General features: G+C 68.5%; 36 protein-coding genes. 19 read left to right on the forward strand and 17 right to left on the reverse strand.

Annotated elements, in window-relative coordinates; genetic code table 11:
• Window positions 1-103: 103 nt before the first annotated feature.
• From C5E10_RS04020 to C5E10_RS04045, 6 genes are all read right to left on the reverse strand, one after another.
• Window positions 104-1,066 (reverse strand): endonuclease domain-containing protein, encoded by a 963-nt coding sequence (locus C5E10_RS04020; protein WP_146080144.1) that lies wholly within the window; start codon window positions 1,064-1,066, stop codon window positions 104-106.
• Between the two features lie 306 nt (window positions 1,067-1,372).
• Window positions 1,373-2,071, reverse strand: coding sequence for a hypothetical protein (locus C5E10_RS04025; RefSeq protein ID WP_146080145.1), 699 nt, complete (start codon window positions 2,069-2,071; stop codon window positions 1,373-1,375).
• 55 nt (window positions 2,072-2,126) lie between these two features.
• Window positions 2,127-3,284: a glycosyltransferase family 1 protein gene (locus tag C5E10_RS04030; RefSeq protein WP_104330554.1), complete on the reverse strand. Its 1,158-nt coding sequence runs from the start codon at window positions 3,282-3,284 to the stop codon at window positions 2,127-2,129.
• Window positions 3,284-4,183 carry a dTDP-4-dehydrorhamnose reductase gene (gene rfbD / locus C5E10_RS04035; RefSeq protein WP_258070995.1) on the reverse strand — a complete coding sequence of 300 codons (900 nt, stop codon included), beginning with the start codon at window positions 4,181-4,183 and terminating at the stop codon, window positions 3,284-3,286. The genes C5E10_RS04030 and rfbD overlap by 1 nt, the downstream gene beginning before the upstream one ends.
• On the reverse strand, window positions 4,180-5,163 hold the full coding sequence (rfbB, locus tag C5E10_RS04040) for a dTDP-glucose 4,6-dehydratase (RefSeq protein WP_068484209.1): 984 nt from the start codon (window positions 5,161-5,163) through the stop codon (window positions 4,180-4,182). Before rfbB ends, rfbD begins: the two co-directional genes overlap by 4 nt.
• Window positions 5,164-5,286: 123 nt before the next feature.
• Window positions 5,287-6,228, reverse strand: coding sequence for a glycosyltransferase (locus tag C5E10_RS04045; RefSeq protein WP_104330555.1), 942 nt, complete (start codon window positions 6,226-6,228; stop codon window positions 5,287-5,289).
• Between the two features lie 113 nt (window positions 6,229-6,341).
• Between C5E10_RS04045 and C5E10_RS04050 the strand changes: the two genes are divergently transcribed.
• Window positions 6,342-6,956, forward strand: a complete 615-nt coding sequence (locus C5E10_RS04050) for a dTDP-4-dehydrorhamnose 3,5-epimerase family protein (protein WP_068479667.1) — start codon at window positions 6,342-6,344, stop codon at window positions 6,954-6,956.
• 2 nt (window positions 6,957-6,958) lie between these two features.
• Window positions 6,959-7,819, forward strand: a complete 861-nt coding sequence (gene rfbA / locus C5E10_RS04055; RefSeq protein WP_104330556.1) for a glucose-1-phosphate thymidylyltransferase RfbA — start codon at window positions 6,959-6,961, stop codon at window positions 7,817-7,819.
• Window positions 7,820-7,911: 92 nt separating this feature from the next.
• Here rfbA and C5E10_RS04060 read toward each other — a convergent pair whose 3' ends face one another.
• A complete protein-coding gene (locus C5E10_RS04060) occupies window positions 7,912-8,955 on the reverse strand; it encodes a glycosyltransferase family 2 protein (protein WP_104330557.1) in 1,044 nt (347 codons plus the stop codon).
• 94 nt (window positions 8,956-9,049) lie between these two features.
• Between C5E10_RS04060 and C5E10_RS04065 the strand changes: the two genes are divergently transcribed.
• The 6 genes from C5E10_RS04065 (at window position 9,050) to C5E10_RS04090 (ending at window position 18,776) form a co-directional block, all read left to right on the forward strand.
• Window positions 9,050-10,759, forward strand: a complete 1,710-nt coding sequence (locus C5E10_RS04065; RefSeq protein WP_258070996.1) for a rhamnan synthesis F family protein — start codon at window positions 9,050-9,052, stop codon at window positions 10,757-10,759.
• Between the two features lie 73 nt (window positions 10,760-10,832).
• On the forward strand, window positions 10,833-11,465 hold the full coding sequence (locus tag C5E10_RS04070) for a hypothetical protein (protein ID WP_104330558.1): 633 nt from the start codon (window positions 10,833-10,835) through the stop codon (window positions 11,463-11,465).
• Window positions 11,466-11,572: 107 nt separating this feature from the next.
• Window positions 11,573-12,790, forward strand: coding sequence for an acyltransferase (locus C5E10_RS04075; protein WP_104330559.1), 1,218 nt, complete (start codon window positions 11,573-11,575; stop codon window positions 12,788-12,790).
• Complete coding sequence (locus C5E10_RS04080) at window positions 12,787-14,031, forward strand: hypothetical protein (RefSeq protein WP_104330560.1); 1,245 nt, start codon at window positions 12,787-12,789, stop codon at window positions 14,029-14,031. The genes C5E10_RS04075 and C5E10_RS04080 overlap by 4 nt, the downstream gene beginning before the upstream one ends.
• A gap of 62 nt (window positions 14,032-14,093) precedes the next feature.
• Complete coding sequence (locus C5E10_RS04085; RefSeq protein WP_104330561.1) at window positions 14,094-15,155, forward strand: NAD(P)-dependent oxidoreductase; 1,062 nt, start codon at window positions 14,094-14,096, stop codon at window positions 15,153-15,155.
• Between the two features lie 270 nt (window positions 15,156-15,425).
• Window positions 15,426-18,776 carry a hypothetical protein gene (locus C5E10_RS04090; RefSeq protein WP_104330562.1) on the forward strand — a complete coding sequence of 1,117 codons (3,351 nt, stop codon included), beginning with the start codon at window positions 15,426-15,428 and terminating at the stop codon, window positions 18,774-18,776.
• 152 nt (window positions 18,777-18,928) lie between these two features.
• Here the strand turns inward: C5E10_RS04090 and C5E10_RS04095 are convergent, their stop codons facing one another.
• From C5E10_RS04095 to C5E10_RS04105, 3 genes are all read right to left on the reverse strand, one after another.
• Entirely contained in the window at window positions 18,929-20,131 is a 1,203-nt protein-coding gene (locus C5E10_RS04095) for an ABC transporter ATP-binding protein (RefSeq protein WP_201297672.1), read from the reverse strand.
• Entirely contained in the window at window positions 20,131-20,940 is an 810-nt protein-coding gene (locus tag C5E10_RS04100) for an ABC transporter permease (RefSeq protein WP_181062634.1), read from the reverse strand. Before C5E10_RS04100 ends, C5E10_RS04095 begins: the two co-directional genes overlap by 1 nt.
• A 183-nt stretch (window positions 20,941-21,123) precedes the next feature.
• Window positions 21,124-22,974 carry a rhamnan synthesis F family protein gene (locus C5E10_RS04105; RefSeq protein ID WP_104330564.1) on the reverse strand — a complete coding sequence of 617 codons (1,851 nt, stop codon included), beginning with the start codon at window positions 22,972-22,974 and terminating at the stop codon, window positions 21,124-21,126.
• A gap of 111 nt (window positions 22,975-23,085) precedes the next feature.
• Here C5E10_RS04105 and C5E10_RS04110 point away from each other — a divergent pair, with 111 nt between their 5' ends.
• The gene (locus C5E10_RS04110; protein WP_104330565.1) at window positions 23,086-24,378 is read left to right on the forward strand and encodes a glycosyltransferase family 2 protein; all 1,293 of its coding nucleotides are present in this window, start codon (window positions 23,086-23,088) and stop codon (window positions 24,376-24,378) included.
• Window positions 24,379-24,472: 94 nt separating this feature from the next.
• On the opposite strand, the gene C5E10_RS04115 is transcribed toward C5E10_RS04110, so the two are convergent.
• On the reverse strand, window positions 24,473-25,330 hold the full coding sequence (locus C5E10_RS04115; protein ID WP_104330566.1) for an NAD(P)-dependent oxidoreductase: 858 nt from the start codon (window positions 25,328-25,330) through the stop codon (window positions 24,473-24,475).
• A 149-nt stretch (window positions 25,331-25,479) separates the two neighbouring features.
• Between C5E10_RS04115 and C5E10_RS04120 the strand changes: the two genes are divergently transcribed.
• Window positions 25,480-26,862 (forward strand): hypothetical protein, encoded by a 1,383-nt coding sequence (locus tag C5E10_RS04120; RefSeq protein ID WP_146080146.1) that lies wholly within the window; start codon window positions 25,480-25,482, stop codon window positions 26,860-26,862.
• 45 nt (window positions 26,863-26,907) lie between these two features.
• Here C5E10_RS04120 and C5E10_RS04125 read toward each other — a convergent pair whose 3' ends face one another.
• Complete coding sequence (locus C5E10_RS04125) at window positions 26,908-28,614, reverse strand: rhamnan synthesis F family protein (RefSeq protein ID WP_104330568.1); 1,707 nt, start codon at window positions 28,612-28,614, stop codon at window positions 26,908-26,910.
• Complete coding sequence (locus C5E10_RS04130) at window positions 28,611-28,913, reverse strand: iron-sulfur cluster co-chaperone HscB C-terminal domain-containing protein (RefSeq protein ID WP_146080147.1); 303 nt, start codon at window positions 28,911-28,913, stop codon at window positions 28,611-28,613. The genes C5E10_RS04125 and C5E10_RS04130 overlap by 4 nt, the downstream gene beginning before the upstream one ends.
• An 80-nt stretch (window positions 28,914-28,993) precedes the next feature.
• On the opposite strand from C5E10_RS04130, the gene C5E10_RS04135 reads away from it, so the two are divergent.
• Window positions 28,994-30,361 carry a hypothetical protein gene (locus C5E10_RS04135; protein WP_104330570.1) on the forward strand — a complete coding sequence of 456 codons (1,368 nt, stop codon included), beginning with the start codon at window positions 28,994-28,996 and terminating at the stop codon, window positions 30,359-30,361.
• A gap of 5 nt (window positions 30,362-30,366) precedes the next feature.
• Here C5E10_RS04135 and C5E10_RS04140 read toward each other — a convergent pair whose 3' ends face one another.
• Together C5E10_RS04140 and C5E10_RS04145 are read right to left on the reverse strand one after the other, a co-directional pair.
• Complete coding sequence (locus C5E10_RS04140; protein ID WP_146080148.1) at window positions 30,367-31,839, reverse strand: O-antigen ligase; 1,473 nt, start codon at window positions 31,837-31,839, stop codon at window positions 30,367-30,369.
• A 78-nt stretch (window positions 31,840-31,917) separates the two neighbouring features.
• A complete protein-coding gene (locus C5E10_RS04145; protein ID WP_104330572.1) occupies window positions 31,918-33,105 on the reverse strand; it encodes an acyl-CoA dehydrogenase family protein in 1,188 nt (395 codons plus the stop codon).
• Between the two features lie 236 nt (window positions 33,106-33,341).
• On the opposite strand from C5E10_RS04145, the gene manA reads away from it, so the two are divergent.
• The 4 genes from manA (at window position 33,342) to C5E10_RS04165 (ending at window position 39,841) form a co-directional block, all read left to right on the forward strand.
• Window positions 33,342-34,673 (forward strand): mannose-6-phosphate isomerase, class I, encoded by a 1,332-nt coding sequence (manA, locus tag C5E10_RS04150; RefSeq protein ID WP_104330573.1) that lies wholly within the window; start codon window positions 33,342-33,344, stop codon window positions 34,671-34,673.
• 227 nt (window positions 34,674-34,900) lie between these two features.
• Complete coding sequence (locus C5E10_RS04155) at window positions 34,901-35,218, forward strand: WhiB family transcriptional regulator (protein ID WP_104242955.1); 318 nt, start codon at window positions 34,901-34,903, stop codon at window positions 35,216-35,218.
• Between the two features lie 173 nt (window positions 35,219-35,391).
• Window positions 35,392-38,370, forward strand: a complete 2,979-nt coding sequence (locus C5E10_RS04160) for a glycosyltransferase (RefSeq protein ID WP_181062635.1) — start codon at window positions 35,392-35,394, stop codon at window positions 38,368-38,370.
• A complete protein-coding gene (locus C5E10_RS04165) occupies window positions 38,357-39,841 on the forward strand; it encodes a DUF5719 family protein (RefSeq protein ID WP_146080149.1) in 1,485 nt (494 codons plus the stop codon). The genes C5E10_RS04160 and C5E10_RS04165 overlap by 14 nt, the downstream gene beginning before the upstream one ends.
• A 22-nt stretch (window positions 39,842-39,863) precedes the next feature.
• On the opposite strand, the gene C5E10_RS04170 is transcribed toward C5E10_RS04165, so the two are convergent.
• Window positions 39,864-40,325 (reverse strand): hypothetical protein, encoded by a 462-nt coding sequence (locus tag C5E10_RS04170; RefSeq protein WP_181057986.1) that lies wholly within the window; start codon window positions 40,323-40,325, stop codon window positions 39,864-39,866.
• A gap of 35 nt (window positions 40,326-40,360) precedes the next feature.
• Between C5E10_RS04170 and C5E10_RS04175 the strand changes: the two genes are divergently transcribed.
• Genes C5E10_RS04175 through ahcY form a run of 3 tightly spaced genes read left to right on the forward strand, consistent with a single transcriptional unit; the run spans window position 40,361 to window position 43,524 of the window.
• The gene (locus C5E10_RS04175; RefSeq protein WP_082774968.1) at window positions 40,361-40,567 is read left to right on the forward strand and encodes a DUF3499 family protein; all 207 of its coding nucleotides are present in this window, start codon (window positions 40,361-40,363) and stop codon (window positions 40,565-40,567) included.
• Complete coding sequence (locus C5E10_RS04180; protein ID WP_104330576.1) at window positions 40,564-42,006, forward strand: phosphomannomutase/phosphoglucomutase; 1,443 nt, start codon at window positions 40,564-40,566, stop codon at window positions 42,004-42,006. Before C5E10_RS04175 ends, C5E10_RS04180 begins: the two co-directional genes overlap by 4 nt.
• 45 nt (window positions 42,007-42,051) lie before the next feature.
• Window positions 42,052-43,524 (forward strand): adenosylhomocysteinase, encoded by a 1,473-nt coding sequence (gene ahcY, locus C5E10_RS04185; protein ID WP_104330577.1) that lies wholly within the window; start codon window positions 42,052-42,054, stop codon window positions 43,522-43,524.
• A gap of 142 nt (window positions 43,525-43,666) precedes the next feature.
• Here ahcY and C5E10_RS04190 read toward each other — a convergent pair whose 3' ends face one another.
• Window positions 43,667-44,533: an RDD family protein gene (locus C5E10_RS04190; RefSeq protein ID WP_104330578.1), complete on the reverse strand. Its 867-nt coding sequence runs from the start codon at window positions 44,531-44,533 to the stop codon at window positions 43,667-43,669.
• Window positions 44,534-44,549: 16 nt separating this feature from the next.
• Here C5E10_RS04190 and C5E10_RS04195 point away from each other — a divergent pair, with 16 nt between their 5' ends.
• Window positions 44,550-45,545: a stage II sporulation protein M gene (locus C5E10_RS04195; RefSeq protein ID WP_104330579.1), complete on the forward strand. Its 996-nt coding sequence runs from the start codon at window positions 44,550-44,552 to the stop codon at window positions 45,543-45,545.
• Window positions 45,546-45,737 lie beyond the last annotated feature (192 nt).

Genomic DNA, 45,737 nt, shown 5'->3' on the forward strand with positions numbered 1-45,737 from the left:
CCGCCCCGCCCCGCCCCTTCCAAGGCTCTCGGGATGGAAACGTCCCTCTTTTGTGGGAAGTTCTCCAGCACAAAGTGACTTCTCCAGCCCGAGAGGGCGCGTTTCAGCGCGCACGCCGCATCGCTGCACGCACCTGCGCGAAGAACTCCGCAGGGTTCGGGGTCAGCTGCTTCCTCGTCACGCGGATCACAAGCCAGCCGGCGTGCTGGATGCGGTTGATGCGCGCGAGATCCTTCATAGCCTGCTCCTTCGTCCAGTGATGCTCGCCGTCGTACTCGATAGCGACCTTGAATTCCGGATAGGCGAGGTCCACGCGTCCAAGGAAGCGTCCCCTCTGGAAGACCTCGTAGGCAACTTCAGGCTCGGGAAGCCCGGCGTCGACGAGAGCCAGACGCGTCAAGGTCTCCATCGGCGACTCCACTCCCGCGCGGATCCGCCCGAGAGCCAGGCGAAGTCGCGATGCTCCGACTGTCCGGCCCCAGACCTGGTTGATGTCGACCAGCTTGTCAAGAGCGGCGAGCGGGGGTGCGCCGCTGTGCTCGTCACCAGTGATGCTCGGCTCGGACGGTCGCCGCAGAGAGGGGTAGTTCCGCGAGGTAGAGATGGCGGCATCGCCGACGACAACCAGCTCCTGCACGGAGAGGACGCGTGACAGAAGCGCCCACGTCAGCGCAGGAGCCGACAGGGGTGCGCCCTGGTGGACGACTCGCTCCCACTTCTCCGGGGAGATGCGTCTCGAGGCGAGCCGGTTGCCCTTGGGTGCATTTCGACCTGTCGGCACCACGACATGCACCGTCATCGCGTTCCGGAGACGACCCGGGAGCGGGAAGCCCCAGAACAGGCCTGCTGTGACGTCTCCGAATGCCTGCCACTCGCGCATCCGCGGCAGGTAGGCCCTGGCGAGTTCCTCGGGCGTGGCCGGCTCCGCGGTGGCTCGGATTCCGTGGTGCGGTCGCGCGAAGCTCGAACCGAAGACCTCTCGGCGGCTGAGCCCGGAACGGAGCCCCGCGCCGGTAGTGAACGCCTGCCCTTGCCCGGGCGGTACGGGCGCTGATGCTGCTGTCATGAGGCCCACGGTAGAGATTCCGCGATCCCGGACGGGAAGTTATGCACAGCGCGGGTGGGCGACGACTCCCAAAACAGCCGATGGCTGGCTCGAATTCCGGATACTCGGGCTGGCAAACTCACTTGGTTCGGCGAATGTTCCCGCAACGAAGTGATGTTTCCAGCCCGAGAGGTTGAGGCGGGCAGGGGGAGGGGATCGGCTGGCCCGAGAGGCTGGGGTGGACAGGGGGGATAGGCCATCCCGAGGCGGTGGGGAGGCGGAGGCCCCAGGTGGAGGCGTGGACGTGGAGGCTCGGGGCGCGGCTGATCAGAGGCCGCGAGGCGCGAAGATCCCAAGCCAGAGGAAGAGCAGGCCCGCGAGGACGAGGAGGATCGCGAGTGTTCGCCGGTAGTCCCAGTCGGCTGCTCTGGAGTAGAACCCGACGACGCGGGCGGCGAGCGAGGGGATCTTCGTCCACACCCAGGCGAGGGTGAGGAAGGGCGCTGCCAGGGCGAGCAGGAACACCGCGTAGGCGACGACGCGCAGCGGGTCATCTGCGGTGAGTCCGTGGAGGAGGCGCCCCGTGAGGTACATGATCGGGAGAGTCGTGAAACCCACGCAGGCCCCCAGGCCGAGCAGGAAGTAGCCGGCGGCGGATGCGCGTGGCTTCGACCCTGTCTTCGGCTTCCTCGGGAAGTCGCGGGCGCGCGCTCGCCAGATGAGGACGGCGGTCGCGGAGACCAGGAAGATGGTGCCGACGATGAGGTCGAGCGTCCTGTTCAGGAGTGCCGTGTCGAGGCTGCCGCGGAGCGTCGTGACGAGCGTGGTCGGGTCGAAGCTGCGGAAGACGAGCAGCAGGACCGTGGCGCCGAGGGCCAGTCCCAGGAGCATCCACCCCAGCCGCTTGCCGACGTCGATGTTGCGAGCGAGCAGGTCTCCGGTCGCTGCGTACAGTGCGGGGTTGAGTCCCATGGCGAGGCCGAACCCGCACAGGGTGAGGAGCGAGGCGCCCCACTGCAGAACCACGTCCAACGTCAATCCATGTCCCGCGCCGAACGCGTCGTTCTGCCGTGCCGAGAGGCTAGAGGTCAGCGTGGAAGTTCCAGACCTGGTCGGCGGCAATCTCCCACGAGAACATCCCGCCGCGGTCCTTGCCGGCGAGGCGGAGCCGACGTTCGAGGTCGCTGTCGCCGAGCACTCCCGCGATGGCGCCGGCGAGGCGCTCGGGGTAGCCGCTGTCGGCGAGTCCGTGGCCGCGCTCGACGACGAGGGTGGCGTCGAGGCCGACCTCGACGAGGGCTGGGTCGTCGGAGGTGATGACGGGGGTGCCGAACTTGAAGGCCTCGATGATGGGCAGGCCGAAACCGGCGCTGAGGCTGGGCACGACCAGGGCGCTGGCCCGCTGGAGGGCGACGGCCAGCTGCTCGTCGGTGACGACGCCGACGGACACGACGCGGTCGCGTGCGACGCCGGAGTCGCTGATGAGCCCCTCGAGCGTGACCTCTCCGCGCTCTGTCGGACCGACGACGACGAGCGTGACGCCGGCGAGGTCCTTGTCGTCGAGGGCCTTGACGAGCTGGGCGAGGCCGTGGCGCTTGTGCAGTGATGCGAGCGTCAGCACGTACTCGTCGGGCAGGCCGAGCGTGTCGGCGATCGCGTCCCCTGCTCCCTCGGACTCGGGGAGGCGGATGCTGGAGGCGGCGGCCGGGCTCATGACGCGCACGCGGTCACCGAAGTCGAAGCGCTCGATGATCTGGTCGGCGACGGCGTTCGTCGGCACGACGATGCCGCTCGCGTAGCGGAACGCGCGACGCAGGAGCGCCTTGTGGTGCTTCACGGTGTGCGAGCCGATGAGCTCCGGATGGGTGAACGCGGTCATGTCGTGCCAGGTGACGACCGTCTGGTCGATGCCCTGGCTGAGCGAGATGTCGCGCATGGGCGCGAGGGGCGTGAAGCTGTGGATGAACCCGCCACCGACCGCGTTCGTCAGGAGCCCGCGTGACCAGGACGACTCGAGGCGCTCCGGGCGCAGGGGAGCCTGGACGACGCTCGTCAGGCCGGGGACGCGCTCCTCGAGGAGCGCAACCTCGTCGCGGGTGCGCCGGGGGATGATCGCCTCGACGTCGCAGCCGCGGGGCGCGCGCGTGATGAGCTGTCGGCCGAGCTCCTGGCTGTAGCGGCGGGTGCCGCCCGGAAGCTCGTCGGCGGCATGGTCGAGGAGAACACGAAGGGTAACCATCAGGCTCTGAGGACTCCTTGCGCGGCGGCGTCTTCGAGGGCATCGAGCCAGGGCCGCATGGGTGGAACTGCCGCGTTCGCCCAGGCGTCATGGCCGAGGACGGAGTAGGCGGGGCGAGGGGCGGGGCGGACGAAGGCGCTGCTGTCCGTCTCCTTGACGTTCTCTGGGGCGAAACCCGCGAGGCGGAAGATCTGCTTCGCGAAGTCGTACCAGGACGTGACGCCGGCGTTCGTCCCGTGGTAGATGCCGGCGGGCGCGCCCGCGTCGATGAGCGCGACGATCTGCGCTGCGAGGTCGGCGGAGTACGTGGGCTGTCCGAGCTGGTCGGAGACGACGGAGACCTCGGGCTTGGTCGCTGCGAGACGGGCCATCGTCTTCGCGAAGTTCGGGCCGTCTGCTCCGTAGAGCCAGGCCGTGCGAACGATGTAGGACGCGTCTGGCAGCGTGTCGCGGACGGCCCTCTCGCCGGCGGCCTTCGTGCGACCGTAGGCGGAGATCGGGTCGTGGGCGGCGCCTTCTTCATACGGGGTGGTGGCGTCGCCGCGGAAGACGTAGTCGGTGGAGACGTGCACGAGCCGCGCACCGTGCTTCGCGGCGGCGGCCGCGAGGACGCCGGGGCCCGTTGCGTTGACCGCGAAGGCGGTCTCCTCGTCGGTCTCCGCGCCGTCCACGTTCGTGTACGCGGCGGCGTTGATGACGACGTCATGCCCCGCCACAGCGGCCTCGACCGCTGCGGGGTCGGTGATGTCGAGCGCGGCGCGATCCAGAGCCGTGACCTCGCGGCCCGCGAGGGCGCGCTGCAGGTCACGGCCGAGCATCCCGGATGCACCCGTGATCAGGAACCGCGCGGCGACCGCAGGTGCGGCCGCCGCGGCGGGGACAGACGTCGAATCGGTCACAGGGCGGCGCGTTCCTTCAGCGGCTCCCACCAGGTGCGGTTGTCGCGGTACCACTGCACCACGTCAGCCAGGCCCTGCTCGAACGGAACCTTGGGCTCGTACCCCAGCTCGCGCTGGATCTTGGAGATGTCGACGGAGTAGCGGAGGTCGTGGCCGAGGCGGTCCTGGACGCGGTCGACGTAGGACCAGTCCTTGCCGGTCGCGTCGAGGAGGAGCTGCGTGAGCTCCTTGTTCGTGAGCTCGGTGCCGCCGCCGATGTTGTAGATCTCGCCGGCCTTGCCGCCGACGAGCACCATCGCGATGCCGCGGCAGTGGTCGTCCACGTGCAGCCAGTCGCGGATGTTGTTGCCCTCGCCGTAGAGGGGAACGTGCTTGTCGTCGATGAGGTTCGTGACGAAGAGCGGGATGACCTTCTCGGGGAAGTGATACGGGCCGTAGTTGTTCGAGCAGCGCGTGATCGACACGTTCAGGCCGTGCGTGCGGTGGTACGAACGCGCGATGAGGTCGGAGGATGCCTTCGACGCCGAGTAGGGCGAGTTGGGCTCGAGTGGGAACGTCTCGCTCCAGCTTCCCTCTTCGATCGAGCCGTAGACCTCGTCGGTGGAGACGTGCACGAAGCGGGGCAGCTCGTGGCGCAGTGCCGCGTCGAGCAGCTTCTGCGTGCCAACGACGTTGGTCTCGATGAACACGGAGGCGTCGCGCACGGAACGGTCGACGTGCGACTCGGCGGCGAAGTGGACGACCGCGTCCACCTTCGGGATCCACTCGTCGAGCACGACGTCGTCGGTGATGTCGCCCTCGACGAACGTGAACCGCTCGGAGTCGGAGACGGGTGCGAGATTCTCGAGGTTGCCGGAGTAGGTCAGCTTGTCCAGCACGACGACCTCGACACCCTCCAGACCCTCGTACTGGTCCTGGAGCGCGCGGCGCACGAAGTTCGAGCCGATGAAGCCGGCCCCGCCGGTCACGAGAAGTTTCATACCTGTCCTGTTCAATCGTCGGCCGGGCTGTGCCGATGGAAATTTGCCGATGGTTGTGCGGTTCGAGTGGCGCGGTGTGACCCGCGCGCAGTCGGAGCTACTCTAGCGCGGCCCTTCGTCGAGCTACCACAGTCCCGTCGCGATGAGGGTGGCGAGGGCCGCGCGGTCGCGTGGTCGGCGTCGCAGCTGCCGCCAGCGTCGCACGAGGCGGAGCGCGTCGCGGTAGGTGAACTCGGCGAGGATCTCGTGCAGCCACTGCAGTCTCGGCAGCTCGTCCGGGGAGGCGACGTGGATGCACGCCTCGACGGTCAGCTGCACCTGCCCGCGATGCCAGCGGTTCGAGGTGAGCCTGAGGCGCTTCCACGCCTGCGAGAGGCCGGTGTTGGCGCCGACGGCGTTGGCGACGTGCTGGCGGTAGTCGACGGTCGACTCGCCGTCGATGATCCACCGGAGCCCTGCCGATCGCGCGAGCGCGTAGATGAGCCAGTCGTGGGCGAAGGCCTCGCGCGCGGGGGAGTCGGCGTTGTCGAGCTGGTCTGCGACGAGCCGCGCGAATCGCTGGGTGAGGAGGAACGTGGATCCGGGGCCAGGCGTCTCGAAGAGGTGGTCGGCGAGGCGCTGAGGGTAGTCCTTCTTGATGAGGATGCGCGCGCCGTCCTCGGTGAACGCGGTGACGTTGGAGGAGATGCCGTCGGCGCGAGCTTCGGTGAGGAGCCGGATGTGACGTTCGAGCTTGGCGGGCATCCACACGTCGTCCTGGTCCGCGAAGCCGACGTAGTCGAACTCCTCGATGGGGATCGTGGTGAGCAGGCGGAAGAAGTTGGGTGCGGGTGCGCCGAAGGTCTCCGGGGAGAGGATCGTGATGCGCGCATCGGCGGCGGCGCGCTCGGCGAGGAGCTCGAGGGTGCCGTCGGTTGATCCGTCGTCGGACACGTACACGTGGAGGTCGGCGCCTGCCTGGTCGAGGATCGAGTCGAGCTGCTCGTCGAGGTAGGTCTTCCCCATGTGCGTCGCGAGGAGGACGGCGACGCGCGGCAGCGGGCGCGGCTCGGCGTTGGTGTGCATCCCGTCATTCCTCTTTCTTTGTGCGGTTCCTTGCGTGGCGGTCCGCCAGCGTCCAAGTATGGCCGAGTGTCTCGGCGAGCATTCGCAATCCGTGCCGCACTAGACTCCTCGGCATGGAGATTCGCGAACTCAGCATCCCAGACAGTTACGAGATCACGCCGAAGCAGTTCGGCGACGACCGTGGCGTGTTCCTGGAGTGGTACCGCTTCGACAAGCTCGCAGAAGCTGTCGGACACTCGATCGACCTCAAGCAGGCGAACACCTCGGTGTCGACGCGGGGCGTGGTCCGTGGCATCCACTTCGCGGACATTCCGCCGAGCCAGTCGAAGTACGTGACGTGCACGCGCGGAGCTGTGCTCGACTTCGTCATCGACATCCGCACGGGCTCGCCGAAGTTCGGCGAGTGGGACTCGGTCCGTCTCGACGACGTCGACCGCAAGGCCATCTACCTGTCCGAGGGGCTCGGTCACGCGTTCGTGGCGCTGACGGATGACGCGACGGTCAGCTACCTCGTCACCGACACCTACCACGCGGAGCGCGAGCACGGCATCAACCCGCTCGACAAGGACGTCGACCTGCGCTTCCCCGAGGAGGCCGGCGAGCTGCTGCTCTCCCCGAAGGACACGGATGCCCCCTCGCTTGCGGAGGCGGCCGCATCTGGTCTCCTTCCCAGCTGGGAAGAGGCTCGTGCCTACTACGCGGAGCTCAGCGCGAAGGCGGGTGCGTAGCCATGAAGGGAATCATCCTGGCCGGCGGCTCCGGCACGCGTCTGTGGCCGATCACCAAGGGCATCTCGAAGCAGCTCATGCCCATCTACGACAAGCCGATGATCTACTACCCGCTGTCGACGCTCATGATGGCGGACATCCGCGAGGTGCTGATCATCACGACGCCCGAGTACAACGAGCAGTTCCGCGCCCTGCTGGGTGACGGCTCGCAGCTCGGGATGCGCATCGAGTACGCCGTGCAGCCGTCGCCGGATGGGCTCGCGCAGGCGTTCATCATCGGCGAGGAGTTCATCGGCGACGACTCGGTCGCGCTGGTGCTCGGCGACAACATCTTCCACGGCTCGGGGCTCGGCTCGTCGCTGCGCGGCAACAACGTGCTCGATGGCGGCCTGATCTTCGCCTATCACGTGTCGAACCCGGTCGCGTATGGCGTCGTCGAGTTCGATGAGCACAACAGGGCCGTGTCGATCGAGGAGAAGCCGGAGGTGCCGAAGTCGAACTACGCGGTGCCCGGCCTCTACTTCTACGACAACGACGTGGTCGGGATCGCGAAGAGCGTGGAGCCTTCCGCGCGCGGCGAGCTCGAGATCTCGAGCGTCAACTCGGCGTACCTGGATGCGGGCAAGCTGCAGGTGCAGGTGCTCGACCGTGGCACGGCGTGGCTGGACACCGGCACGTTCGAGTCGATGATGCAGGCGAGCGAGTACGTTCGCGTGATCGAGGACCGTCAGGGCTTCAAGATCGGCTGCATCGAGGAGATCGCGTGGCGCGCCGGGTGGATCGACGACGCGCAGTTCGCGGAGCTCGCGAAGCCGCTGCAGAAGAGCGGATACGGACGCTACATGCAGGGACTCCTCGCGTAGCGAGCCCCTGCTTGGCAGCGAAGGCCGTGGCCCCCTCGGGGGTCACGGCCTTCGTCGTCCGTGCGGCGCTCAGCGTCAGCGCTCTTGGCCGGTCAGCGCTCGTCGCGTTCCCGCAGCGATTGGAAGAGGTCGCGGGCGATGTCGTAGCTCCCGCGCGAGTAGTTCGCGTAGCGGCCGCGCAGGGTCCACCTGAGAATTCGGGGGAGGCGACGGATGCGCGAAGCCGGCAGCTCGAGCCGCTGCCGTTCGTGGGCGACCTTGCGCCGGACGTGCGCTTCCTGCTCGGGGGTGCCGCCGAGCTCGCTGACGCGACGCAGCAGCGCCACGGCGCGGCGGTAGCGGCGCAGCTGGTCGGCGGAGCCGTCCTTGGTCGCCTGCGCGATCTTCACCCGCAGGGTGGGTGCGGTCTGGCCGATCTGGTTGCCGGTGTGCTGGCGGTAGTCGATGAGGGGTTCGCGCACGACGCGGAGTCCGTTCACGAGCGCCGCCGTCGTGGCGAGCCACTCGTCGTGGATCCACGGCTCCGGCGCGTTGCCGGCCCGGAAGACGAGGGACGCCCGCAGCATCATGGTGGCGCCGGTCACGAAGTTGCGGGCTGTGAGCGCCTCGAGCTGCCGCCCGTTCTCGTAGTCGCGCCATTCGGTGTCGGTGATCTCCAGCGACTCGAGGAGGGTGCCGCCGATGGGCTCGCCGTCCTCGTCGACGAGGAGCGCGTCGGAGTGCGCGAGCAGGGCCTGGTCGTCGCCGACGAGGGCGGCGAGGAGGCGCTCGACCTTCTTGGGGTGCCACACGTCGTCCTGGTCGCTGGTGGCGAGGTACTCGGTGCGGGCCTCGCCGAGTGCGAAGGCGAAGTTCGCGCTCACCCGGAGCGGCTCGTCGCGGGTGTAGATGCGGAACGCGCGGTCGGACGCTTCCAGCACGCGGCGCGCGAGCTCGACCGTTCCGTCGCTCGAGGCGTCGTCGGAGACGATGACCTCGGTGATGGGGTGGCTCTGCGAGAGGATGCTCTGCAGCTGCTGCTCGAGGAACTGCTCGCCGTTGTGCGTGCAGACGACCGCGGTGACGGGGGCGTCTCCGAGTCGCTGCTCGCGGGCATCCTCCTGGCGGCGTTCGGCGACGAGTCGCGAAGCTGGCATCTGCTCTCCTCTGTCTCGGTGCGCGGTGGTGCTAGCTTGGCACGAGTCTGCACGCGCTCAGGGGAGGAGTCGGCCGCAGCGGCCGCCCGTGACTATGAATCGACTTGTCATCTACCTGCTCTTCGACCGGGCCGGCCTCGCCGATGCCGGTGTGCTCCGGGCTCTGCAGGGCTTGCGGGGGCACGCCAGCGAGCTCTTCGTCGTCGTGAACGGCTCGGTGACCGATGCTTCGCGCGAGTCGCTCGCGTCCGTCGCCGACAGGGTCTTCGAGCGGCCGAACGAGGGCTTCGATGTGGGTGGCTATCGCGCGGCGCTCGAGGAGATCGGTCCGGAGCGCCTCGCGGCCTTCGACGAGGTCGTGCTCGCGAACTACACCTTCTTCGGTCCCGTCGGCGACTTCGCCGAGACGTTCGCGTGGGCGGATGCCGCGGGGCACGACGTGTGGGGCGTGACGGAGCACGGCGAGCTCACCCCTGACCCGTACACGCGACGCGGCACCCTGCCGTCGCACCTGCAATCGCATTGGATCGCCGTGCGGCGAGACGTCGTGGTGAGCGACGCGTGGGCCGAGTACTGGGCGTCCATGCCCGAGATCCGCTCGTACGACGACTCGGTTCGCCACCACGAGGCGCGCTTCTCCCCGTTCTTCGCGGAGCGTGGCTTCTCGGTCGGCGCGCAGTTCCCTGCGGGCAACTTCCGGGTGGACGGGGCGCCCGTCGCCAACGCCAGCCTCGAGACCCCGCTGCTGCTGCTCGAGGCGGGGGCGCCCCTCGTGAAGCGCCGCGTGTTCTTCCACGACCCCGTCGAGCTCGACCACCGCGGGGTCTCGGCTCGGGACGTCGCTCTCGATCTCGAGCGACGGGGCTTCCCCGTCGACGTGCTCGTCGAGGGAACGGCACGGTTCGCGCCGAGTCGCGTGCTCGCTGGCGGCGTCGGGGCTGGCCCTCGGGTGCTGCGGCGCGCATCCACTGCGCTCACGCACGAGTGGCTTCGAGACGCGGCGAGCGGCGACGAGTCGGCGACGATCTCGGGTCTGCACGTGCGCATCGTCCGCGGTGACTTCTGGCGCAGGCTGGCCGGCGGCGACGAGCGGCTGCTGGCAGCTGACCTGCTGCTGGTCGAGTCGGCTGCCGCAGACTCGCTGGGCTCGGCTCCGGCAAGCGCGTCGATGCTGGCGCGCCAGCGGGGCAGGAGGGTCATCTTCGAGCGAGCGGAACCGCTCGCGTGGGAGTTCGCCGACCATGGCCGCCTCGGCATGGTGGTGCCGGTGACGCCGCCCATCGGGACCGGACTGCTCGGTGACGGCTGGCGCGGCGCGCGCACCAGGGCCGCTCTGCTCTCCGCGACGCTCGGTGCGGATGCGCCGCTCGATGCGAACGCGCCGATCGCTCCGTACGCGGGGTTCGCGGCGTACCGGGTGGATGCGCTCCGACCACTCGCGGGAGCCCTCGGCTCGCTCGGCTACGCGCCGCTCGAGTCGCGCTTCCCGGAGGGGGAGCTCGCGACGCTCCTCGACCTGATCGCGAGCCGGCTCGTGTTCGACGCCGGGTTCGCCGTCTCCGAGGCGGAGACCGCAGACGGCCTCGCGAGCGACTACGCACTGCTCGCCGCGAAGTACGAGGATCTCGTCGCCGAGTTCGGCTCGGATGTGCGGGCACCGCACCGTCTCGCGCGCGCTCGCCGGCCCGGCGGCAGCGGCTTCGCGCGGGTCGCCGCGGCCGTGCTCCGTCGTGCGCCCGCGCTCGAGGAGCCGCTCCGGCGCCTCGCCGCGGACGCCAAGGGCCTGGTGTCGCGCCTCCGCTGACCGCCCTTCGCGGCGCGGCATCAGGAGGCCCCGACCTCCGCCGGGGTAGCGTGTCTGCGACTGGAGGTGGCAGATGAGCAACGGCGAGACGCCGCTCGGCGGACAGTACGACCCCGACGAGCTCGAAGAGCTGGAGAGCCAGGCCGAGCGCCGTGGCACTGGGCGAGGGCTGATCATCGGCCTCCTCATCGCGGCGGCCGTGGCGATCGCCGCGATCGTGTTCGTGCTCATGAACCCGCTCGGGCAGCAGGCGCCGCCTGACAACACGGTGCCAGCTACCTCCATGCCCCAGTCGACTGAGGTCGCAGTCCCCGAGACGCTCATCGTGACGGCGACGCCGGTCCCGACGGTCACGGTGACCGAGACCACGACGGCGGAGCCCAGCCAGCCGGCAGAGGGATCTGCCGTGCAGGTCTCGCTCGGCCGCGCCTACTGGGTGCCGGACCAGAGCGTCATCTCCGCGGCGGCCCTCGTGTCGACGACCGAGCCGGGCGGCACCTGCACGCTGATCCTGAAGAACGGGCCGGAGACGTTCGTCGCGACGGCGACGGCGACTGCACCGACCTCGGCGGACACCCAGGCCTCCAGCTGCATCGTCAACCTGCGCGACCCGGCGATCAAAGCCGGTGACTGGGAAGCCGTCATGCAGTACGAGGGGCCAGCGGGCAGCGGCGTCAGCGAGCCGATGACGGTCACCGTCACCTGATCTGAACCCCGGATTTCCGGCGTGACGGCCCGAAATGCGATTCTGCTCCCTGTGTAGGATGGAGCGCCGCCTGCTTGCGGGCGCTCGACTCCACGACCAAGGAAGCTATGCCGCTGACGCTCGACAAGGCCTTCGATCCACGGGCCAACAGCATCGGGTTCCTCCGATGGCTCCTCGCCTTCGCGGTCATCTTCGCGCACGCAGGGCCCCTCGCTGGCTTCTACGGCGGACATGACCTCGGCACGCAGATCTCCAGCGAGCAGTCCATCGGCGGCGTCGCCGTCGCAGGCTTCTTCTTCTTCTCCGGCTACCTCATCACGCAGAGCCGTCGCGGCAAGTCGACGATCTTCCGCTTCTTCTGGCGGCGGGCCCTCCGTATCTTCCCTGCCTTCTGGCTCGCGCTGCTCACGACGGCGTTCATCCTCGCGCCGATCGCCTGGCACCAGGAGACAGGCTCGATGGCGGGCTTCTGGGATGCCGACACCGAGTCGCCGTTCACGTACTTCCTGAACAACATGTGGCTCGAGCTCGGCCAGCGCAACATCGCGGGCATGGGCAGCTCGCTCCCGTTCGCGAGCATCGGCGGCTTCGACTGGAACGGCTCGGCCTGGACCCTGTTCTACGAGTTCCGCGCGTACATCCTCGTGGGCATCCTCGGCCTCTTCGGAGTGTTCTCGAACCGCATCGTCGGCGCGATCATCGCCTTCGGCATCATCGGCGTCAACTTCCTGACCTGGAGCGGCTGGGTCGAGATGACCTCGCTCAGCCCGCTGCTCACCAATCCCTTCTACCCGATGTTCTTCGCCCCCTTCGCGTTCGGCATGCTGTTCGCCCTGTTCGGGGACAAGATCCCGATCGACGACCGCCTCGCGGTCCTCGCGCTCGGCGTCGCCGGCTTCGCCTACGCGTTCGGGGGCTGGAACATGTGGGGCCAGTACGGCCTCATGTACTTCCTCATGTGGTTCGCGATCCGCACCCCGCGCCTCAACCGCTGGGAGAAGCACGGCGACCTCTCCTACGGCATCTACATCTTCGCCTGGCCGCTCATGCAGTTCGGGGCGTACTTCGGGCTGCAGAACGCCGGCTGGTTCGTGTACCACCTGGTCATCGCCGTCGCCGCGCACATCTGCGCTTACGCCTCCTGGCACCTGATCGAGAGCCCGGCGATGAGCCTCAAGAACTGGACGCCCAAGTGGCTCGCCTGGCTCCTCGCGAGAGGCGCGCCCTACGTCGATGCCGTCAAGGGCAGGATCGTCAACCCGGCCTACTCGTCGTCGAACTTCGCGACGCGAATCCGCGATGGACATGTGGAGGCACGCCGATGACCGCGGTTGGACCAAGCGGGCTTCGTCCCGACAGCGGCTTCGAGGAACCGAAGTCCGAGGGCGGCCGCCTGACCTGGGCGCAGCGCTGGCACCGCGTTCGGCTCATCCCGCTCATCCTCCTCATCGTCGCCGCCATCGTCGCGACGCTCGCCGGCTACCAGACCCGTCAGGCCATCGCCCAGGAGCAGTTCGAGCCCCCGGAGGTGGCCCCGGCGTCGGAGGAGCCGAGGCTTCCCACCGCTCAGTGCCAGCCAGGGCTCGTCGACACGGTGGCCGAGTCCCCGTGGACCGGTGACGAACGCGACGCCAGCGAGGTCGTCTGGAACGAGCAGATCAGGTCGAACCCGGACGCGCAGCTCTATGTGCCCGGCCAGGACGGCTGGGTCTTCTGGGGTGACACCCAGGCGAACAACTTCTCGCAGTCGCTCGGCCGCAGCTTCCTGAGCGAGGAGGAGAGCGAGGAGTGGGGCGACTACTTCCGCACCATCGACGAAGGCCTCAGCGCGCAGGGCATCGACTTCGTGATCCAGATCGTGCCAGCGGACTGGTCGGTGTATCCGGAGCACCTGCCCGAGTGGGCTCAGGAGCTGCGCGGCCCAACCGCCTTCGACTACCTGCTGGATGCGCACCCGGACCTGCCGATCGTCGACGCCCGACAGGACCTGCGTGACGCCGCCGCGAACGGCGCGGTCTACGCGCCGGGCAACAGCCACTGGTCGCCGTACGGCGCGGCCATCGGATGGGAGCGGCTCGCGAGCTGCCTCGGCGCGGTCGACGACAAGTACCAGGCGCTCGCCCCGCTGCAGTTCTCCAGCGTGGGGGACATGCCGGTCATCAGCGAGTTCGCCGCATATGGCTTCCCGACCACGGACACGGGTTGGGGTACCCCGGTCCTCGACCAGGCGCCGCCGAAGATGCAGGCGACCATCAACGACGGGTCGGTGCTGGATGCGGATGCCGCCAAGGGGCTCGACATGCTCCAGCTGCCCGCTACGACGGTCACGGACGGCGCGCAGAGCGACCTCCGTGCCTTCATCGTGCGCGACAGCCAGGGCAACAGTGCGGGTCCGACGTGGCAGACGGGCTTCGCCGAGACGAAGCAGCTGACGAGCAACCTCGGGAGCGCCACGGAGCAGATGCCGGATGTGCTCGCCGAGGCTGCCGACTACAAGCCCGACGTCGTGATCTTCGAGATGACGGAGCGCTACCTCAACTGGATCCCGGTTCCTCCGGCCGAGTGAGTCTCCCCGTCGCCGGACGCACCCGTTCGCTAGCCTTGGGGCGATCCCTAAGGAGCAACGCCATGACGACCTGTCTGATCACCGGGGGAGCCGGGTTCATCGGATCCGCTCTCTCTCATCGCCTGCCTGAGCACTTCGATCGGGTGGTCGCCTTCGACAACCTGCACCCGCAGATCCACCCCGTTGAGGAACGACCTCGCGAGCTGGACGAACGCGTCGAGTTCGTGAAGGGCGACGTCACCTCTGCCGCCGACTGGGACTCGCTTCTCGCCGATGTCACCCCGGATGTGGTCATGCACCTGGCCGCCGAGACCGGCACCGGTCAGTCGCTGCTGGAGGCGACGCGGCACGCGCGGGTGAACGTCGTCGGCACGACGGAGATGCTGGATGCCTTCGTGCGCGCCGACAAGCTCCCGAAAAAGATCGTTCTCACCTCGAGCCGTGCGGTCTACGGCGAGGGGGCCTGGGTTGATGCCCAGGGGGCCGTGAGCTACCCGGGTCAGCGTTCCGCGGCGATGCTCGAGCGTGGCGAGTGGGACTTCCCGGGGCTCTCCGCCCTGCCGTTCGTCTCCTCCAAGGTGGTGCCGTCGCCGACGAGCGTCTACGGGGCGACCAAGCTCGCGCAGGAGCACATCCTGCGCTCCTGGTGCCTCTCGCTCGGTGTCACCGATGTGCTGTTCCGTCTGCAGAACGTCTACGGGCCCGGTCAGTCCCTGATCAACCCCTATACGGGCATCGTGTCCTTCTTCGCCCAGGAGGCGAAGGCCGGTCGAGTCATCCCCGTCTACGAGGACGGTCAGATCATTCGCGACTTCGTCTTCATCGACGACGTCGCGGATGCCATCACGCGTGGGGCGCTCGAGTCCGACTCCAACGCGAATGCCTACGACATCGGCTCCGGGGAGGGGACCTCCATCCTCCGCCTCGCCGAGCTCATCGCGGCGCACTACGGAGCACCGGCTCCGCAGATCAACGGCAAGTTCCGCAACGGTGACGTCCGGCACGCGTCGTGCGAGGTGGCGGAGGCGAGCGCTGCCCTGAACTGGGAGCCCCGAGTCATGGTTTCCGAAGGGGTCGGGCGCCTCTGCGATTGGATCGACGCGGAACGCGCGAACCTGGCTTGAGCTGACTTATACGGCACCACTCGAAGATTTCCCGGATTTCTTCGCCTGGGCGTGTCGCGGCGATCGCAGATCGAGCTTCGGTCTGCGATCGCCGTGTTTCCGGGCTTCCCGCGGGCCGGAATGGCACGCGTGTTGTGTATGTGACTGATGTGAAAGTTGGGACGGGTGTGGAGTTCCGTGGCACATGTATGCATACTTGGAAACTGCTGAGCAGTCTCGGTGTACTCCGTGAAGGCTTCGCGCCCCAGTCGACCGACGCGTTGGGAACTCATGTTTCGCCGTACTCTTGCCATATTCGCTACCGCAGCGGTAGCAGCCTCCGGGCTGCTCGGGCTGCAGCTCATCACCTCGAGCCCGACCTCCGGCGGCATCGAGGCAGCCACGGCGGCCGACGCCAGCGCGTTCGACCCGGGCAACCTGATCAGCGATGAGAACTTCTACAACGGCAACGCGATGTCCGCGGCCGAGGTGCAGCAGTTCCTCGTCTCGCGCAACCAGTCGTCGTCGACGACGGCGCTGCGCAACTACACGCAGGCGACCCCCTCCATGCCGGCATCTCAGTACTGCAGCGCCTACTCGGGCGCTGGCGGCGGTGAGTCGGCGGCCGACATCATCGCCAAGGTCGGCCAGGCCTGCAACTTCAGCCAGAAGGCCATGCTCGTGCTCCTGGAGAAGGAGCAGAGCCTCGTCTCCATGTCCAGCCCGACCCTCGGTCGGCTCGCGGCTGCGACCGGATTCGGCTGCCCTGACACCGCACCCTGCGACCAGAGCTACGGCGGCTTCTTCTACCAGGTCTACAACGCGGCCCGGCAGTTCCAGAACTACAAGGCGAACCCGAACAGCTTCAACCACGTCCCGTTCACAACGTACAACGTGCTGTACAACCCCGACTTCTCCTGCGGCTCCTCCCCGGTCTACATCTCGAACTACGCGACCGCTGGCCTCTACAACTACACGCCGTACCAGCCCAACCGCGCTGCCCTGAACAACATGTACGGCGAGGGCGACGCCTGCTCGGCCTACGGCAACCGCAACTTCTGGAGCATGTACACCGACTGGTTCGGTGACCCGAAGGGCGCCGTGAGCGTGCCGTGGCTCGTCAAGGCGGAGGGCTCCTCGCAGGTGTACTTCCTGTCCGAGGACGTGCGCTACCCCGTGACCGCGTCCAAGGTCGCCGACTTCGCCTACGCACTCGGCGCCGTCTCCACGGTCCCGGCCTCGACGCTCGACAAGTACTCGACGGGTGCGAATGTCGGCGAGATCCTCGCCGGCCCGGATGGCGCGCCGTACTACATCGACGATGGCGTGTTCCACAAGGTTCGCAACTGGACCGTGGCCGCGGACTTCGGCTACCAGCAGGGTTCCGACCTCGCGAAGATCACGCAGGAGCAGCTCGACAGGTTCAACAAGGGCGGCTACCTCGAGAAGTTCGTGAAGAACACGAGCGGCCAGATCTTCATGATCGAAGGAACCACGAAGCGTGAGGTCTCCGATCTCGCCCAGCTCGGCACGCAGCCCGGCTTCTACATCGGCTTCACCGACCTGAAAGACGACAAGATCGACTTCCTCAGCGACGGTGAACCCCTGCTGACCCCAGGCGCGATCGTCGAGAAGCTCGACGGCTCCGGCAAGGTCCTCCTCGATGCTGACCTCACGGCGCACGCGGTCCCGGCCGCGCTGTCCGACTTCAGCGCGTTCAAGGCGACCGGCAGGTTCGGCCCGGCCTACGCCAAGCTCAGCCAGGGCGACGCCCTCTCAGCGGAGCCGCTCGTGAGCGATGGAACCGCGACGTACGTCCAGACCGATGGCGGACTGCTCCGCGTGCCGGCCTCGACCTACGGCGCAGCGAACTTCGTGTCCATCCCAGCTGGGATCATCAGCGTCCTCGGCACGAACGGCTCCGTCACCGGCGCCCACTTCGTCCAGGAGAGCGGCAGCGACAAGATCAACCTGGTCGTCGGCGGCGAGCGAGTCGAGTTCTCCTCGAAGAGCGACGCCGAGGCAGAGGCCACGAAGCGTGGCATCTCCAGCACGATCTACACGGTGCCGGCCGGAACGCTCGACGGCATCAAGACGGGCAACGGCATCACCAACGGGGCCCTCATCAAGAGCCCGAGCAGCGACACGCTGTACGTGCTCGACGGCGCCCACCTCACCAAGGTCGCCAGCAGCGAGCTCGCCGAGGCTTACGGCTTCGGCACCAACCCGTACGTCATCACCCAGGCCTCGTTCGACCGCATCCCTATCAAGGATGCTGCGATCACGACCAACCAGTTCCGCTGCGGGGATGACGCCTACGTCGCCACCGAGAAGGAGGCCCACAAGCTGACGCCGGAACTCGCGGCCGCCTACGGCATCGAGTTCCCGAGCCTCTCGGCGCAGCTCTGCGGTGTCGTCCCGAACTCGGGCAAGTCGATGACGGAGTTCATCAAGGACGGCAGCAAGATCTTCTTCGTCCACGATGGTGAGAAGCAGCACATCTCCTCGCCGAAGCTCGTGGTCGAGTTCGGGGCTGTCGGCAAGGTCATCGAGGTTCCGACGAGCTTCGCCGACCAGATCACCACGGGCGCGCAGCTCACGAAGCTCCCCGCAGGCTGGGGCGAGCCCACCGAGACGCCAGCGCCGACCGAGACCGCGACTCCGACGCCAACCGCGACCCCCACGGCGACACCTGAGCCGACGGCCACGGCCACGCCTGAGCCGACTGCTTCGGCGACGGCGACGCCGGAGCCCACGGCATCCGCCACGGCTGAGCCCACCGCGACGGCGACCCCCGAGCCGACGAACCCGTCGCTCGAGCCGACCCCGACGTCGACGGATGCCCCTGGCACCCCCGAGCCGACGGAGACGGCGGCTCCGGAGCCCGCAGTCGAGCTCACCGCTGGCGAGGTCATCACCAACCGGGCCGGGACCGGAACCTGGATCGTGAACGGAGACGAGCTCCTGCAGGTCGGCTCCCCAGAGGTCGCCGCGCAGCTCGGGCTCGCCATCGAGAACCCACGCAGCGTGCCGGACGCGAACTTCGCGGAGTTCGGTGAGAACACCTCACCGCTCTACACCTCGGCGGTCACCGTCGGCGGCGTCTCCTACATCGGAGTCGACGGAGAGCTCGTGCCCTTCGCGACACCCGAGTACGCAGCTGCGTTCGGACTCGACTTCGCCCTCATCTCGCCCGAGGTCGGCGCGGGCCTCACGGTCTCCGCGACAGCAGAGCCCATCACGGACCGGGTCTTCGGCCCGGACGGGACCCTCTACGTCGCCAAGGACGGCGTGCTGCACCCGGTCGACCCGTCGCTCGCGACGCCGGTCGTGACCGAGACGGCCACTGCGACGGCAGAGCCGACCGAGACCGGCGCCCCGGCACCGACCGACGGCACCGAGGAGACCCCGGCAGCCGACGCCAGCCAGGGCGAGCCGACCGCGACGGCCGACCCGACGGCAACCGCCACCGAGGAACCAGTCGAGACGCCGACTGAAACCCCGGCAGAGACCGCCGCAGCTGACGCCCAGGGCGACGAGACGCCAACGGCGGAGCCCACGGCGACCTCGGAGCCGACGACGTTCCAGCTGTCGCGTGAGCTGTTCTCCACCTTCCGCATCGGAGAGCCGGTTGCCGGCTGACGCCTGACCGCATGACAGAAGACCCTCGCCTCGGCGGGGGTCTTCTGCATTCTGCAGCTCCGAGACTGCAGCCACAGAGACGAAGGAACCCCCGCCACCTGGCGGGGGTTCCTTCGTCGATCACGCGGCCGAGTCTCGACCCGGCTCCCGAATCACTGGCCTGGGAGCTTGGCGACGATGCGCGCATCCATCGCCAGCACGCCCTCGAGCGCAAACGGCGAGCCTGCGTGCACACCGAACCGGAACGAGCCGGTGAGGCTGTCGACCGGTGTCGTGCTCTCGTCGCGCCACACCTCGGCGTTCACGACATACTCACCAGGAGCGAGCGCGAGACGGTCGAGGTGGAAGTCCATGCTGCCCTGGCCGACCTGCACGGAGTCAGGCTGCCAGCCGAGCTGCTTGCAGGAGGTGCTCCAGATGCGGACCCCCTCGAGGGTCTCGATCGCGATCTTGAAGTTCGGGCGCTCGACGGGGCGCCTCGCCTCGAAGTTGAGGCGCACGGTCGGGGACTCGCCCGTCCGTACTTCGTTGTCGACGGTGCCGCCCTCGTTGACGAGCTCGATCGAGTCGATGTAGAGCTCGCCGCTGCCGTGGCGCTGGCCGCCGCCCTCGATGATCTCGGTGACGTTGCCGGAATCCCGGTACTTGTCGATGATGGCCGTGGCTGGCCCGACTTCCTGCAGCACGCCCTGCTCGAGCCAGGCGGCCCGGTCGCAGAACTCGCGCATGCCCTCGAGGCCGTGCGAGACGACGACAACCGTGCGTCCGCTCGCTTTGAAGTCGGCGAACTTCGCGCGGCACTTGGCCTGGAAGTCCATGTCGCCGACTGCGAGCACCTCGTCGACGAGCAGCACGTCGGGTTCCGTGTGGATGGAGACCGCGAAGCCGAGGCGCACGTACATGCCGCTCGAGTAGTTCTTCACGGGCTGGTCGATGAACTTCTCGATGCCGGAGAAGTCGACGATGGAGTCGAAGCGGCTGTCGATCTGCTGCTTCGACATGCCGAGGATCGAGCCGTTGAGGTAGACGTTCTCGCGTCCCGTCAGCTCAGGGTGGAAGCCGGACCCCACCTCGAGCATGGCGGCGATGCGGCCGCGGGTCGTGATGGTGCCCGAGTTCGGGGAGAGGATGCCGGCGATGCACTTGAGCAGCGTCGACTTGCCGGAGCCGTTGCGGCCGAGCAGACCGAAGGTGCCGCCTTCCGGCACCTCGAAGGTCACGTCGTCGAGCGCCTTGAACTCCTCGTACTTGGCCCGCCCACCCTTCAGGACCGTCGCCTTCAGCGACTGGTTCCTGTCGTGGTAGATGCGGAAGGTCTTCGAGACGCCGGAGACGTCGACTGCTGTGCCTGCCATTAGAGCTCCTCCACGATGTTCTTCGAGAACCTGGTGAACACGAGGATGCCGATGACCAGCATCACGACGGCCCAGACGCCGATGTACAGCCAGTTCTCGAGCGGGGGCACCTGGTAGTCGTAGACGATGTTCCTGATCGACTCGAGCATGCGCTGGGTCGGGTTGAGCTGGAAGAGGAAGACGAGCGGCCACGGCTCGCCGAAGAGCAGGCTGCCCTCCTCGGTCAGCTTGTCCTGCGCCTGCTGCACCATCGTCAGCGGGAACATGACGCCGGAGGCGTAGAGCCACAGCTGCGTGAGGATGCCCCACAGGTGCTCGATGTCGCGGAAGTACACGACGACCACCGAGAGGATGAGGGCGAGGCCCAGCACGAACATGATGATGAGGATGATGAGCGGGATCATGAGCGGCAGGTACGCGAGCACCATGGGGCCGCCGATGAAGCACATGATCAGGGTGATGACCGCGATCTCGATGACGTAGGTCCACGCGTTCGCGAGGATGCGCGAGAGCGGCAGCACCCAGCGGGGGAAGTACACCTTGCGCAGCAGGTCGGCGCTCGAGAGGAGCGAGCCCATGCCGCCGTTCACCGAGTTGGAGATGAAGCCCCAGCTCACGACGCCGATACCGATCCACAGCGGGAAGAAGTGCACCCCGGAGTTCGCGCCCGGAGGCGCGGAGATCTGGAAGAGCAGCCCGAAGACGAGCGAGAACGTCGCGATCTGCGCGAGCGGGTTGATGAGCGACCAGATTCGCCCGAGCGCTGTGCGCTTGTACTCCGACCGGATCTCACGGAGTGTGAGATTCACCAGGAGATTGAACGTGAGGCCCCGAGACTGGGACCGCACGGAAACAGGCTTAGACATTGTCCTCCGCACACCTTGTGACGCTGGCCCCACGGAGGGGCCGCCCAAGACTAACACCAGGGTTCCGGGCCGCCTCGGAGCCTGGCGGCGCGGCCCTGGCGGGCCGCGCGCAGGGGAGGGCGCGGGTCAGCGTCCGGCTCGGAAGTTGCGGTAGGCGGCGCGCGACCGGCTGTACATGGGGCGCAGGGCATTCGCGATTCCGGGGGTGCGGCTCAGCACGAGGCCCTTCGCGCGTCCGAGCGGCGACTCGGCCTGCGACGCGAGGTAGCGGCGGACGAGCTCGACCTGCTCGCGGAACAGCCCGGGCAGGCCTGCCGTGATCTCCTGCACCTTGTACTCGAGGAGCGTGTGCGAGATGGCCGCGTTGTGGGTGGTCAGCACGGTGCGGATGTGGAACCCCTCGCTGATCGCGGAGTAGCCGAGCAGTCGCTCCAGGACGTGGGGGAGGCCCCCATCCGCGTACTGGCCCTCGTCGGGGAAGTCCTCCCAGGTGAACCCGGCCTGCACGAGCGGACGCAGCGACTCGGGGCGGGCGATGAACATCGACCCGAGGGGGGCCAACGGGCTCGTCTCGTCGAACTCCACGCGCATCCCGAGCTTCGCGGCCAGTTCCTTCGCCGGCTCGAGGTTCGCGAACCAGGCGCGGCCGAGCGTGGGGAAGCCCATGTGGATCATGGGCGGGAAGACCATGCCGAGCGTGGGGTGGTCGACGAAGAGCCGCAGCAGGTTCGTCGTGTAGCCGGGCGAGTTCAGGAGGTTCTGGAACAGGTGCTCCTTGAAGTGGCGCCCCGAGTTGAAGCCGTTCTGGGGGCTCTTCTTCGAGTGCAGCTTCACGACGATGTCGTAGCTCCCTGACTCGAGGATGTCCTTGCAGGTGAGCAGGAACGCCGAGATGTCGCGACCGCGGTTGGAGCCCACGATGCGCACGTCGTCGTTCGGTCGCCCGAGCTCGACGAGCCGCTCCTGGATGGCCTTCTGCTTGTCGGCGTTGGCCGTCGTCACGACGAGGTCGTAGCCACCGGGGATCGTCTCGGCGAGCTCGACGATCTCGTCGATCATCTCCTCGTAGAAGACGTGGGCGATCACGACGACGCGGAGCCCGCTCGGGTCGGCGCCACCGAGGTCGACGTCAGGCATGATCTCGAGCAGCGCCGCGTTGGTGTTCAGGATGCGCGGCTTGGCGGTCGTCCCGATGTCCTGCCAGAGCAGGTCGAGCGGGTACTTCTTCTCCTCCAGCTGCTCGAGCACGCGCTTGCCGATGATGGCGAGTTCATCGAGGTAGATGGGGTCGTGGAAGAAGAAGCGTCGCTTGACGATGGGGCAGCCGTCGGCGATGAGGACATCGGCGAGGTTGAAGATGGGGTGCTGGTCGCCGTAGCGCGCGGAGGGGTACGCCACCCACGACGTCATGCCCGCCGACTCGAAGTAGTGCGTGAAGCGGGCCTCGTGGAGCATGACGGAGTCGTCGTAGGAGTCGATGCGCGGCATGTCGTCCCAGTACGAGCGCCACGCCTCGGACGTGAACATGCTCCGGCGCACGCCGATCCAGTGCGACTGGATGTGGCGGTGCATGACGCCCGTCATGGTGATGGGGTTCGGGACGACCGCGGCGTGGTCGGTGATGCCCCAGAAGTCGACGGTCTTCGCGTCGGCTTCCTCGAGCAGCGGTGCGAACGAGCCGATGGGGCCGTAGAAGGTGTAGTTGGCGAGCACGAGCTCGTCGTAGTCGCGCAGCCGGTCTGAGCCGAACTCGCGGAGGGCGTCTCGGTACGCCCAGACGTCGTAGCCGACGTTCTCGCGCTCCCACACCGTGTCGGCCACGGCTTCGAGCCGCTGACGCGAGTCGGTGGTCAGGGGGGAGTTCGAGACGACGAAGATGTGCTCGGCGTGGGCACGCAGCTCGCGGAGGCAGTGCTCGACGTAGCCGCCGACGTGACCCTGCTTGTCGTAGACGAGGAAAAATACCACTCGACGCATGTGACGGGCGTCCTTTGCTCTGCTCACCGCGACCCCGGCTGGAGTCTGTCGGGGCCGGGCGCCGGTGGGCGCCAGCCGATCCCCCATGCTACAGCGGGGTAGCCTTGGGCCATGAAAATCGTCATGACCATGATGGTTCGCGACGAGGCCGACATCATCGCGGCCGTCGTGGAGCACTCGCTCGCTCAGGGCATCGACCACCTCATCGTCACCGACAACGCGTCGGTCGATGGAACCCGCGAGATCCTCGAGGAGTACGAGGCGAAGGGGGTCCTGACGCTCCTGCACGACCCCGAGCACAAGAAGCAGCAGGCTCAGGTCGTGACGCGCATGGCGCGCGCAGCCGCCGCCGAGCACGGTGCGGACTGGATCATCAACGGCGACGCCGACGAGTTCGTCTTCGCACGAGACCGCTCGCTGACCGTCCGGCAGGCGCTCGAGCACTACGCCCTCGAGCTCACGACCTTCAGGGTTCCCGTCGTCAACATGGTCGGCTCGTTCGGCCGTGAGGGCAGCGGGCTCGCTCGTCTCCGCTTCCGAGACGAGCGCCCCATCGAGGAGCTGAACCGCGCCGGGGTGTTCGCTCACCCGACGCCGAATGCCATCCACATCGGCTCGGCCGACGTGGAGGTCGCGCACGGCAACCACTTCGTCTCGCTCGAGCAGCATGGCGATGTTCCTCCGGGCTTCGAGCTCGAGGTGCTGCACGTGCCGTGGCGCTCGTGGTCCCAGTTCGAGCGCAAGACCGTGGCGATGGCGCTCGGCTTCGAGGCGAACCCCGGGCTGCGCCCCAGCGCGAACCACCACGGCATGCGCGACTGGCGTCGCTACAAGGCCGGCGTGCTCGAGGACTTCTTCGCGCTGCGCATGCCGACGACCTCGGAGCTCGCCGGAGGCGGCTACGTGGAGGACACCTCGATCATCGACGCCCTCCGCGCCATCGGCGACGCCGCTGTCGTGCCCGCGCAGCTCTCCGCGGTGCTCGACGACGACCGTGCCGAGGTCTACTCGGACGAGCAGCTGCTGCGCCTCCGCGAGCGTGCTGCGCTGTTCCAGAAGTACGACGATGTGGCGCACGAGGAGGTGCGCCTGCTCCGCGAGGAGGTCGACGAGCGCAACTCGACGCTCTACCAGCGCGAGCTCGACCTGGCAGGCCTGCGAGCCGGCTACAACGAGCTCGGGCAGCGCGAGGCGGAAGCGCAGACGAAGCTCTTCGAGCTCCAGCTCCGCGAGGATCGCACCGCTGCCGCCGAGCACAGTGCGGCGGACGCCCGGGCGCAGGCCGCGAGGCTCGGCGCCGAGCTGACCGGCCTCCGTCAGCAGCTGCAGGCGGTCGAGCAGCTGCCGTCGGTCAAGCTCGAGCGCAAGGCGCGGCGTGCGGCGAAGTCGGTGCTGGGTCGCTGAGCCTCTGAGCCTCTGAGCGCGAAGAAGGGGCACGGTGCCGAGTGATCGACACCGTGCCCCTTCTCTTGCGGCGCGGGCGCTCAGCCGCGAGGGTTCACGCGCCTGCGCGGCCCGCCATGAAGGACTGGATCGCGGTCGCGTCTCCGTAGACCTCTTTCGAGTCGTACGGGCGGTCGGGGAAGGCGCCGTACGTCAACGCGATCTCGAGGTGGTTGTCGGCGATGAATCGCTCGACGTGCTCGCCGAGCGACACTGGCACCCCTGACCCGACGTTCACGACGCCGCGGAGCTCGTCCTGCAGAGCGACGGCGGCGATCTGCCTGCCGAGCTCCTCGACGTGGATGAAGTCGAACTTCGCCTTGCCCGAGGTGAACGGGAACTCGCGCTTTCCAGCGTCCGCGGCCTCGAGGAGCTTCGTGAAGATCGACTGGTTGTTCCGGTCGTCTCCGTAGATGTAGTAGGCGCGCAGCCACTGCAGCGTGACCTTCTCGTCGAACGCGAGGAACGACGACTTGCGGAGGGCGTCCTTCGCGATGCCGTAGAGGGAGAGCGGATTCGTGGGCGTCTCGGCGGTGATCGCGCCCTCGTGCCTGCCGACCTCGTGCATCGTGCCCAGCACGGCGAGGCGCGTGACACCGGCCTCGACGGCGGCGTTCAGGAACTTGAAGTGCTCGGAGAGCTTGAGCATGTGCACGGGGGAGTTGTGGGCGAAGCCCGCCTCCCATGCCAGGTGGATGACGGCTGCGGGAGCCGGCTCCAGGATGCTCGAGTAGTCGGCGTCGCTGCTCAGCAGGTCGAGCTCCACGATGCTCGCATCTGGGTTCACCTTGGCGGCACCGCCGGGCCGGACGACGGCGACGACGTCGGCATCTTCGGCGAGCAGCGCGTTCACGACGTGGCGCCCGATGTATCCCCCAGCGCCGGTCACCAGCACCCGTTGGCGTTCTGTCATGACGTTCCTTTCGACAAGGCCCCCACTCTAACGGAGCACGAGAGCCGCGCTCCGAGGCCAGCCAGGGCGGCACACGTTCCGTGCCATGATGTTTGCTGCGGTGGACGAGGCGGCGCAGGACGCGCGGCCGCTCGCAAAAGAGGAGACGCATGACGAGAACGACAGCCAGCGCGGTCGGTACGACTCCTCCGGTCTCTCGGCTCCCTGACTGGATGCGACGAGACTGGGTCTGGGGCGTCACGGTGTTCGTCGTGGTCACCGTCTGGACCTGGCTTCGGATCCCCCTCCCGGACCACGATGTCGTCTGGGCGGAGGACGGTGTCATCTTCCTCAAGGAGCAGATCGAGCGCGGAACGCTCGCGACGCTGCTGCATCCGTATGCCGGGTACCAGCACTTCCTCCCTCGCCTCTTCAGCGCGGCCGTCGTCGAGTGGGTGCCCCTCGAGTCCTACAACCGCGCCGTGTTCGCCGTGTGCGTGGTGTTCGCCGGTCTCACCGCGGCCGCGACCTACCGGCTGACCCGCGGCATCATCCGCTGGATCCCAGGCCGGGTGCTCATGTCGCTCATCCCTGTCGCGGTGCCATTGCTGAGCCTCGAGATCATCGGCAACTTCGCCGACCTGCACACCTACTGCCTGTGGCTCGCCGCCTGGATCGCGCTCTCGAAGCCCGCAAGCAAGGTCGAGGGCGTGCTCTGGGGTGTGATCGCGCTCGTGGCCTGCCTCACCGAGGTGCAGGCGCTGCTCGTCGTCCCGATCGTGATCGTCCGACTGTTCTGGGACCGCAGCCTGCCCGTCATCGCGATCGCGACGGGCACGCTCGTCGGCGTCGGAACGCAGATGTTCTCGTGGCTCACGACCCCCCGCCCCATCAAGGAGGGCGTCGACATCGGCATCCCGGATGTCGTCGTCGGCTGGCTCGTGAACGCGGTGCTGCCGATCTGGAACGGGCACCGCGAGACGAACTCCATCCTGCTGGCCGAGTACGGATGGAAGATCCTCGCGCTTGCGGTGCTGCCGTTCGTGCTCGCTGCGCTCGCCGCGCTCATCTTCGACAAGGCGTACCAGCGCTTCGCGCTCTGCGCCCTGCTGTTCATCTCCGCGGCATCGTTCGGGGGCTCGCTGCTCGTGAACCCGCACGAGTCGTTCCAGTACGCGCGGTTCGTCGGGCCCGAGTGGTTCCTCGTGCCGATCGACCTCCGCTACGGTGCAGCGGCGGCGCTGTTCGTGCTCGCGGCTCTGCCCTTCGCCGCCTCGTCGCTGGTCATGCGCTTCAGCCCCAGGTTCCCGATCGCCTCGCGATCGGTGGTGCTCGTGCTGTCGACGATCGTGCTCGGCTACATCGCCATCCAGGGGCCGGAAGTCGCGTCTGCGAAGACGATGGCGAAGCCGTGGAGTGCTCAGGTCGAATCGGCCGTCGTTGCCTGCGAGGCGTCGCCGGGGTCGAGCTTCACGTTCGAGAGCGCGCCAGGCATCCGCTACTTCGACCTGTCCTGCGCCGATGTGCTGGATCGGTCGAGCCTGCGCCCCTGACCTCTGAGCAACCGGGCCAAGGGCGCGGGACTGCTCTGCGCGTTCTCAGGACAGGGACTGCACCCGGGCCACGAGCGTCGAGGCACGCGCGCCGCCGCTCGGCCCGACCGCGCGGTTGATGCGACGGAGCAGGTCGAAGGTCATCGACAGCAGGTACTTCGCGAGCTTGGGGGTGACGGCGACGCGTGGGACGAAGCCCGCGGTCTGCACGGCCAGGGCCGTGAGCTTCTGCCAGTCGCGAGTGCTCAGCTGGACGAGGCTCCCGTACGGGGCGGCCGCGACCGCCGCACCGAACGCGCGGACGGCCGCTGTCCGGAGCACGACGGTGCCGCCTGATCCCTGCAGTGGGGCAGTCCTGCGCGAGTACGGCACCGCGATGCCGAGCATCGTGGCGATGCCCTCGAAGGCCGGAGTCGTGTCTTCCCACTCTCGGCCGAGCTCTCCGTAGTGCTCTCCGTGCAGGAGCGGGGCCGCGACGAGGAGGCCGAGCTCCCTCGAGCGCTCGAATTCGGCGATCGCGGACGATGGGTCTGGCAGGGAGAAGGTCTCGGATCCGAAGGCTCGCGCGTCGACGAGGTCGGCGAGGCGGCCGCTCTGGTGGAACGCATCGGGGCCGAGCACGATCGTGACCTCCTGGTCGATCCTGCCGGCGGCTTCCGACCAGTGCGAGGTCACCTCGATGCGCGTCGCCCCGGATTCCCGGACGAGGCCGTCCACGTCCTCGAGTCGCGTTCGGGTCCCGGTGACGACAAGCGCCGAGCGGCCGGCGATGCCGCGTGCCTGCTCGAGCCGCTCCTCGAAGCCCGCACCGACGGGGACGAGGACCGCGAAGTCCCTCACGGGCTCGCCCAAGGTCTCGAGCATGACCCAGTCGTGCAGGGTCGAGAACTGCGCGTACTGGTCCATGCTGCGCTGCATGTGGGGGCGAAGCTGGGCCATGTCGAATCGGCCGGAGGTCTCGAGGAACTCGTAGAGCCCCGTCGCGTTGAAGCCGGCCATCTCCTCGATCGTCGAGGGGATCCCCGCGAAGAGCGTCTTGCGCTTGAAGAAGGGGCAGTTGCGCTCTTCGATCAGCTGCACGGGGTACGTGTTGAGCGGGTAGAGCGTGTACGGCTCGAGGTCCGTCGTATCGACGTAGGGCTCCCAGGTGAACCCGAGTCGGTCGAAGAACCACGTGAACTTGGCCTCGTGCTTCGCGACGGCGTGCGAGTAGTCAGGGATCGGCGGGAGGTCGTCCCAGTAGTCCTGGAAGGGCTCGGAGAGGAACATGGAGCGCCGCACGGCGATGAAGTGCGACTGGATGTGCACGGGCAGCGTCGGGGTCTCCAGCACGCCGAAGGGGTCGAACGGCGCCGCGTGGTGCACGTTCACGCCCCAGAAGTCGAGGTCCTTCGCATCCATCGTGTCGAACATGAGGCCAAGGTCGGCGACGGGGCCGACGATCGTGAAGTTGAACATCACGAACTCGTCGTACTCGGCGAGGCCCTGCCAGCCGATCGAGTCGATGGCGGTCTTGTAGGCCCAGGAGTCGAAGCCCTCGTTCGGGCGCACGATGAGCTCGGTGTCCGGCCGGGCGGCGAAGAGCTCCCGTCCGGCGTCGTCGAGCTCGCCGTTGACGACGATGATGACGTGGTCGAGGTGCGGCTGCATGCCGTCGAGGAGCGTCGTGACGTAGTCGTCGACGACGCCCTGCTCGTCGAAGAAGAAGAAGATGCCGAGCCGCTTGGGAGCCTTGAGGTCGCTCAGCTTCACTTGAGGCCACCGAGGAGACGACGCGGGACCGCGAGGATCCGTCTCGGGATGCTGCGCGCGATCGAGGGGAGGCGACGCACGAGATTGCGGGCACGCTGCACCGTCGTGGGCCGCACGTTGAGGTGGTAGTGCGCGTCGTCCAGGGAGTTCTGCAGTGCCAGGATGCGGGCCTTGAGCTCGGCGTTCTCCGCCTTCTCCTCGGCGCGTTCGCGGGCGAGTTCGTCGAGGCGTTCGCGGAGCTCCTCGATCTCGACCAGGAGTTCTGCGGAGGTTCGGGTATCGGGTGCGCTGCTTGGCATGGCCCCGAGCATATCGCCGGAGGCCCTCGCGTCGGTCTCCCTCGCCGGGGTGCGGCGCCGGTGGCCGCTAGCATCGACGAATGAGCAAGCACGGTGGCGGTTCCGGGGCAGAGCCCTGGCGGCTCGCGCGGCACCGTGAGTCGGCCTGGCTGGTGGGTGTCCTCGTCGCAGCGCTTGCGCTCGCCTGGCTCCGCATCCCGGCTGGGGGTCACGGGGTGCTCTGGGCGGAGGACGGGGACACGTTCCTGCGCGAGCAGATCGAGCTCGGCAGCTTCGCGACGCTCTTCCATCCCTATGCGGGGTACCAGCACTTCCTGCCGAGGGTGATCACGGTGCTCTCCGCCGAGCTGTTCCCGCTCGACAACTTCGGGGTCGCCGTCTCGCTCCTGAGCCTCACCACGACAGCCCTCGTCTGCGCGGGAACGTTCCGTCTGTCGAGGGGCATCGTCACGTGGCTGCCAGCGCGGATCGCGGTCTCGCTCGTTCCCGTGCTCGTGCCGCTGATCAGCCGTGAGCTGCTGGGCGACCTCGCGAACCTGCACACCTACTGCCTGTGGCTCGTGGTCTGGATCTTCCTCGCGCGAAGCGACGTGTCCCGGACGGAGAAGCTCCTCTGGGCCGGTGTCGTCCTGGCCTGCTTCCTGACCGAGGTGCAGGCGATCGTGGCTCTCCCCATCCTGGTCGTCCGTCTGCTTCGGGATCGGAGCCGGTGGGTCTGGTCGCTGCTGGCCGCCGCGCTCCTCGGCGCTCTGCCTCAACTCGTCACCTGGATGCTGGTGCCTCGGCCCCAGTTCAACGCACCGCACGGGGCGATCTCCGTCGCTGACATCCTCGTCGGCTGGGGGGCCACCGCACTGCTGCCGGTCTGGAGCGGTGATACCGAGCTGAATGCCGAGATCCTGGCCAGTCACGGCAGTGGAATCCTGCTGCTGGCCCTCGTCCCCTTCGCGCTCGCGGTCGGCATCGTGGCGGCGCTCGGGCGGTGGCGGGCGCGGGGAGCTCTTGGCGCGCTGCTCTTCGTCTCGGCGGCCGCGTTCGCGGGCACCCTCCTGGTCAACCCGTTGACGATCTTCCAGTTCGCGCGTTTCGACGGCGACGACTGGCTGGCCGCGCAGATCGACATCCGCTACGGGGCGGCCGCCGCGATCTTCGCGCTTGCGAGCTTCCCATTCGCCGCCTCATCGATCGTGGAGCGGTGGGGGATGCGCGCGCCGCGTGCCTCACGGGTGGCTGCATCTGCGCTGCTCCTCGCGGTCGGCATCGCGGTCGTGCTGCAATGGGCCGCCGTGCCGAACGATCGGCTCGCCGCTGCCCCGTGGTCGGCGCAGTACCGGGAGGCGGTCTCGACGTGTGCTGCCGAGCCAGTCAGCGAGCAGGTGTTCGCGGTCGCTCCCGGAAAGTCCTTCGAGCTGGCCTGCGAGGACCTGCTGCGCTCGGCGGGGAAGTAGGCGCGTCAGAGTCCTTCGAGCTTGTTCCGCTCGACGATGGGCAGCGGGCCGGTCTTGGTGGAGATGGTGCGCCTCGGCAGCGCCGGGAGGTCCTGGATGCGCAGCTTCGAGTAGATAGCCAGGTAGCAGAGCAGCAGCCAGTTGCCTTCGACGAGCAGCCTCGACTCCGTCAGCGACTGCACGGTGAGCGCGACCATGAGGAGGAACGCGAGCATGGCGGTCGGCGGGAAGTCACGCGGGCCGCTCGCGTCGGTCTGCGGCCGATCGACGGCGAGCCACCACGTGCGGATGAGGGTGGAGAGCACGATGCCGACGAAGAAGAACGCGCCGATGAGACCCGTCTGCATCCAGACGTCGAGGTAGGCGTTGTGGGCTTGGAGGAAGTGGACTCCGTCGACGACGAGGAGCCCCTTGAAGGGTTCGACCCATGGTGCCCAGTAGCTGATCCAGCCCATGCCGGCCAGCCAGTGCTCGCTGCCGAGGCGCCCGACCTCCGCCCAGATGTCGCCGCGTCCCGACATGTCGCTCGACCGGTTGATGAGGCCGAAGAGCTGCGTGTTGAACTGCAGCACGACCCAGCCGATGATGAGCATGATCGCGAAGACGGCCCCGTACATGCCCCACCGCTGCGCGTTGCTCAGCGGTCTCGCGATGAAGACGAGTGCGACGGCGAGCAGCACGACCGCGCAGCCGACGAAGACGGTCGCCGACTTGCACAGCAGGATCGCGATGAGGCCGAGGGCGATCCAGGTGACGGCGGGCCAGCGCCTCATCTGCTTCGCGTACCACTGCACGGCGACGGCGATGACGCAGAGGAGGGCGGCCATGGCGAGCAGGTTGCGATTGCCGAGGATGCCCTGGATGGCACTTCCGGCGAAGATGTGGCCCTGGCTCCACAGGAACGCGGCGGGGACGGTCTCGGCCGTTGCTCCCGGGATGCCGGTCACGCGTTCGAGCTCGCCGGGGATGAGCAGCGCCAGGGGGAGCACCCCGCCGGGGAAGAAGAGGGCGACGAAGACCTCGAAGGCCAGGGAGAGGCCGAGGATCCAGCGCATCGCCGCGCTGAACGCCCGCAGGAACTGCGGTTTCGTGAGCGAGACGGCGAGCGCGAGGGCGACAAGCGCCGTCACGAGCTGGATGCCGAATCCCAGGAGCGACTCGGGGCGGTAGATCGACCAGATGATCGAGAGCGCGCACCAGGCGACGAACGCGATGAGCGCAGAGGGGAGGTGCATGATCTTCGGCAGGGGCTTCTTGCTGGCGAGAAGCCAAATGGAGATTCCGATGATGACGACGACGATGACCCCGAAGCCGTACCAGGTCACCAGGTTGCGCCAGAAATCGCCCGCGAAGGCCGTGAAGAACGTGAAGGTCGCGAATGCGGTGAGGCCGGGGCTGCCCGGGACCTGCGCGAGGAATCGACGCCAGGGGGCGCGCACGGTCGCGGCAGATTCTGCTGGGGTTCGGGTGGAGCTCACCGGCCTATTCTCGCGCACTTGCCAACGCCCCAGGTCCTCTGCCCCGTCCGCGGCCCTCGCTGCCTGCGGGAATGGTACTCACACGAAGGCTGCGTGGCCGGTGATCGACCTGCCCACGATGAGGGTGTTCATCTCCCTGGTCCCCTCATACGAGTAGATGGCCTCGGCATCGGCGAAGAACCGGCCGACCCCGTAATCGGCGACGATGCCGTTGCCGCCGCACACCTCGCGGGCCAGGGCGACGACCTTGCGCATGTTGCCCGTCGCGACGGCCTTCGCGAGCGCGGAGTGCTCGTCCTTCTGCGCGTCGGCATCGCCGAGCTGCGAGATGCGCACGCAGAGCGTGATGCTGGACGTGATGAGGCCGAGCGCGTCGACGAGCCGCTCTTGGATGAGCTGCCTGGCCGCGATGGGAGCGCCGAACTGGATCCGCTCCTTCGCGTACGCGAGCGCGGCCTCGTAGGCGCCGACCGCGATGCCGGTCGCGAGCCAGGCGACCTCGGCCCGGGTCTGGCGCAGCACGGTGGCGGTGTCCTTGAACGAGTTGGCGTGCTGCAGCTTCGCGTCGGCCGGGACTCGGACGCCATCGAGCGTGATGTCGGCGTTCTGCACGATGCGCAGCGATACCTTCCGCTCGATCTTGGTGGCGGTGAACCCAGGAAGCGAGGTGTCGACGACGAAGCCCTTGACCTGACCGTCAGCGACGTCCTTGGCCCAGATGACGACGATGTCGGCGAACGTCGCGTTCCCGATCCATCGCTTGGCGCCGTTCAGCACCCACTCGTCGCCGACGCGCTCTGCCGTGGTGGTGAGGCCCCTGGCCGAGTCGCTGCCGGAGCCCGGCTCGGTCAGACCGAAGGCTCCGATGAGCTCGCCGGAGGCGAGTGCCGGCAGCCATCGCTCACGCTGGGCGTCGGAGCCGCACAGTCCGATGGCCCCGAGAGCGAGGCCGTTCTGCACCCCCACGTACGTTGCCACGCTGGCGTCGACCCGTGCGAGCTCGAGGGCCGTCCACCCGCGGAAGACAGCGGAGTTCGGGAACGGGCGCGTCTCCTCGAAGGCGAGGCCGACCACGCCTGCATCGGCCAGCCCCTTGACGATCTCGGTCGGGAACGTCGCGGCCTCCCAGTGCTCGTCGATGACGGGTCGCACGTCACGCTCGAGGTAGTCGCGCAGCTTGGCGATGAGTCCCTTCTCCTCGGCCGAGAGCTCGGCCTCGAGCCCCGTGAAGTCGCCTGGCAGAAGTTGCAGTTCGTTGTCGTCCATGACCGTCCTGTTCCGAGTCGCGCGGGTGGAAGGCGCTCCGCGATCGTCGGACCGGCGGCACCGGCTGCGGCAGCGAAGCGAGCGCTCCGCGAGCCTACGAAGCGTCGCCATGCTCGCGCCAGCGCCTTGGCGGAATCCGTTAAGACGGTCGCGGTTCGGGGCCGGTGACTTGTATCTGCCCTGCAGTTCGCCTCACCGCTCCCACAGAGGCGGTGAGATTCGGTAGCCTTCGCGTGATGTTTCTGCCACTGAAGAATGCCCCCCGTGACTACGCCTGGGGTGCGCCAGGATCGATCTCGCAGCTGCTCGGCACGACCGGCGCCTGCACCCTCGACGACGCCGATTGGGAGGGAGTGCCCCAGGCCGAGCTGTGGTTGGGGGCCCATCCCGGTGCCCCGAGTCGCATCGTCGACCCCGAGCTCGCCGGCGGTGCTTCGACGCTCGACGCCTGGATCGAGCAGGCGCCGGTGGCTGCGCTCGGCCGCTACGCCATGGGGTTGCGCGAGGGTGACGGCCCACGGCTGCCGTACCTCCTGAAGGTGCTCTCTGCGGCGGCCCCGCTCTCGCTCCAGGTGCACCCGACGCTCACGGACGCGCGTCTCGGGTTCGAGCGCGAGAACAAGGCCGGCATTCCCCTCAGCGCGCCGGAGCGCAACTACAAGGATCCCCTGCACAAGCCCGAGATGCTCCTCGCGCTCAGCGAGACGATGGATGCGCTTGCCGGGTTCCGCGACTTCGCCGAGGTCGCCGCGGTCGTCGGCGACTTCGCGCGCCGAGCCGATTCGGACGCCGAGCAGTCGCCCGCGGGACGCGCCGCGCTCGCGGACTTCGAGGCTCGGGCCGCGTCGCTGTCCACGGGGGAGGAGCTGCAGTCCCTCGTGACCTGGCTCCTCGAGGGTGGCGATGTCGTCGGCGATCTCGTGGCGGCCGTATCCCGAGTCGCGCTCGCGGGTGACGAGTCCGGAGACCAATCCGAGCGCTTCGCTCGGGAGCGGGGCATCATCGCGACGCTGGCTCGCATGTACCCGGGTGACCCCGGCATCGCCCTGGCGCTGCTGCTCAACCACATCACGATCAGGAGGGGAGAGGCGATCTTCCTCCCCGCCGGCAACATGCACGCCTACGTCCGGGGCCTCGGCATCGAGATCATGGCGGCGTCGGACAACGTGCTGCGTGGCGGCCTCACACCGAAGCACATCGATATCCCCGAGCTGCTCGCGCGGCTCGACTTCGCCCCGGTGCCGCCGCCGTACATCGCCGCGACGCGCATCCAGGAGGGCGTCGAGGAGTACCGACCCGAGATTCCCGACTTCCGGCTCGTGCGGGTCGTTCCCGGCCCGGATGAAGCGGTGAAGACCATCCACCTCGACGGCCCGACCATGCTCCTCTGCCTCGAAGGCGAGGCCCGGCTCGAGGGGGCGAAGTCGACGGCCACGATCAGCGCGGGCGAGTCCGTGTTCGTGACGCCAGACGAGCTGCCCGTGCGCGTCATCGGCTCAGTCGACCTCTTCGCGGCCGGGCCGGGACTCGACCGGCGCGACACGGTGCCGATGCGACACGCCGACTAACTGAGAATCTTCGTCGAGGGGGCCTGCGAGCCCCCGAGGTCGGACAGCCCCCACCTCGCGGGGGATCCTCGGCGACACGCCGCCGCGAATCGCGCGCGGCTTCTCCGAAAAGTCTCAAGACCGGGCTTAGTGTTGAGGGCTTTCGACTTGACGCGGGGTGAATTACAACGATGTAATGATTCCGACGCGCGGGCAGGTGCCCGCAAGTAACGTGGGGAGAACGTGATATGGCAATTCCAGGGAGGAACCCCTCGGTTCCGGAGGACTGGTATGTCGACCCGGTCAACCTCGGCGTCCCAGGAGTTCGAAGGAATGTCGGCGACGACAACCCGCTCGCATGGCAGGCTGACGCGCTGTGCGCGCAGGTCGACCCGGAGGCCTTCTTCCCGGAGAAGGGCGGATCGACGCGTGACGCGAAGCGGATCTGCGACTCCTGCGAGGTCCGGAGCGACTGCCTTGAGTACGCGCTGTCCAACGATGAGCGCTTCGGCATCTGGGGTGGGCTGAGCGAACGCGAGCGACGCAAGCTGCGCAAGCTCGCATAATCGCCAGAGCTCGGTCTGCGCGACCGAGCAGGCCACGTTGATGGGGCCCCGTGACGACTTCGGTCGGGCGGGGCCCTTCGTGCGCCCGCCGGCGGGGATACCGGGGCGCGCGTGTTCGCGGCTTGCCGCTCGCAATGCGGCATCGCTCGGGGGAGCCGAATACCATTCGTTCAATGCGTCCCGGAGTCACCGCAATCCTTGTCGCGCGAGATGCGTCGCGCTCGCTCGAGCGCACCATCGCCGCGCTCGAGGGATCGTCGCGTATCCCGGACCGCGTCGTGATGGTGAATCTCGCGTCGACGGACTCGACCCTCGAGGTCATGCGCGCGGCCGAACCCGACATCCTGCTGACGCTGGAGACCGAGACGACGTTCGGGGCCGCCGTCGCCGAGGCGGTGGCCGTCCTCGAGGAGCAGGGGCTGCAGTCAGAGGGCGACTGGCTCTGGCTGCTCAGCGCCGACAACGCTCCAGAGCACGATGCCCTCGAGCAGCTCCTCGACACCGCCGAGCGGAACCCCTCGCTCGAGGTGACCGGCCCCAAGCTCGTCCGCAGCGACGACGCCGCGACGCTCGTCGAATTCGGCCAGTCGATGCTGCAGAACGGCGAGAGCCTGCGCCTTCGCGAGGACGAGCTGGACCAGGGCCAGTTCGACCAGGACTCGGACGTCCTCGGCGTCGCGGCCGGCGGCATGCTGGTTCGCCGCGAGCCGTGGCTTGCGCTCGAGGGCTTCGACCCCGGCCTTCCCGCCGTCGATGACGCGCTCGACTTCTGCACGCGGGTGTGGCTTGCCGGAGGCCGGGTGCTGCTGACCCCCTCCGCTCGAGTCGCCTGCGATCCCGAAGCGCCGGGGACGGCCGCGATGAACCCCGGGATGAGCGCCTCGGCGGTGGAGGCGGCAAGAGACACCGCCAGGGTGCACCGCAGCCTGACGAAGACGCCGGCAGCGGCGTTCGGTGCCCTGCGGCTGCTGCTCATCCCGATCGCGCTGCTCAAGGGCATCTGGCACCTCGTGCGGAAGCGTCCGCGCCGTATCCTCGCCGAGCTCCGCTCGGCGTCGAGGGTGACATTCGGCAAGACCGGGGCCGCCCGCTCGAGGACCCAGTTCGCGAAGACGCGAACCGAGCCCTGGACCGTCATCGAGCCGCTGCTCGTGAGCGCCGAGGAGAACCAGAAGACGCTCGGCCTGCAGCGTGAGGAGCTGCGTGCCCTCACGCACGAGGAGCGCGAGCGGTATTCGCTCGTCGGTTCCGGCGGCCTCTGGGTGCTGCTCGTCTCGACCGTCCTGGGCCTCGGCCTCGGGTTGTCCCTCATCGGCCAGTCCACCCTCTCCGGCGGGGGCCTCCTGCCGCTGGCCGATTCCGTCGGCACGCTCTGGGGGCGCACCGGCTATGGGGTCCGAGATGTGGGGGACGGCGCGTTCGGCGTCGCCGACCCCTTCACCTACGTGCTCGCGGTGCTCGGCACCCTCACCTTCTGGCACCCGAGCCTCAGCATCGTGCTGCTGTGGCTGCTCGCGCTCCCGCTCGCCGCGATGGGGGCATGGCTCCTCGTGGCGCGCCTCACCAACCGGGCCGGACTGCGGGCGTTCGCCGCCTTCGCGTGGATGCTCGCGCCACCGCTCGTCGTCGCACTCGCGGAAGGGCGCATCGCCGCCGTCATCGCGCACCTCGTGCTCCCCTGGCTCATCTTCTCCGCGCTGAGCGCGTCGAGGAACTGGTCGCGTGCTGCCGCGACGGGGCTGCTCGCAGCCATTGCGATCGCATCCGCCCCGATCCTCGCCCTCCCGATCGCCATCGTGTGGCTCGTGTGGCTCGTCATCGGCGGGCGCGGCTTCGTCCAGCGCCTGCTGACCGCGGTGCCGACCCTGGTGCTCTTCGCGCCGCTCGCCGTCGCGCAGTGGAACCGGGGGCGCCCGCTCGCGCTCTTCGCCGACCCTGGCGTCCCGCTCGCCAGTACTGCTCCTGATGCGTGGCAGATGCTCCTCGGCTTCCCGGGGTCCCTGCTCGACGACCCGAGCTGGGCTGGCGGGCTGCTCGAGGGTTTCCCTGCGGTTCCCATCGTCGCCGCTGCCCTGATCGCCCCGCTCTTCCTCCTGGCGGTGCTCGCCCCAGGCAGCCGAAACTGGCGCGCCTCCCTCTTCGGCCTGCAGCTGCTGCTGCTCGGCTTCGTGACCGCGGCGGCGGCGAGCCGCTTCGGCTTCTCGCACGTCGGGGTCGAGAGCATCTCGCTGTGGCCAGGCAGCGCGCAGTCGCTCATGTGGCTGGGTGCCCTGATCTCGGCGGCGGCGACGCTCGCTGCGCTCCGCCCCCGCCTCTCCCAGGTCTTCGCCGGCGTCGCGCTGATCGGCATCGCCCTCCTGGCCGCTCTTCCCGCGACGGCACTGCTGCGCGGCGACGCACTGGTCGGTGCCGGCGACGGCCGGTCGCTGCCTGCCATCGTGGATGCTCAGGGTCGTGCCTCCGACGAGGTCGGAACCCTCGTGATCGCGCCGCTCGCGAGCGGTGCCCTCGAGGTGCGGCTCGAGCGCGGCACCGGCGACAGCCTGGATTCGCAGTCGACGCTGCGCACCACGAGCGTCGGCTTCTCTGCGGGCGACCAGCGTCTGGCCGAGCTTGCCGTCAACTTCGCCTCAGATTCCTCGTACCGTCCGACCGAGGAGCTGCACGCGCTCGGCATCAGCTACCTGCTCGTCCCGGAGGGCGGGAGCGACGCCGCGACCATGGAGGGGCGGCTCATCTCCTCCCTCGATGCGAACTTCGGACTGCGCCCGGCCGGCGCGACGGAGTTCGGCACCCTGTGGCAGGTCGTCGGCCCGACGCTCGAGCCGACGGACCCGAGCGTCTCCGGTCCTCTCGATACCGCGAACACGGGCACCACGCTGGGCCGGTCGATGCTCATCGTGCAGGGTGTGCTCCTCGCCCTGACGCTCCTCGCCGCCCTCCCGACGGGGGGACTCAGCGCGCGCGCCGCCGACGTGCGGCGCCGGGAGAAGACCAGCGGGCGACCGTGGTACGACCTCGACGGCGACACCGACGGCAGTGACGAGCGGATGCTGCGGCGCGACGTCACCGCGCTGACGGTCGACGACTTCGAAGACGACGATGACGTGCTCGGCACAGGTGCACGGGGAGGCGACCATGACGCTCGATGAGTCGAAGGTGATCGCCGAGGCGCGAGCCGCAGACGATGCGGCCCGCAAGGCGCCAGGAAAGCGGCACGGACGCCGGCCGGTCTGGCGTGCCCTGAGCGTCGGCGCCGCCATCGTCGCGGTCGGGGGCGTCGTCGCCGCCGTGCAGCTGGCGCCAGAGGGCGTCGTCGTCGCCTCCGCGAACTCGGTCCTCGTGAGTCCCGTCGCGAGCGCACAGGATCGCGTGTGCCCCGGCCCTCTCACACTGCTCGGGCTCGCGACCGATGACCCGACGCTCCCCGCGACGCTCGGCACCACGAGCATCCGGCTCGCGGGCGACGAGGACGGGCTCGAGGTCGAGCCGGTCGTCGCGTCCACCCCTGCGGCAGACGATCAGCAGGCACTCGCTCCCGTGCGCTTCACGGTGCCGGGTCTGACCGAGGACGGGTCGCCGACAGCGTTCGCTGCGGCCCAGACGCTCGAGCTCGCGCAGCCCTCGGCCGGGGGGTTCGCCGCTACGGCCTGCCGGATGCCGTCCGCGGAGCAGTGGCTGGTCGGTGGCAGCACGGCCGAGGGCAGCAGTACGCAGCTCGTCATGGTGAACTCCGCAGACCAGGCCGCCGACGTGCGCGTCACGGTCTCGACGGCAGACGGCGTCGTGCAGGCTCCGACGATCCGCGAGATCGTCGTGCCCGCGAGCAGTCGAGAGGTCGTGAGCCTCGAGGGGGTCGCGCCCGATCGCGGGGATCTGGTCGTGCACGTGGAAGCCGTCTCCGGGAGCATCATCTCGACGCTGCACCAGACCCGAACCTCAGGCGCGACGCCGAGCGGCATCGAGATCGTCGGGGCCCAGGACGCGCCGAGCACCTCGCTCTCGATCGTCGGGGTCCCCTCGACGAGCACCGCGTCGGAAGCCGAGGGCACGCTGGTGCTCGAGCGCGGCGCGACGCTGCGGGTCCTCGCACCCGGAGACGAGCAGACGGAGCTCACCGTCGACGTGCGCGACGCTGCCGGCACCGCCCTTGAGCCGATCTCGCTCACCATCGAAGGCGGGCGCACCACGGAGATCCCCCTGACGGGGTATCCGATCGGCCAGTACACGCTCGAGATCGACGCGAGCAACCCCGTCGTCGCCGCCGTTCAGACCACGGCGACCGCCACAGCATCCGACCTGGCCTGGTACCTGCCGGTCCCCGTCCTGAGCGACAGCCAGGTCGTGGCCGTGCCGAACGGCCCGTCTCCCAAGCTGCAGCTCGCGGACGCCGACGGGGTCGAGAAGTCCGCCACGCTCATCGCGGACGACGGCACGGAGACGGCCGTCACGATCCCGGCCCACGGCACGACGTCCATCGACGTGGAGGCGTCGCGCGAGTACCGGCTCGAGGGACTCGACCGGGTCTCCGTCCAGCTCGCCTATGCTGGCGACGGCCAGCTCGCCGCCATCCCGAGCTATGCGGCCAACCCGCTCGCCGAGGTCATCACCGTCTACCGCTGAGGCGGGCAGGCGGCGGGGGAGCTCACTCGTCGCCGAATCGCTCCGGGGCGATGTCCCACGGGTCGGAGCCGAGCAGCTCGGCGACGGCCTGCAGCACGCACCGCTCCACGAGCATCCGATAGTGCACCGGGTCCTCGCAGTGCAGGCGCGCAAGGCGATCTATCGCGACCCGGTACAGGATGATGCGGTTCGGCGACTCGACGTGCCAGCGGTCCATGCCATCCGCATGCTGCAGCGTCTTGGGCACGTTCGCGATGTCCACCTGCACGTTCGCGAGCCGCTCGGGGTTGGCTGCGCGCAGGTAGTTCATCGCATCGGCCACGTGGTTCTCGAACCTGACCACCCGACCCGTGAGCATCGGCAGGTACGGTCCGGCGACACTCGAGCGGATGCCCCTGCCGTGCCTGCCGCGGGCAAGGCCACGCTCAGGGCGGGCCTGCCTCCTGGCGTTCTCGGACTTCTTCTCCCGGCGTCGACGTGGCATGCCTGCGAGTTTACGCCCGGCGTAGACTTGCGCCGATGTCCAATCGACCATGCTCACGAGTCGCGTGCACCCGCAAGGCGGAGTACACGCTGACCTTCGACTACGAGGACAAGCTCGCCGTCATCGGCCCGCTTGCGATCGCTGCCGAACCCCACAGCTACGACCTGTGTGCGCGCCACGCGGAGCGTTCGACGCCACCGCAGGGCTGGAGCATGATGCGTCCGGTAGTTTTGGGTTCATGACTTCTGTGGCAATCGCACCCGCGTCGACTGACGAGCGGGGTTCTCTCTCCGGTGTCGTGAAGAGCTACGACGTTCGGGGGCTCGTCGGCAGCGAGCTCACCGAGACGCTCGTGACGGCGCTCGGCGCTGGCTTCGTCGACGAATTCGCGCTCTCCGGCCAGACGGTCGTGGTCGGTCACGACATGCGCGACTCCTCTCCGGGCTTCGCGACGGCCTTCGCTCGAGGCGCGACCGCGAGGGGCGCGAACGTCACGCACATCGGGCTCTGCTCGACCGACGAGGACTACTTCGCGTCCGGCCGGTACGACGCCGCCGCGGCGATGTTCACCGCCAGCCACAACCCCGCCGCCTACAACGGCATCAAGCTGTCGCTCGCCGGCGCCAAGGCGCTGAGCTTCGACACGGGCCTCTCCGCGATCAGGGATCGCGCGGCGGCCTTCCTCGACGAGGGCATCGCCCCCGTCGAGCGGCCGGGTGACGAGCAGCGCATCGACGTGCTCGCCGATTACGCGGCGTACCTTCGTGAACTGGTCGACCTCTCGGGCATCCGTCGGCTCAAGATCGTCGTCGACGCCGGCAACGGGATGGGCGGCCTCACGGTCCCCGCCGTGCTCGGCGAGGCGGCCGGTCTCGGAGCCCTGCCGCTCGAGATCATCCCCATGTACTTCGAGCTCGACGGCACGTTCCCGAACCACGAGGCCAACCCGCTCGACCCCAAGAACCTCGTCGACCTGCAGGCCGCCGTCATCGAGCACGGCGCCGATCTGGGACTCGCCTTCGACGGCGATGCGGACCGCTGCTTCCTCATCGATGAGCTGGGTGAGCCCGTCTCTCCGAGCGCCGTGACCGCCATCGTCGCGCGTCGCGAGATCGCGCGCGTCCGTGCTGCTGGCGAGACCGAGCCGACGATCCTGCACAACCTCATCGTCTCGCGTCACGTTCCGGAAGCCATCAGGCAGGAGGGCGCGAAGGCCGTCCAGACGAAGGTCGGCCACTCGCTCATCAAGGCGCAGATGGCCGCCACGAATGCGGTCTTCGGCGGGGAGCACTCTGCGCACTACTACTTCCGCGACTTCTGGAGCGCCGACAACGGCATGCTCGCGGCGATGCACGTGCTCGCCGCCGTGGGTGGCTCCGACAAGCAGCTCTCGGAGATCGGCGGGCTCGAGAACCCCTACTTCGCGTCAGGTGAGATCAACTCGACGGTCGCCGACGTCCCGGCGGCGCTCGCGCGCATCGTCGACGCCTTCGCGAGCACCGCGGAGTTCGAGGAATTCGACGGCCTCACGGTCCGCGGCTCCGACGAGACCGGCTTCTGGTGGTTCAACGTGCGCGCGTCCAACACCGAGCCGCTTCTGCGCTTGAACGCCGAGGCGAAGGACGAGGCGCGCCTGCAGTCGCTGCGCGACCAGGTGCTCGGCCTCATCCGAGCCGAGTAGCAGACCGGCAGCATCCACCACCCCCGTAGCAAGGAAGCAGCAGTCATGGCACCAACGTCAGGTATCGAGCTCTCCACCGAACGTCCGTTCGTCGTCGCAGATCTGGCCCTCGCGCCGGCGGGGCGCCACCAGATCCGTCTGGCCGAGATCGAGATGCCTGGGCTCATGGCGCTGCGGGCGCAGTACGCGGGGCAGAACCCCCTCGCCGGCGCACGCATCGCCGGCTCGCTGCACATGACGGTGCAGACCGCGGTGCTCATCGAGACCCTCACCGACCTCGGTGCCGAGGTGCGCTGGGCCAGCTGCAACATCTTCTCCACGCAGGACGAAGCCGCCGCTGCCGTCGCCGTCGGACCAGACGGCACGGTCGAGGAGCCGAAGGGCATCCCCGTGTTCGCCTGGAAGGGCGAGACGCTCGAGGAGTACTGGTGGTGCACCTCGCGCATCTTCGACTGGAGCGCCGAGGGTGCCGTCGGCCCCAACCTCATCCTGGATGACGGCGGCGACGCGACGATGCTCGTGCACCTCGGCCGGGAGGCGGAGATCGCCGGAGCCGTCCGTGACGCGAGCGACGCGGACAGCGTCGAGATGCGGGTTGTCCTCGACACCATCCGTGCCTCGCTCGCCGTCGACGCCGGCCACTTCAGCCGCATCGCGGACGAGGTGCGCGGCGTCACGGAGGAGACGACGACCGGTGTGCACCGCCTGTACGAGCTCGCCGAGCGGGGCGAGCTGCAGTTCACGGCCATCAACGTCAACGACTCGGTGACGAAGTCGAAGTTCGACAACACGTACGGCATCCGCCACTCGCTCCCCGACGGGCTGAACCGCGCGACCGATGTGCTCATCGGCGGCAAGACCGCCTTCGTGGTCGGCTACGGGGACGTCGGCAAGGGGGCGGCAGAAGCCCTTCGCGGCCAGGGCGCGCGAGTCATCGTCAGCGAGGTCGACCCGATCTGCGCCTGGCAGGCCGCCATGGACGGCTTCCAGGTCGCGAAGGTCGAGGACGTCCTCGACCAGGTGGATATCTGGATCACGTGCACGGGCAACAAGAGCGTGCTGACGCTCGAGCACATGCTCGGCATGAAGCACATGGCGATCGTCGGCAACGTCGGGCACTTCGACAACGAGATCGACATGGCCGGGCTCGAGGGCCTCGCCGGTGCGACTCGCGTCGAGATCAAGGCGCAGGTGCACGAGTGGCGCCTCCCGAATGCACGTTCGCTGCTGGTGCTCTCCGAGGGGCGACTGCTGAATCTCGGCAACGCGACCGGCCACCCCTCCTTCGTCATGAGCAGCTCCTTCACGAACCAGGTGCTGGCGCAGCTCGAGCTCTGGCAGCGTCTCGACGCCTACCCGCTCGGTGTCCACGTGCTGCCGAAGCACCTGGACGAGCAGGTCGCGCGTCTCCACCTGGATGCCCTCGGCGTGAAGCTCACCGAGCTGACCCCCGAGCAGGCCGACTACATCGGCGTTGCCGTCGACGGCCCGTACAAGGTCGACCACTACCGGTACTGAATCTCGCCCGCCGCGCAGCGGACGGCACGCTCGAAGCCGCAGCCCGCCAGAGGAGAACTCTGGCGGGCTGCGGCTGTCCGCGCGGCAGTGCGCAGTCGGGTCCTGGCCCGGCCCGCCGCGGAACCGGGTTCGGACCCGCGGCTCAGCCTCGGTCCGGGAACGAGTGGGGCATGCCGTTGAGCGTGGGGGCCAGCGCCATCTCCCGCCGGTCGATTGCGGAGAGCGCCGCGAGCTCTCGATCGCGGCGCAGCACGGCGAGGCCTCGCAGGTAGGTGTCGGCGTCGACGTCGGGGATCGGGTGCACGTGGGGGAGTGTCTCGCGCGCGATCTCGCCGGCGGCTCGGTCCCGGTGCGCTGGGGTGAGGTGCTCAGCTTGGTCGAGGTAGTCCAGGACGCGGCGAGCGGTGCGGTCCGGCAGCCTTCCAGCGTCGGCGATCCCGGCCCAGGCGATGAGCTGCGGGGGCATCGGCCCGAGGTGGCTTCTGAGCTTCGGGGCCCGTTCGCGCTGGCAGGTGGTGCCCGCCAGGATGTCGCCGAGTCGCTTGGCCCTGCTGTTCACGAGGCCGGTGATGATGGCGATACCGCCGAAGGTGCCGTAGAGCTCGATGAATCCGAGCAGGGAGCGGATGAGCGCCTGCCGGAACCCCGACGCACCCCCGTCGTCGCGCACGATGCGCAGTCCGGTGGCGAGCTTCCCGACCGATCGGCCGTGGGAGAGGGTCTCGACGACACACGGAGCGATGACGAGGCAGACGACAAGAAGCGAGAGGGCGATGGCGCTCATGAGCGCCTCGTCGATGGCGAACGGGAAGTCGTCGCTCGAAAGGACCGTCATGGTCAGGATGAGGAGGCCGACGTATCCGACCAGGTAGACCAGTGCGTCGAGGGCGGCCGATGCCGCGCGCAGCGCGAACCCCGCTGGCCGGACGTCGAGATGCACGCCTTCACCGGCGACGAGCTGCTCGTCGCTGACGCTCAGGCGTTCCCGTGGTCTCGTCTGAGTGGCCATGGCAGTATTGAAACAGATGGATCTTGAAGCTCTCACAACCGCCCGTTCGGCGGATTGGCGGCGCCTGGGGGCGCTGGCTCGGCACCGGAATCTGACCGGCGCCGAGATCGACGAGCTCATCACGCGATACCAGGACTCGTCGACCGAGCTCTCGGCCCTCCGAACGAGCTACGGCGAGACCCGCGAGGGAGAATTCCTGTCCGTGCAGCTTTCGCGGGCGCGGGGCAGGTTCACTGGGGCAGGGCGCAACATCCTGCTGGTCCTCGGAACGTTCTTCACCCTCGCCCTGCCTGCTGCGCTCTACCGCGTTCGGTGGTGGACGCTCGGTGCAGCGGTGTTCACGTTGCTCGTGGGCGTGCTCAGCTATTGGTGGATCACGGCGAACCCGGAGATCCTCGGATTCCTCGGCTCCGAGGCCGCGCTGGAGCAGTACGCGGAAGAGGACTTCGTCGGCTACTACTCGCAGTTCTCGGAATCCAGCTTCGCGGCGAGGGTCTTCACGAACAATGCATGGATCGCCGCGCAGTGCATCGCATTCGGCATCACCGGCCTGTGGGTGCCGGTCGTGCTCGTGCAGAATGCGCTCGGGCTCGGCCAGAGCGCCGCGGTGCTGGGCGCGCACGGGCACCTCGATGTGTTCTTCCTCTGGATCGCGCCGCACGGACTGCTCGAACTCACGATGGTGTTCGTCGCGGCGGGTGCTGGGCTTCGCATCTTCTGGGCTTGGGTCGCCCCTGGCGCGAAGACTCGCATGCAGTCTCTGGCAGACGATGGCCGTGCGCTCATCGTCGTCGCGATCGGCACGACGATCTTCCTGTTCATCTCCGGCCTGGTCGAGGGGTTCGTGACGAGGCAGGACTGGCCGTGGCCGGTGAAGATCGGGATCGGGGCTGCCGCCCTCGCGCTGTATCTCGTCTACGCGCTCTGGCTCGGCGGTCGCGCGGTCCGGGCCGGCGAGACGGGCGCACTCGAGAAGTTCGACGGCGGCGCGCGGCGGGTCTACGCAGTCTGACGCCAGTGCCGGTGGCCCGCCAGCGAGCGGGCCGGAGAGCTCGACACGCCCGGGATGTGCCCCGAGTTGTGTGCCGCTGGCTCCCTGCGTAATGTAATCACTCGTCAGGCCAACGGAGCGAAACGCGAGAGCGGGTCGCACGGGCCGGACAGTCCGAAAGAAAGATCAGCATCTGCCACTTGTTCTTGCAAG

The sequence above is a fragment of the Pseudoclavibacter sp. RFBG4 genome (assembly GCF_002931515.1).
GTDB lineage: Bacteria > Actinomycetota > Actinomycetes > Actinomycetales > Microbacteriaceae > Pseudoclavibacter.

Bases quoted from the DNA above. Each gene is read 5' to 3' on its own strand.
- C5E10_RS04180 (WP_104330576.1), top strand. From the start codon at position 40,564: ATGACTTCTGTGGCAATCGCACCCGCGTCGACTGACGAGCGGGGTTCT.
- rfbB (WP_068484209.1), bottom strand. From the start codon at position 5,163: ATGAAACTTCTCGTGACCGGCGGGGCCGGCTTCATCGGCTCGAACTTC.
- C5E10_RS04020 (WP_146080144.1), bottom strand. From the start codon at position 1,066: ATGACAGCAGCATCAGCGCCCGTACCGCCCGGGCAAGGGCAGGCGTTC.
- C5E10_RS04045 (WP_104330555.1), bottom strand. From the start codon at position 6,228: ATGCACACCAACGCCGAGCCGCGCCCGCTGCCGCGCGTCGCCGTCCTC.
- C5E10_RS04050 (WP_068479667.1), top strand. From the start codon at position 6,342: ATGGAGATTCGCGAACTCAGCATCCCAGACAGTTACGAGATCACGCCG.
- C5E10_RS04075 (WP_104330559.1), top strand. From the start codon at position 11,573: ATGCCGCTGACGCTCGACAAGGCCTTCGATCCACGGGCCAACAGCATC.
- C5E10_RS04165 (WP_146080149.1), top strand. From the start codon at position 38,357: ATGACGCTCGATGAGTCGAAGGTGATCGCCGAGGCGCGAGCCGCAGAC.
- C5E10_RS04060 (WP_104330557.1), bottom strand. From the start codon at position 8,955: ATGCCAGCTTCGCGACTCGTCGCCGAACGCCGCCAGGAGGATGCCCGC.
- C5E10_RS04135 (WP_104330570.1), top strand. From the start codon at position 28,994: ATGAGCAAGCACGGTGGCGGTTCCGGGGCAGAGCCCTGGCGGCTCGCG.
- C5E10_RS04105 (WP_104330564.1), bottom strand. From the start codon at position 22,974: ATGCGTCGAGTGGTATTTTTCCTCGTCTACGACAAGCAGGGTCACGTC.
- C5E10_RS04070 (WP_104330558.1), top strand. From the start codon at position 10,833: ATGAGCAACGGCGAGACGCCGCTCGGCGGACAGTACGACCCCGACGAG.
- C5E10_RS04130 (WP_146080147.1), bottom strand. From the start codon at position 28,913: ATGCCAAGCAGCGCACCCGATACCCGAACCTCCGCAGAACTCCTGGTC.
- ahcY (WP_104330577.1), top strand. From the start codon at position 42,052: ATGGCACCAACGTCAGGTATCGAGCTCTCCACCGAACGTCCGTTCGTC.
- C5E10_RS04190 (WP_104330578.1), bottom strand. From the start codon at position 44,533: ATGGCCACTCAGACGAGACCACGGGAACGCCTGAGCGTCAGCGACGAG.
- rfbA (WP_104330556.1), top strand. From the start codon at position 6,959: ATGAAGGGAATCATCCTGGCCGGCGGCTCCGGCACGCGTCTGTGGCCG.
- C5E10_RS04080 (WP_104330560.1), top strand. From the start codon at position 12,787: ATGACCGCGGTTGGACCAAGCGGGCTTCGTCCCGACAGCGGCTTCGAG.
- C5E10_RS04175 (WP_082774968.1), top strand. From the start codon at position 40,361: ATGTCCAATCGACCATGCTCACGAGTCGCGTGCACCCGCAAGGCGGAG.
- C5E10_RS04085 (WP_104330561.1), top strand. From the start codon at position 14,094: ATGACGACCTGTCTGATCACCGGGGGAGCCGGGTTCATCGGATCCGCT.
- C5E10_RS04115 (WP_104330566.1), bottom strand. From the start codon at position 25,330: ATGACAGAACGCCAACGGGTGCTGGTGACCGGCGCTGGGGGATACATC.
- C5E10_RS04065 (WP_258070996.1), top strand. From the start codon at position 9,050: ATGAATCGACTTGTCATCTACCTGCTCTTCGACCGGGCCGGCCTCGCC.
- C5E10_RS04145 (WP_104330572.1), bottom strand. From the start codon at position 33,105: ATGGACGACAACGAACTGCAACTTCTGCCAGGCGACTTCACGGGGCTC.
- C5E10_RS04030 (WP_104330554.1), bottom strand. From the start codon at position 3,284: ATGGTTACCCTTCGTGTTCTCCTCGACCATGCCGCCGACGAGCTTCCG.
- C5E10_RS04170 (WP_181057986.1), bottom strand. From the start codon at position 40,325: ATGCCACGTCGACGCCGGGAGAAGAAGTCCGAGAACGCCAGGAGGCAG.
- C5E10_RS04090 (WP_104330562.1), top strand. From the start codon at position 15,426: ATGTTTCGCCGTACTCTTGCCATATTCGCTACCGCAGCGGTAGCAGCC.
- C5E10_RS04120 (WP_146080146.1), top strand. From the start codon at position 25,480: ATGACGAGAACGACAGCCAGCGCGGTCGGTACGACTCCTCCGGTCTCT.
- C5E10_RS04110 (WP_104330565.1), top strand. From the start codon at position 23,086: ATGAAAATCGTCATGACCATGATGGTTCGCGACGAGGCCGACATCATC.
- manA (WP_104330573.1), top strand. From the start codon at position 33,342: ATGTTTCTGCCACTGAAGAATGCCCCCCGTGACTACGCCTGGGGTGCG.
- C5E10_RS04095 (WP_201297672.1), bottom strand. From the start codon at position 20,131: ATGGCAGGCACAGCAGTCGACGTCTCCGGCGTCTCGAAGACCTTCCGC.
- C5E10_RS04195 (WP_104330579.1), top strand. From the start codon at position 44,550: ATGGATCTTGAAGCTCTCACAACCGCCCGTTCGGCGGATTGGCGGCGC.
- C5E10_RS04160 (WP_181062635.1), top strand. From the start codon at position 35,392: ATGCGTCCCGGAGTCACCGCAATCCTTGTCGCGCGAGATGCGTCGCGC.
- C5E10_RS04155 (WP_104242955.1), top strand. From the start codon at position 34,901: ATGGCAATTCCAGGGAGGAACCCCTCGGTTCCGGAGGACTGGTATGTC.